Source organism: Ureibacillus sp. FSL K6-3587 (genome assembly GCF_038593165.1).
Lineage (GTDB): Bacteria > Bacillota > Bacilli > Bacillales_A > Planococcaceae > Ureibacillus > Ureibacillus suwonensis.
The window spans coordinates 3,285,985-3,343,655 of record NZ_CP151969.1; the positions used below are offsets into that span (position 1 = coordinate 3,285,985).

Annotated in this window: 65 protein-coding genes, 1 pseudogene and 1 riboswitch (2 of these 67 only partly in view); of the genes and pseudogenes, 4 read left to right on the forward strand and 62 right to left on the reverse strand. The window is 41.3% G+C overall.

The window, feature by feature from the left end:
- The 5 genes from NSS77_RS16200 to dapB all read right to left on the reverse strand — a co-directional run.
- Positions 1–444, reverse strand: partial view of a biotin--[acetyl-CoA-carboxylase] ligase gene (locus NSS77_RS16200; protein WP_342469664.1) — the 5' end (the start) only. 546 nt of this gene lie to the left of the window's left edge; only the first 444 of its 990 coding nucleotides appear in the window; the start codon lies at positions 442–444; its stop codon lies off the left edge, out of view.
- Complete coding sequence (locus NSS77_RS16205) at positions 422–1,606, reverse strand: CCA tRNA nucleotidyltransferase (RefSeq protein WP_342469665.1); 1,185 nt, start codon at positions 1,604–1,606, stop codon at positions 422–424. The genes NSS77_RS16200 and NSS77_RS16205 overlap by 23 nt, the downstream gene beginning before the upstream one ends.
- Positions 1,603–2,742: an N-acetyl-alpha-D-glucosaminyl L-malate synthase BshA gene (gene bshA, locus NSS77_RS16210; protein WP_342469666.1), complete on the reverse strand. Its 1,140-nt coding sequence runs from the start codon at positions 2,740–2,742 to the stop codon at positions 1,603–1,605. The genes NSS77_RS16205 and bshA overlap by 4 nt, the downstream gene beginning before the upstream one ends.
- A 110-nt stretch (positions 2,743–2,852) precedes the next feature.
- A complete protein-coding gene (mgsA, locus tag NSS77_RS16215) occupies positions 2,853–3,260 on the reverse strand; it encodes a methylglyoxal synthase (RefSeq protein ID WP_342471313.1) in 408 nt (135 codons plus the stop codon).
- Positions 3,261–3,285: 25 nt separating this feature from the next.
- A complete protein-coding gene (dapB, locus tag NSS77_RS16220) occupies positions 3,286–4,083 on the reverse strand; it encodes a 4-hydroxy-tetrahydrodipicolinate reductase (RefSeq protein ID WP_342469667.1) in 798 nt (265 codons plus the stop codon).
- Between the two features lie 262 nt (positions 4,084–4,345).
- On the opposite strand from dapB, the gene NSS77_RS16225 reads away from it, so the two are divergent.
- Positions 4,346–5,197, forward strand: a complete 852-nt coding sequence (locus NSS77_RS16225; protein WP_342471314.1) for a YitT family protein — start codon at positions 4,346–4,348, stop codon at positions 5,195–5,197.
- A 123-nt stretch (positions 5,198–5,320) separates the two neighbouring features.
- Here NSS77_RS16225 and NSS77_RS16230 read toward each other — a convergent pair whose 3' ends face one another.
- From NSS77_RS16230 to NSS77_RS16425, 40 genes are all read right to left on the reverse strand, one after another.
- Positions 5,321–5,530, reverse strand: a complete 210-nt coding sequence (locus tag NSS77_RS16230) for a hypothetical protein (protein ID WP_342469668.1) — start codon at positions 5,528–5,530, stop codon at positions 5,321–5,323.
- 225 nt (positions 5,531–5,755) lie between these two features.
- Entirely contained in the window at positions 5,756–5,893 is a 138-nt protein-coding gene (locus NSS77_RS16235) for a hypothetical protein (RefSeq protein WP_342468482.1), read from the reverse strand.
- 480 nt (positions 5,894–6,373) lie between these two features.
- Complete coding sequence (locus tag NSS77_RS16240; RefSeq protein ID WP_342469669.1) at positions 6,374–7,051, reverse strand: zinc metallopeptidase; 678 nt, start codon at positions 7,049–7,051, stop codon at positions 6,374–6,376.
- Positions 7,052–7,106: 55 nt separating this feature from the next.
- Positions 7,107–7,706, reverse strand: coding sequence for a DUF1405 domain-containing protein (locus NSS77_RS16245; protein ID WP_342469670.1), 600 nt, complete (start codon positions 7,704–7,706; stop codon positions 7,107–7,109).
- A gap of 166 nt (positions 7,707–7,872) precedes the next feature.
- Positions 7,873–8,667, reverse strand: coding sequence for a c-type cytochrome (locus NSS77_RS16250; protein WP_342469671.1), 795 nt, complete (start codon positions 8,665–8,667; stop codon positions 7,873–7,875).
- Between the two features lie 40 nt (positions 8,668–8,707).
- Positions 8,708–9,382, reverse strand: a complete 675-nt coding sequence (locus NSS77_RS16255) for a cytochrome b6 (protein WP_342469672.1) — start codon at positions 9,380–9,382, stop codon at positions 8,708–8,710.
- A gap of 22 nt (positions 9,383–9,404) precedes the next feature.
- Positions 9,405–9,905 carry a ubiquinol-cytochrome c reductase iron-sulfur subunit gene (locus NSS77_RS16260; RefSeq protein WP_342469673.1) on the reverse strand — a complete coding sequence of 167 codons (501 nt, stop codon included), beginning with the start codon at positions 9,903–9,905 and terminating at the stop codon, positions 9,405–9,407.
- Positions 9,906–10,067: 162 nt separating this feature from the next.
- Positions 10,068–10,517: a YpiF family protein gene (locus NSS77_RS16265; protein WP_342469674.1), complete on the reverse strand. Its 450-nt coding sequence runs from the start codon at positions 10,515–10,517 to the stop codon at positions 10,068–10,070.
- Positions 10,518–10,639: 122 nt separating this feature from the next.
- Positions 10,640–11,194, reverse strand: a complete 555-nt coding sequence (locus NSS77_RS16270) for a ReoY family proteolytic degradation factor (RefSeq protein ID WP_342469675.1) — start codon at positions 11,192–11,194, stop codon at positions 10,640–10,642.
- A gap of 13 nt (positions 11,195–11,207) precedes the next feature.
- Positions 11,208–12,464: a tetratricopeptide repeat protein gene (locus tag NSS77_RS16275; protein ID WP_342469676.1), complete on the reverse strand. Its 1,257-nt coding sequence runs from the start codon at positions 12,462–12,464 to the stop codon at positions 11,208–11,210.
- A 104-nt stretch (positions 12,465–12,568) separates the two neighbouring features.
- Positions 12,569–13,858: a 3-phosphoshikimate 1-carboxyvinyltransferase gene (gene aroA, locus NSS77_RS16280; RefSeq protein WP_342469677.1), complete on the reverse strand. Its 1,290-nt coding sequence runs from the start codon at positions 13,856–13,858 to the stop codon at positions 12,569–12,571.
- Positions 13,859–13,885: 27 nt separating this feature from the next.
- Positions 13,886–14,983 carry a prephenate dehydrogenase gene (locus NSS77_RS16285; RefSeq protein WP_342469678.1) on the reverse strand — a complete coding sequence of 366 codons (1,098 nt, stop codon included), beginning with the start codon at positions 14,981–14,983 and terminating at the stop codon, positions 13,886–13,888.
- Positions 14,980–16,080, reverse strand: a complete 1,101-nt coding sequence (gene hisC, locus NSS77_RS16290; protein WP_342469679.1) for a histidinol-phosphate transaminase — start codon at positions 16,078–16,080, stop codon at positions 14,980–14,982. The genes NSS77_RS16285 and hisC overlap by 4 nt, the downstream gene beginning before the upstream one ends.
- Before the next feature lie 15 nt (positions 16,081–16,095).
- Complete coding sequence (gene aroH / locus NSS77_RS16295) at positions 16,096–16,467, reverse strand: chorismate mutase (RefSeq protein ID WP_342469680.1); 372 nt, start codon at positions 16,465–16,467, stop codon at positions 16,096–16,098.
- Positions 16,464–17,555, reverse strand: a complete 1,092-nt coding sequence (aroB, locus tag NSS77_RS16300; RefSeq protein WP_342469681.1) for a 3-dehydroquinate synthase — start codon at positions 17,553–17,555, stop codon at positions 16,464–16,466. Before aroB ends, aroH begins: the two co-directional genes overlap by 4 nt.
- A gap of 2 nt (positions 17,556–17,557) precedes the next feature.
- Complete coding sequence (gene aroC / locus NSS77_RS16305; RefSeq protein WP_342471315.1) at positions 17,558–18,739, reverse strand: chorismate synthase; 1,182 nt, start codon at positions 18,737–18,739, stop codon at positions 17,558–17,560.
- A gap of 157 nt (positions 18,740–18,896) precedes the next feature.
- Entirely contained in the window at positions 18,897–19,667 is a 771-nt protein-coding gene (locus NSS77_RS16310) for a protein-glutamate O-methyltransferase CheR (protein WP_342469682.1), read from the reverse strand.
- Between the two features lie 243 nt (positions 19,668–19,910).
- A complete protein-coding gene (gene ndk, locus NSS77_RS16315) occupies positions 19,911–20,327 on the reverse strand; it encodes a nucleoside-diphosphate kinase (RefSeq protein ID WP_342469683.1) in 417 nt (138 codons plus the stop codon).
- Between the two features lie 107 nt (positions 20,328–20,434).
- Entirely contained in the window at positions 20,435–21,409 is a 975-nt protein-coding gene (gene hepT, locus NSS77_RS16320; RefSeq protein ID WP_342469684.1) for a heptaprenyl diphosphate synthase component II, read from the reverse strand.
- 14 nt (positions 21,410–21,423) lie between these two features.
- A complete protein-coding gene (locus tag NSS77_RS16325) occupies positions 21,424–22,128 on the reverse strand; it encodes a demethylmenaquinone methyltransferase (RefSeq protein ID WP_342469685.1) in 705 nt (234 codons plus the stop codon).
- 17 nt (positions 22,129–22,145) lie between these two features.
- A complete protein-coding gene (locus tag NSS77_RS16330) occupies positions 22,146–22,898 on the reverse strand; it encodes a heptaprenyl diphosphate synthase component 1 (protein WP_342469686.1) in 753 nt (250 codons plus the stop codon).
- 67 nt (positions 22,899–22,965) lie between these two features.
- The gene (mtrB, locus tag NSS77_RS16335; RefSeq protein WP_208649541.1) at positions 22,966–23,187 is read right to left on the reverse strand and encodes a trp RNA-binding attenuation protein MtrB; all 222 of its coding nucleotides are present in this window, start codon (positions 23,185–23,187) and stop codon (positions 22,966–22,968) included.
- 55 nt (positions 23,188–23,242) lie between these two features.
- The gene (gene folE, locus NSS77_RS16340) at positions 23,243–23,812 is read right to left on the reverse strand and encodes a GTP cyclohydrolase I FolE (protein WP_342469687.1); all 570 of its coding nucleotides are present in this window, start codon (positions 23,810–23,812) and stop codon (positions 23,243–23,245) included.
- A 222-nt stretch (positions 23,813–24,034) separates the two neighbouring features.
- Entirely contained in the window at positions 24,035–24,307 is a 273-nt protein-coding gene (locus NSS77_RS16345; RefSeq protein WP_208649539.1) for an HU family DNA-binding protein, read from the reverse strand.
- A 202-nt stretch (positions 24,308–24,509) separates the two neighbouring features.
- Positions 24,510–25,988 (reverse strand): stage IV sporulation protein A, encoded by a 1,479-nt coding sequence (spoIVA, locus tag NSS77_RS16350; protein ID WP_342471316.1) that lies wholly within the window; start codon positions 25,986–25,988, stop codon positions 24,510–24,512.
- Positions 25,989–26,079: 91 nt separating this feature from the next.
- Positions 26,080–26,799, reverse strand: coding sequence for a hypothetical protein (locus NSS77_RS16355; protein WP_342469688.1), 720 nt, complete (start codon positions 26,797–26,799; stop codon positions 26,080–26,082).
- Between the two features lie 18 nt (positions 26,800–26,817).
- Positions 26,818–27,084 (reverse strand): DUF2768 domain-containing protein, encoded by a 267-nt coding sequence (locus tag NSS77_RS16360; RefSeq protein ID WP_342469689.1) that lies wholly within the window; start codon positions 27,082–27,084, stop codon positions 26,818–26,820.
- A gap of 129 nt (positions 27,085–27,213) precedes the next feature.
- Positions 27,214–28,227, reverse strand: a complete 1,014-nt coding sequence (locus tag NSS77_RS16365) for an NAD(P)H-dependent glycerol-3-phosphate dehydrogenase (protein ID WP_342469690.1) — start codon at positions 28,225–28,227, stop codon at positions 27,214–27,216.
- A 17-nt stretch (positions 28,228–28,244) separates the two neighbouring features.
- Positions 28,245–29,555: a ribosome biogenesis GTPase Der gene (der, locus tag NSS77_RS16370; protein WP_342469691.1), complete on the reverse strand. Its 1,311-nt coding sequence runs from the start codon at positions 29,553–29,555 to the stop codon at positions 28,245–28,247.
- A gap of 125 nt (positions 29,556–29,680) precedes the next feature.
- A complete protein-coding gene (gene rpsA, locus NSS77_RS16375) occupies positions 29,681–30,826 on the reverse strand; it encodes a 30S ribosomal protein S1 (protein WP_342469692.1) in 1,146 nt (381 codons plus the stop codon).
- 125 nt (positions 30,827–30,951) lie between these two features.
- Complete coding sequence (gene cmk / locus NSS77_RS16380) at positions 30,952–31,626, reverse strand: (d)CMP kinase (RefSeq protein ID WP_342469693.1); 675 nt, start codon at positions 31,624–31,626, stop codon at positions 30,952–30,954.
- An 83-nt stretch (positions 31,627–31,709) separates the two neighbouring features.
- Entirely contained in the window at positions 31,710–32,363 is a 654-nt protein-coding gene (locus tag NSS77_RS16385) for a PilZ domain-containing protein (protein ID WP_342469694.1), read from the reverse strand.
- A 75-nt stretch (positions 32,364–32,438) separates the two neighbouring features.
- On the reverse strand, positions 32,439–33,728 hold the full coding sequence (locus NSS77_RS16390; RefSeq protein ID WP_342469695.1) for a PepSY1/2 domain-containing protein: 1,290 nt from the start codon (positions 33,726–33,728) through the stop codon (positions 32,439–32,441).
- A 12-nt stretch (positions 33,729–33,740) separates the two neighbouring features.
- The gene (gene sleB, locus NSS77_RS16395) at positions 33,741–34,538 is read right to left on the reverse strand and encodes a spore cortex-lytic enzyme (RefSeq protein WP_342469696.1); all 798 of its coding nucleotides are present in this window, start codon (positions 34,536–34,538) and stop codon (positions 33,741–33,743) included.
- A gap of 187 nt (positions 34,539–34,725) precedes the next feature.
- Entirely contained in the window at positions 34,726–35,400 is a 675-nt protein-coding gene (gene prsW, locus NSS77_RS16400; protein ID WP_342469697.1) for a glutamic-type intramembrane protease PrsW, read from the reverse strand.
- A gap of 212 nt (positions 35,401–35,612) precedes the next feature.
- Complete coding sequence (locus NSS77_RS16405; RefSeq protein ID WP_342469698.1) at positions 35,613–36,584, reverse strand: YpdA family putative bacillithiol disulfide reductase; 972 nt, start codon at positions 36,582–36,584, stop codon at positions 35,613–35,615.
- Between the two features lie 65 nt (positions 36,585–36,649).
- Positions 36,650–37,408, reverse strand: coding sequence for a metallophosphoesterase (locus tag NSS77_RS16410; RefSeq protein WP_342469699.1), 759 nt, complete (start codon positions 37,406–37,408; stop codon positions 36,650–36,652).
- A 113-nt stretch (positions 37,409–37,521) separates the two neighbouring features.
- Positions 37,522–38,163: a LysM peptidoglycan-binding domain-containing protein gene (locus tag NSS77_RS16415; RefSeq protein WP_342469700.1), complete on the reverse strand. Its 642-nt coding sequence runs from the start codon at positions 38,161–38,163 to the stop codon at positions 37,522–37,524.
- Between the two features lie 113 nt (positions 38,164–38,276).
- Positions 38,277–39,719 (reverse strand): ATP-dependent DNA helicase RecQ, encoded by a 1,443-nt coding sequence (locus NSS77_RS16420; RefSeq protein WP_342469701.1) that lies wholly within the window; start codon positions 39,717–39,719, stop codon positions 38,277–38,279.
- Positions 39,710–40,750 (reverse strand): helix-turn-helix domain-containing protein, encoded by a 1,041-nt coding sequence (locus tag NSS77_RS16425; RefSeq protein WP_342469702.1) that lies wholly within the window; start codon positions 40,748–40,750, stop codon positions 39,710–39,712. Before NSS77_RS16425 ends, NSS77_RS16420 begins: the two co-directional genes overlap by 10 nt.
- A gap of 112 nt (positions 40,751–40,862) precedes the next feature.
- Between NSS77_RS16425 and NSS77_RS16430 the strand changes: the two genes are divergently transcribed.
- Positions 40,863–41,111, forward strand: a complete 249-nt coding sequence (locus tag NSS77_RS16430) for a ferredoxin (protein ID WP_208649523.1) — start codon at positions 40,863–40,865, stop codon at positions 41,109–41,111.
- Positions 41,112–41,168: 57 nt separating this feature from the next.
- Here the strand turns inward: NSS77_RS16430 and NSS77_RS16435 are convergent, their stop codons facing one another.
- A complete protein-coding gene (locus NSS77_RS16435; RefSeq protein ID WP_342469703.1) occupies positions 41,169–41,843 on the reverse strand; it encodes a DUF1129 family protein in 675 nt (224 codons plus the stop codon).
- Between the two features lie 5 nt (positions 41,844–41,848).
- Complete coding sequence (locus NSS77_RS16440; protein WP_342469704.1) at positions 41,849–42,166, reverse strand: PadR family transcriptional regulator; 318 nt, start codon at positions 42,164–42,166, stop codon at positions 41,849–41,851.
- Between the two features lie 199 nt (positions 42,167–42,365).
- Here NSS77_RS16440 and fabI point away from each other — a divergent pair, with 199 nt between their 5' ends.
- Positions 42,366–43,142, forward strand: a complete 777-nt coding sequence (gene fabI / locus NSS77_RS16445) for an enoyl-ACP reductase FabI (protein WP_342469705.1) — start codon at positions 42,366–42,368, stop codon at positions 43,140–43,142.
- Between the two features lie 46 nt (positions 43,143–43,188).
- Here fabI and NSS77_RS16450 read toward each other — a convergent pair whose 3' ends face one another.
- The 14 genes from NSS77_RS16450 to NSS77_RS16515 form a co-directional block, all read right to left on the reverse strand.
- Positions 43,189–43,485, reverse strand: a complete 297-nt coding sequence (locus NSS77_RS16450) for an AraC family ligand binding domain-containing protein (protein ID WP_342469706.1) — start codon at positions 43,483–43,485, stop codon at positions 43,189–43,191.
- A gap of 40 nt (positions 43,486–43,525) precedes the next feature.
- Positions 43,526–44,176, reverse strand: coding sequence for a TlpA disulfide reductase family protein (locus tag NSS77_RS16455; RefSeq protein ID WP_342469707.1), 651 nt, complete (start codon positions 44,174–44,176; stop codon positions 43,526–43,528).
- Between the two features lie 78 nt (positions 44,177–44,254).
- A complete protein-coding gene (locus tag NSS77_RS16460) occupies positions 44,255–44,836 on the reverse strand; it encodes an ECF transporter S component (RefSeq protein ID WP_342469708.1) in 582 nt (193 codons plus the stop codon).
- Between the two features lie 228 nt (positions 44,837–45,064).
- Positions 45,065–45,200, reverse strand: a riboswitch (FMN riboswitch).
- 139 nt (positions 45,201–45,339) lie between these two features.
- A complete protein-coding gene (locus tag NSS77_RS16465) occupies positions 45,340–46,536 on the reverse strand; it encodes a hypothetical protein (RefSeq protein WP_342469709.1) in 1,197 nt (398 codons plus the stop codon).
- Positions 46,526–47,059, reverse strand: a complete 534-nt coding sequence (locus NSS77_RS16470) for an RNA polymerase sigma factor SigX (protein WP_342469710.1) — start codon at positions 47,057–47,059, stop codon at positions 46,526–46,528. Before NSS77_RS16470 ends, NSS77_RS16465 begins: the two co-directional genes overlap by 11 nt.
- Positions 47,060–47,258: 199 nt before the next feature.
- Positions 47,259–49,043, reverse strand: a complete 1,785-nt coding sequence (locus NSS77_RS16475) for an ATP-binding protein (RefSeq protein WP_342469711.1) — start codon at positions 49,041–49,043, stop codon at positions 47,259–47,261.
- Positions 49,036–49,752 carry a response regulator transcription factor gene (locus NSS77_RS16480; protein ID WP_141600962.1) on the reverse strand — a complete coding sequence of 239 codons (717 nt, stop codon included), beginning with the start codon at positions 49,750–49,752 and terminating at the stop codon, positions 49,036–49,038. The genes NSS77_RS16475 and NSS77_RS16480 overlap by 8 nt, the downstream gene beginning before the upstream one ends.
- A gap of 158 nt (positions 49,753–49,910) precedes the next feature.
- Positions 49,911–51,092 carry a c-type cytochrome biogenesis protein CcsB gene (gene ccsB / locus NSS77_RS16485; protein WP_342469712.1) on the reverse strand — a complete coding sequence of 394 codons (1,182 nt, stop codon included), beginning with the start codon at positions 51,090–51,092 and terminating at the stop codon, positions 49,911–49,913.
- Positions 51,089–52,741: a cytochrome c biogenesis protein ResB gene (locus NSS77_RS16490; RefSeq protein WP_342469713.1), complete on the reverse strand. Its 1,653-nt coding sequence runs from the start codon at positions 52,739–52,741 to the stop codon at positions 51,089–51,091. The genes ccsB and NSS77_RS16490 overlap by 4 nt, the downstream gene beginning before the upstream one ends.
- A 14-nt stretch (positions 52,742–52,755) precedes the next feature.
- Positions 52,756–53,289, reverse strand: a complete 534-nt coding sequence (gene resA, locus NSS77_RS16495) for a thiol-disulfide oxidoreductase ResA (protein ID WP_342469714.1) — start codon at positions 53,287–53,289, stop codon at positions 52,756–52,758.
- 105 nt (positions 53,290–53,394) lie between these two features.
- A complete protein-coding gene (locus NSS77_RS16500; protein WP_342469715.1) occupies positions 53,395–54,126 on the reverse strand; it encodes a pseudouridine synthase in 732 nt (243 codons plus the stop codon).
- A gap of 161 nt (positions 54,127–54,287) precedes the next feature.
- On the reverse strand, positions 54,288–55,277 hold the full coding sequence (locus tag NSS77_RS16505; RefSeq protein ID WP_342469716.1) for a D-alanyl-D-alanine carboxypeptidase family protein: 990 nt from the start codon (positions 55,275–55,277) through the stop codon (positions 54,288–54,290).
- A 12-nt stretch (positions 55,278–55,289) separates the two neighbouring features.
- Positions 55,290–55,865 (reverse strand): SMC-Scp complex subunit ScpB, encoded by a 576-nt coding sequence (scpB, locus tag NSS77_RS16510; RefSeq protein WP_342471317.1) that lies wholly within the window; start codon positions 55,863–55,865, stop codon positions 55,290–55,292.
- Positions 55,852–56,631, reverse strand: coding sequence for a segregation/condensation protein A (locus tag NSS77_RS16515; RefSeq protein WP_342469717.1), 780 nt, complete (start codon positions 56,629–56,631; stop codon positions 55,852–55,854). The genes scpB and NSS77_RS16515 overlap by 14 nt, the downstream gene beginning before the upstream one ends.
- Positions 56,632–56,685: 54 nt before the next feature.
- Between NSS77_RS16515 and NSS77_RS16520 the strand changes: the two genes are divergently transcribed.
- Positions 56,686–57,189, forward strand: a complete 504-nt coding sequence (locus NSS77_RS16520; RefSeq protein WP_342469719.1) for a DUF309 domain-containing protein — start codon at positions 56,686–56,688, stop codon at positions 57,187–57,189.
- A 259-nt stretch (positions 57,190–57,448) separates the two neighbouring features.
- Here the strand turns inward: NSS77_RS16520 and NSS77_RS16525 are convergent.
- Positions 57,449–57,671, reverse strand: a pseudogene (locus NSS77_RS16525) (GNAT family N-acetyltransferase); its annotated part runs 131 nt beyond the window's last position; the annotation flags it as partial.

Consider the following 57,671-nt stretch of genomic DNA (forward strand, 5'->3'; position numbering starts at 1 on the left):
AGGAATATTTGGACGGACAATGATTGTCATCCAAATGCCCTTCCCTTTTGCCGAATGCCAAGTTCGTTGCATTCTTCCCTTGCCGCCCGTTTGTTCTTCGGCGATGATCACGGTGCCGTCTTCCGCACCTTGTCTTGCCAACTGCTGGGCAACCGATTGGGTCGAGTCGATTTCTTCAAAGTAATGAATCGCATGGCCAAAACGTTTCGTATTTAAAAAAGAAGAAATTTTTGCCGCATCCACCCGATCTGGCACTTCAACCAACCGATACCCTTTTTTCTTGATGGTCACAAACTCATATCCCTCTTCTTGAAGGGTTTGCAAATGTTTCCATATGGCAGTGCGGGATATCCCCAATTCATCCGCAAGCTGTTGTCCTGAAATTGGCTCGCCTTTTGCTGAAAGAAAGCGTTGCAATATTTTATCTTTCATGGATAAATTCATTGTGGAACCATTCCTTTAATTGTTCTTCATCATTTTTTACTTGCCCTGTTAAAACTGCATACAGCGCTTTGTCCAGTGCTTCTTTTACCCAAGGTCCTCCCCTTTTCCCGGACCATTGCATGAGGAGATGGCCGTTCAATGCAAAATCGTCCATTGTTTGAATCGGCAAAAGCTTTTTCACTTTGGCAATATGATCCTTGGAAAAAGGAACGTCCTTGCCTTGCCAAACGGCAAAATCATAAGCAGTTTCCAGAATGGTCAAGTCATTTGAAAAATAATCATATTCGTCCCATCTGTTCAGAAACCGGTCATAGGCGTGAATCACTTTTTTCGCAAAGCTTTTTTCCTTGTTTGAGTATCTGTAAAATTCGATAATATCTTCCATTTCTTTACGGTTTAATAGGCAAAGATATGCCCATCCCACTTCAGGTTCTTTTGCCTGAAACGGTTTCCATGCCTCCAAATGTTCCGCAAAATTGCCCGGCAAATAAAGCGCCAAATTGCTTTCAACAAGCGCCTTGATTCCTAAATAGACATATTCCGCCACCCACATTTTCGATAGTTCCATGTGAATTCTTTCTTTGGCAATAAATTCAATTAAATCGCTATCTTTTTGGATGGCGTTCATTGTCGATTCCTCGATGGAGAAACCGAGTTGTGCCGTAAAGCGTACAGCCCGCAACATTCTCAAGGCATCTTCCCGGAATCTTGAATTGGCATCACCTACAGCCCGAATGATACCATTATTTAAATCTTCTTTTCCGCCGAATAGATCGATAATTTCGCCGTCTTTTGTATATGCCATCGCATTGATGGTGAAATCGCGCCGCTCCAGATCTTTTGGCAAGTCCCTCACAAATGTCACTTCTTCCGGTCTGCGGAAATCGGTATAGGTTCCGTCGGTGCGGTATGTGGTCACTTCTATGGGACTGCCTTCATCCAATACAATGACCGTTCCGTGCTGGATACCCACATCAACGGTGTTTCGAAAAATGTTTTTGATTTCCATTGGAAGGGCATTTGTCGCAACATCCACGTCATGGATTTTCCGTGCGAGCAAATGATCCCTTACCGCTCCTCCAACAATGACCGCTTCATAACCGGCCTTTTCAATTTTATCAATTACGCGTAATGCCACTTCCCAATCGTTTGATTGCTTCATACTTTCAATGCCGCCAATCGATAATATAATTCTTCATAATGATCGATAATCGGTTCGGCACTAAACTTCGTTTGCACCGTATGAATGGCGTTTTTCTTGAAATCAGCGTGTTTATTTTCATCCGACAATAATTCGATGGCATATTCTGCGGCCTGTTGAACATCGCCCAATTCGACAATATAACCATTGACGCCGTGTTCAATCACTTCCGGAATGCCGCCGACGTTTGTTCCAATGCCCGGCACGCCGCAGGCCATTGCCTCAAGCAGCACCAAACCAAAGGATTCTTTCTCAGACATTAATAGTTTTAAATCACTGATAGAGAATAGTTCTTCCACATTTTCCTGTTTTCCTAAGAATAAGATATCGTCTTTGTATGGTGATTCTTTCGCTTGAACCATCACCCGGTGCTGTTCAGGCCCGTCGCCGACAAGAAGCAATTTGGCCGGAATTTGACTGCGGATCCGAATGAATGTTTCAACGACGTCCGGCAGATTTTTTATTCTTCGGAAATTGGAGCAATGGATAATGACTTTTTCATCTTCCCCAATTCCGTATTGTTTTTTCAATAATGGAGCTTCTTCCAATGGTTTAAAGACGGATTCATCGACAAAATTATAGATTGTTTCGATTTCTTTATTCGGTTTGATAATTTCATATGTTTGTTCTTTTAATGCGTTGGATACTGCTGTCACTATGTCGGATTTTTCAATGCCAAACTTGATGGCTTGCGCGAGTGTTGAGTCTTGCCCTAAAACCGAAATGTCCGTTCCATGCAAAGTAGTCACAATTCCAATGTTTTCCCCGCACATATCACGGGCAAGCACTGCGCACACCGCATGTGGAATGGCGTAATGAACGTGCAATACATCCAAATTTTGATCCAAAATCACATCGGCCATTTTGCTTGCCAACGCAATATCATATGGCGGGTATTGGAATACGGAGTAGTTGTTCACCTCAACTTCATGGAAAAAGACATTCGGATAAATTTTTTTTAATCGAAAAGGCACACTGGATGTAATGAAATGGATTTCATGTCCGCGTTCCGCGAGCTTTTTTCCCAATTCCGTCGCCAACACTCCTGAACCGCCCACCGTTGGGTAACATGTAATACCAATCTTTAATTTTCTCACCGACACACGCCCTTTCAATTTAGAATGTTCAATCATTTATACCAACATAACGAAAAGACTAAACAGCATAAGTTCCAACCAATTTTATCCTAGACGGATGCATTGGTCCATTAATTCGACTTTCTTTCCTGAATCAATCGCCAATCCACGAATCCTTCCTGCAAGCCTTTCAACAAAATTTCCGCCGTTCCCATATTGGTTGCAAGCGGGATATTGTAAACATCGCACAAACGGATAAGCGCTGTACAATCAGGCTCATGAGGCTGCGCTGTCAATGGATCACGGAAGAAAAACACCATATCCATATCGTTGTTGGCAATCATTGCTCCCATCTGTTGGTCGCCGCCTAAAGGGCCGGAACGAAAACAAGTAACGGAAAGCCCTGCCTCTTCAATAATGCGGCGGCCTGTCGTTCCTGTTGCATACAAATCATGTTGCTGCAATATTTCTTTATATGCAATGGCAAACTCAACAAGACTATCTTTTTTGCTATCGTGGGCAATTAATGCGATTTTCATTTTCATAAGCATTCATCCATTCTTTTTATAGAATATTTTCCATACCATAAACCAATTGTTCCAGTTCCATTACTTTTTTGACACAGTAGACAATGCCATCCATAAATGATTCCCGGTTGAAGGAGTCATGGCGAATCGTCAACAATTGTCCGTTTCCGCCAAAAATGACTTCCTGGTGGGCCACCAATCCCGGAAGACGGACGGAGTGGATGCGCATCCCTTCAAAATCCGCCCCTCTCGCACCAGCCATCGTTTCTTCTTCCAATGGATGTCCCTGCTTCCGTTCTTCCCGGACTTCCGCAATCATTTGTGCCGTTTTCTTTGCCGTACCGGATGGGGCATCCAGTTTGCGGTCATGATGCAATTCAATGATTTCCACATTTGGCAAATATTTTGCAGCCTCTTTTGCAAATTTCATCATTAACACCGCACCAATGGCAAAATTCGGTGCGATGATGCAACCCGTTTTTTGCTCTTGTGCAAGCTGCGTCAATTCTTCCAATTGTTCATCCGTAAAGCCTGTGGTTCCGACAACCGGGCGAACCTGGTGCAAAAGGGAAACCTTGACATGATCATATACAGCATGAGGACTTGTTAAGTCAATTAATACATCCGGTTTTGTTTCTTCTATTAATTGGGATAAGTCCAAATAAATCGGAACATCTAAATCAGCTGGAAACATCTCAAGTTCCGCGAGGCTTTCCCCGACATGTTTGTAGTCAAGCGCCGCCACCAGCTCTATTCCCTCTTGACCTACAACGGTTTTAACGGCTTCTTTTCCCATTTTTCCTCTGCATCCTGCAATTGCTACTCTTATTGTCATTGTGATTCGTCCTTTCGTTTCATCCATGTTTATTCCATTTTCTCATATGAATGTATATTGTATTTCAATTGGAAATCATACTAATTAAAATGCAACCAACCCGTTCGACAAATTGGGCAAAATCTTTACCATTTATCAAACTTTGGTTCAAAATTCCCTTTTAACCATCGTAATGAAAAGGGAAGGAGTTGTCAAAAGCAGAAAAATAAAACATAATAAAACATGCAATCTAGCCTAATTGTCCTTGGAATAAGGAGGTCGTATTTTGAAGGATATAAAAATACAGCAAATCATTGGAATTATTATCGGAACAGCGATATACAGTTTCGGATTTGTTCATTTCAATATGCTCAACAAGTTGGGAGAAGGCGGATTTAGTGGAATTTCCTTAATTTTATACTTTACATTCAACTTAGATCCAGCCATTACAAATATTGTATTGAATATTCCAATATTTATTTTAGGTTGGAAATTGCTTGGGCGTAAAGAGTTTTTCTACTCAATTTTAGGGATTTTGAGCGTATCGGTATTCTTGAAAATATTTCAAACATACCAGTTTCCGCTGGATTTGAAGAATGATTTATTGCTTGCTTCATTATTTGCGGGGGTATTCGTCGGCGTCGGTTTGGGAATCATTTTCCGATGTGGCGGTACTACCGGAGGAGTCGATATCATTGCCCGTCTTGCCCACAAATATGTTGGCTGGAGCATGGGAAAAACGATGTTCCTGTTCGATACATTTGTACTTATCGCCTCATGGCTCACTTATTTAAGTTCCATTACGATGATGTATACGCTGGTGGCTGTATTCGTCGGAGCCAGAGTGATTGATGTCGTGCAGGAAGGCGCATATGCGGCGAAAGGGGCATTCATTATTTCAAACGAGCCTGAAGAGATCGCAAGAACCGTTTCGGAAAAAATGGGTCGGGGCATCACCGTGTTTCATGCTTACGGCTATTATACAAAACAACATAAAGATGTTTTATACTGCATTGTAGGCAGAAATGAAATCGTTCAATTAAAATCCATCATCCGAAAAATCGACCCAAAAGCTTTCGTATCGATCATCGATGTGAAAGACGTCACCGGCGAAGGTTTCCGGATTGAAGAATAATCAAGAGGAAAATTCCTTTCCATTTAAATAACGGAATGAACGAAAATCGGATCATTCTTTCTTTGAGCCGGCGGGCTGTCTGGAAGAACATTCAGACAGCCTTTGAATTTTAAACAATCTATTTTAATGATTCTCCTCCATTTCGATTGCATTATTCTCCTCATTCACTGAATCCGAATCTTCAATTTCTGAAATTCTGAATCCATCATAAACATCTTCTTCATCATTTACGATAAAATGCAAGGATAATTTAAATGAGTAGATGGCAAGAATCAAAAGAATCACAAAAGTGAGCAAACCGAATAACAACATTTTAGGATAATCGATTTTCATGCGATCCCTCCCCATTTATCCGGATTTGCTATATCTTATTAATAAATAGGAAGGGTTATTAACATATTCCGGGATCATTTGAAATTTTTATTACAAGTTTCACTTTTTATTGAGCAGCCCAATGGAACCGGTGCGAGCAAATATAATCGAGTAGGAGGGAGCGATTAACTCCCGTCCTCTCACACCACCGTACGTACGGTTCCGTATACGGCGGTTCAATTAAGATCATTGACGCAAGTTTTTATAACTTCCGTGAATAGCTGTTCTCTTTATGCCAGTGGTCACTCCACCCTCCAAGAGGTCTCCCACGGGATTCACCGCTTCCTTCCTCAAGTGAGGTACTACGTTTTCTGTGTTCATCATGACTCACTGAATGCCAAGGGCTATTCTCTCTTCATTGTTCGGTCCTTCTTAGTAGTTCTAAACCAACTAATACTATGACCTCTGCTGACTTCTGACGGTTCAGCTACTTATCACTAAGTAGGTTATGAAGAGTATTTCACCTATCCGCCAGACCTCCCCGGGTAAGAATGTAATCTTTCCTTCCATCTATCTGCTTCATTTACTCTGTACCACCTTTGGCAGAAAGGACTTTGTTTTGTTTAGCAAACTCATCCAATGATACCTAGCCTTATATGAAGTTCGTGTTCCTCAGACCGGAAGTTTGCCGCTCGCTTCCTTCAGATTCCGCGTCACCACGGACACCCTTGCGTTAAGCTAACTGTTACTTCTGCCTTCACAGTTCGGGACTTACACCCTATAGATTACACCCATGCCAGGCGCACTAAAAAAAGCGGATTGGAATCGACCAATCCGCTCTTTTTGCAATGATCCGCCATAAAATTAATCTTCATCAGAACTCATATTTGTAAACACCAAAATTAATCGCAACAATTCAAGGATGGCCACCGCTGCTGCTGCCACATATGTCAATGCCGCCGCGCTTAACACTTTTCTTGCACCGGGTTCTTCATGATTGTTGATGATTCCCAACTGAACAACTTCATTCATTGCCCGCTTGGAAGCATCAAATTCCACTGGCAATGTCACCACCTGGAACAAGACGCCGGCAGCAAGCAGGATTATACCCAATAGAAGCATGTTCGTACTTTGCGCAATGATCCCAATCATTACAAAAATCCAAGATAAGTTGGATGAGAAATTGGCAACAGGAACAAGTTTTGAACGCATGACCAAAAATGAGTAGGATTCCTGGTGTTGCACAGCGTGTCCACATTCATGGGCCGCAACAGCAATGGCTGCCAAAGAATCGTTGTAATAGTTCCCTTCCGATAATGCCACTGTTTTCGTCATTGGATTGTAATGGTCGGATAAAATGCCTTGTGTTGGAACAACGCGGACATCATATAGTCCATGGCTGTCCAAAATCATTCGCGCCACTTGCGCCCCGGTCAATCCTTTTGAAGCGGCAACTTGAGAATAACGATTATAAGTGCGTTTCACTTTCAATTGAGCATAAATCGGCAATAATAAAATGATTACAAAATATAGAATGTACATCCTGGTGTCTTAGTTCCCCTTTCCTTATTTTCCTAATATTTATTCTAAATATTTATCATATTTTATGCAAATAATCGCGCTTTTTAAAAGAATAATAGGAAATGCAGATACAGAGGATGGACAACCAAAAAGTGAAATAACCGATGTGATTTGCATATTGATATAAGCTGCTATATGTCGGCATCTGACCGTATACATAGTCGATTACATCATTATGTAAAGTCCAGATTGCAGCGATGATGATATGCCCGAGGGTAAAACGGTATTTTGGGATATATAAAATTCCTTCAACCGCCATCATAAAATGGGAAAAAACCAGCATCCATCCAGCCAATCCAATTGATCCGATCTCCATCAATGTTAGTATATTCATCACAACTGCCCATATACCGTATTTCACCAATGTAATGAGGGCAAGGGCTTCCAACAATTTGAAGTTTGTCCCCAACAACCAGCCGATGATGGCAAAACAGAAAAATAAGCTGGCCGTCGGACTGTCTGGCACAAAAAGCAAAAATTGCGGGGCTGTTCTTGAAAGTTGAGGCATATACCAAATGTATCCGTAAATGGTGCCTAAAAAATTGATGATAAACAACATGGTTAATATAGATCGGTGTTGAAGTAAATACATCATTTGCGGCAATAAACTTTTCATTCTGTTTCTCCTTTTGCAAAAAACCGGAATATCGGATTCCTTTTTTTCATAAGTAATATTACCAAATATGAGTGTAGAATGTGAACTTTTTCAGAATTTTATGTATTTGATCAAATTGCATAAAAAAGGAGCCAGCTTAAAAAACTAGCCCCTACAATAAAAAAGATTATTCCTCTTTAAGACTTGCAATAAATTCTGCTAAAATTTGTGCTTCTTCGTCTGTACCAGAGAATTGACCACCTGGCATTGCACCACGACCATTTTTGATGATTTCAAGAACTTCATCAGCAGTCAATTCGTTACCTAATAACATAGGGTTTGTACCAACACCAGTCAAATCACCGCCGTGGCAGCCAACACAAGTTTGCTGAGATTGGAAGATTTGATAACCCTCAGAATTTTCATCGATTTCAATATCCGGGATTAATCCTAAATCTTTTGGTGTAATTTGACCTTGAGCTTTTGAAGCTTCCCAGTCATGGTGAGCGGCAGATTCCCAAGTCAAATAGAACATTGAAGCTACTACCAATAACATAATTGCAACAGGAATTGGCCGTTTTGACGGACGACGCTCAGGACCTTTATCCAACCAAGGCATTAATAATAATGACAAGACAGCTAATCCTGGAATTACAATTGCACCGATAACGTTGTAGTCACCAGAAGCAAATGAATATTTCAATAATTGGTATAAGAATAAGAAATACCAGTCTGGTAATGGAATGTAAGATGTATCTGTTGGATCAGCCGGACGCTCTAATGGTGAAGGATGAGCGACCGTTAAAATTAAATAACCGATAAGAAAAACAGCACCAACCATCCATTCTTTCAATAAGAAGTCTGGCCAAAAGGCTTCTGTTTTCCCTGGATACTCGGAATAGTCTTTCGGCTTGTTCGGCATTTTGTTTGACGCTTTAATACGGGAGTCGCCGACGAATTTCATTCCTTTTCCGCGATGCATGTTGTCCCCTCCTTTTGAACTATCGAATCAAAACCAACAATCATAGTGGTCCTGAAATACCTTGACGACGAATCATGATAAAGTGCACTGCAAGCAAGATAAACAATACTGCAGGTAAGAAGAATACGTGAATTGCAAAGAAACGCGTTAACGTTTGGGCACCGATGATGGATGCGTCACCAGCAAGCAAGATTTTAATTAATTCACCAATAAATGGAACAGAACCTGCAATTTCAAGACCTACTTTAGTGGCGAATACCGCTTTCATATCCCAAGGAAGCAGGTATCCTGTAAATCCAAGACCTAACATTACACAGAAAATCAAAACACCTACGATCCAGTTTAGTTCACGAGGTTTCTTATAGGAACCTGTGAAGAACACACGAAGCGTATGTAAGAACATCATTACGATTACCAATGATGCTCCCCAGTGGTGCATACCGCGCACGATCTCACCGAATGCCACTTCGTTTTGCAAGTAGTATACGGATTTCCATGCATTTTCGATATCCGGCACATAGTACATTGTCAAGAACATACCGGATAAAATTTGGATCACTGTAATGAAGAATGTAAGTCCTCCGAAACAGTATACGAATGCAGAGAAGTGATGTGCAGGGTTAACGTGCTCAGGCACTTCGTGGTCGGCAATATCACGCCAAATTGGGGTGATATCCAAACGCTCATCGACCCAATCATATAATTTGTTTAGCACTTGTGTTGTACCCCCTAACTAATTAAGCTAATGTGTTTGGTATTTTCTTCCCAAGCATTAAATAACCATCTTTTTCAGATACTTCATACTGATCTAACGGACCTGTTGGTGGTGTACCTGGAATGTTTTTACCAGTTTTTTCATAACGTCCACCATGGCAAGCACAGAAGTATTCGTTTTTGTGTTCGCCGCCTTCCCAGTTTACCGTACAACCTAAGTGTTTACATACTGGTGAAAGCGCTATAATTTTGTCGCCTTCTTTGTAAACCCAAGCCATTTCGGAAACTTCAGACTTATACCAAGCGTCTACTTGTTCGTAAGAGAAGTCAACACGTACTGGTACATCTGTCAAGTCAGCAACTTTTTGGCTAGTAAGTATGAAATCGCCTTCAGCTTTCACCTGCAAAGCCGGATCAATTGCAAAACGAACCATTGGCATTAAAATACCTGCCGCCATAAATCCACCAACACCAGTTAAAGTGTAGTTAAGAAATTGACGTCTTGAAACCTTTTTGTTACTCATCCTTTTCCCCCCTCTAACTTAAGGTCAGTCCAACAGACATAGTTACTTATAATTAATAATAGTATAAACTAGGACATATCTATGATATATCAATAAAATGGGCAGGTCAATAATGCATTATATTGGATTTCTATAGATTGTGAACAATTCTTGAAGGAATTGTTAATGTTGCGACCACTTTGATGACAGCACCGGAAGCACCTGTTTTAATTGTTCTTCCAATATCCGTTTTTTCACATCCTTATCCATCGATTCGATCGGAATCGCAGGCAGCCATATCACGTCTATCACATCCTGTAACTTTGTCCAAAAATGATCGCATGTGATAAAGATGACATGCTTGAAACCCCCTTCTTGAATATTCTTTTTCAAAGTTTGGACAAGCTTCTCGTCTTTCATATCCTCGGTGTAGGAATATGGAGGAATCAACATCAAGCGGCCTTTGAACTGTTGCTCAATAAAGGAAGTCAATGCCATTAAAAACTCCGCTTCCGAACTGCTTTTGACAATTTTATCCTCCGCAAAATCCAAAGATACCAGCGGAACGATTGCCGTATCAATAAATTCTTTGTTCTGTTGATATTGTTGTACATCTTTTACCTGAAAATACATTATTTTTTCCTCCAAAGACACATTTTTTCATCATTACTCAATATTATACCCCACTCCGTTGGAAAAAGATGCTGAAAATAAAAAATCCAGTCGAAAAGAGTATCTCTTTCGACTGAATTTCGCTAGTGTTTTGAAGTTTCTTTCAAAGCCTGCAACAGATTCGAAAGTTCCAAGAACTTTTCTTTATCTCCTTGGTCGAGTGCTTCATCGATTTCTCTTAACAGTTTCTCTTCCTGGAATGTCAGCATGCTCGTATTGAGAATTTCTTCCGCGATCAACCGGTCTTTTTCATTGATATTCAAATATTTTGGCATATATGGGTTTTCCTCTAAGACAGCCAAATACAGCTGGTTTGGCGGCACATTCGGAAAATTCAGCTGAATGTACATGTCTTCGTTTGGATAGAGCCTCAAATCATGAAAGGATTTTTCGGCATCACTCGTCATAATATTGCCCTTATAGAATCGGAACGGCACACCATTGGAATCAACACTCGACATCACAATTGCCCTAGGACAATAATGAGCTTCTTCGACGAAATGAATATTTTCAAGCAACTCATCGTTGCTCAGCAGATAATTTAATATCCAGACACATTCCCGCCGCTTCAATTGGAAGTTTTTCAGAAACCAGCGAACAAAGTTCTTTTTGTCGACGATTGGTACGGAAGAAGTCATGAATGTCCCTCCCCTATTCTAAACTCTCAAGTAAATCTACCCATTCAACTTCTGTCGGTTGTAATTGGATCAAGCGCTGAACCATTTCCCGTGCCTCATCGCGCTTTCCGTCTTCAATGAGGAAATAACAATAGTTTTCTAGAAAAGAAGGATCATCTTTTAATTCATTATATGCTGATTTATAAATTTCGTATGCTCGCTCGTACTGTTCATTTTTTGCATATGCATCCGCAACAAATGGGAATAAAGAAATCCATTCAAATTGTTCTTTTTGCAGGCTTTCATACAATTCAATAATATCGTCGTACCTCTCCATCTGATGGTAGACGGACATCAGCACCAAGATGGCTTCCATGTATTCCGGATCCAACGCGACGGCCTTTTGCAAATGGCCGATTGCTTCTTCAGGAAGTTTATTTTTCAACGCGATTTTTCCGGCAAATAAGTAGAAGGATTTTTCAAATTCATCCCGTTTGATTCCTTCTATTATAATGCTGTACGCTTTTTGATTATCCTCAAGCATCGCATAGCATTGGGCAAGCAACAAGTAGCTGCTGAAATAATCCGGATCCAGTTCTTTCAAATCTTCCAGCTGTCTGATGGCTGTTTCATATTTTTCGCACTGGAACGCGCAGTAGGCACTCCCGTATAGCAAATCGGCGGTCACTTTTTCTTCCAATGCTTCCATGTAATAATCCAGCGCCGTTTCATATCCTCCCCCTGCGCGGTATACTTCCGCCAGTCTTTCCGCAAGCAGTACCCCTGCGATTTCTTTCTGTTGTTTATGCAGCTCTTCATAAATGCGTGCCGCTTCTGTAAAACGCCCCATTTCAACAAGCAATTCCGCTTTGGCAAACCGGATCAGCGGTTCGTCAGGGAGGATTTCCAACGCTTCGTTAATGCGTTTTTCCGCCACTTCATATAATCCTTGCATTTGATAATAATCCGCCAAAATGAGTAAACTCTGAGGATATTCCGGTGCGCTTTCATCGATTGTCAACAATAGATCAAGGGCATCTTCTTCTTCCCCCAATTCGATGAGCACCGAAGCATAATCGATTGCAATCTGCGCCTCGTCTGGGAAAAGGAAACGCAAATGTTCCAGTACTTTTTTCGCTTGTGGCAGATACCCGTATTGTAATAACAATTCGTAAATTCCATATTGCACTTCCGGAGTTTCCTTTAAAAATAGCGATTCCAACAATGTATCGACACGGTCGATTTCGCCGCCTTCGATTGCCTGGATGATGTCCTGTGTAATGATATTCAATTCTCTCACCTTTGCTTTCTTTTTCTACCATTATGCTACAAAACCATATTTCACTAGACAAGAAAAAAGGTTCATCTTCAAAGCGATGAACCTTTTATTCCCCGTTACTTTAATAATAAATCAAGATGTTCGAAAAATGTTGGATATGAAATCGCAATACAATCGGCATCGTCAATTTCAACCGGCGATTCGGTAATGAGTGAAGCGATTGCCGCCATCATGCCTATGCGGTGATCGCCATAAGTGGACAATTTGGCGCCTTTTAAGCTTGTTGGACCGTTGATGATCATGCCGTCCTCCGTAGCCGTAATATCCGCGCCAAGTTTTTTCAACTCGGTCACGACTGCTTCAATGCGGTCGGTTTCCTTTACTCTCAACTCTTCCGCATTGCGGATAATCGTTGTTCCTTCCGCTTGCGTTGCGAGAAGTGCAATGATCGGAATTTCGTCGATCAGCCGAGGGATGATTTCCCCTTCAATTGTTGTTCCTTTTAAATGGGAAGTGCGCACCGTGAGGGTAGCTGTCGGTTCGGCCGCATCCGATTTTTCCTGAGCAATCGTCAAATCGGCACCCATTTGTTGCATCACTTCAATGATGCCGGCCCTCGTCGGATTGATGCCCACATTTTTCAAAATCACTTCACTGTTTGGAACAATCGCGCCAGCCACTAAGAAAAAGGCGGCGGAGGAAATGTCGCCTGGCACATCAATGTGAGTTCCTTTCAATTGCTGGCCACCTTCAATGGAGATGACCCCATCTTTCACTTCAATGTTTGCCCCGAATTGTTTCAGCATGCGTTCGGTATGGTCGCGGGAAACTTCCTTTTCCCTTACAATCGTTGTTCCTTCCGCTTGAAGGCCTGCAAGAAGAATTGCCGATTTTACTTGCGCGCTCGCAACAGGCATTGTATAATCGATCGCCTTTAATTTTGTTCCTTGAATGGCAAGAGGCGTATATTGTCCCCCTTCCCGGCCATTGATCAGCGCTCCCATTTGTTTCAAAGGCTTTGTGACGCGCCCCATTGGACGTTTTCCGATGGAAGCATCGCCTGTCATCACACTATGAAAATTGGTGCCGGCTAAAATGCCAAGCATCAATCTTGTCGTCGTTCCGGAGTTGCCGGTATATAAAACTTCCTTTGGTTCTTGCCAACCTTCCATTCCAGGGCTGTTAATTTCGACATTTGTGCCATCCACTTGAATATCAACGCCCAATTTGCGGAAACAATCGATTGTACTTAAGCAATCTTCTCCTGGCAGAAAACCGGTGACCGTCGTTTTTCCTTTTGCAATCGCGCCAAACATGACCGCGCGGTGGGAAATGGATTTATCCCCCGGCACCGTCAGGATTCCTTCCAGACGAGGTTTGTTATATGCCAATACTTTTGCAGTCAATTTGATTTCCCCCTTTCCACATACGAGTTAAGAGACATGCATTTCAAAGTTCGTATGTGAACGAATGCAATTCATCGCTTTCTCCCGATCTTTTTCGTTTTGGAAACTGATGACTAAAATACCGAAGACATCTTCTCTCGTTTCCACCACTCGAATATTCGTAATACTGATTTTTTCTTCTGCCAAATAACCCGTGATTTCCGAAATGACACCATGGTAGTCCGGAATATCCACATATAAATCGTATGTAGTATAGAATGCTCCGGTGGAAATAGGCAATGCATCCCGTACATCTTTTGCCGTTTTAAAATATTCTTCGATGGACGCATCATCATTTTCCATCAAAATTTTCTTTACCCTCTGCATTTCATCGATCCAGGCATCCATTTGCCCGATGAGTTCTTCCCGGTTTTGCAATGTAATATCCCGCCAAATCATCGGGTTGGATGAAGCGATCCGGGTAATGTCGCGGAACCCCCCGGCAGCCAGCATGCCAGTCATCGGATATTTTTTATTTTCTTCATGCAATTGATGAACAAGGGAAGCGGCTACAATATGAGGAAAATGGCTTACCACCGCCGTCATATGATCATGTTCTTCCGCACTCAGTTTTACCAATCTGGCCAATGTATATTTCAGCAGCTGTTGTAAAGCGATAATTTTATTTCCATCTTCATCTTCAAACGGAGTCAATATATAATAAGCATTTTCAAATAGGTATGGTTTGGCGGCGGTAATTCCGCTCTTATGGGAACCCGCCATCGGATGTCCGCCGATAAAGGTGATCCCTTGCGCGCGCAGTTCCTCCGCCTTTTTCATGATTAATCCTTTTGTGCTGCCCGTATCAGAAATGATGACATTCTTTTTCAATTCCCAATGCTTCAACTCTTCCATCCATTGAAGGGTGGCATTGACCGGCGTTCCAAAAAAAATGAAATCCGCTTTTTTTGCCGCTTCCTCCACATCGTCCGAAACTTCGTGCACAATATTCAACGTGTTGGCCAGTTCTCTCGTCTTTTCGGATATATCATAGCCAACCACTTTTGTTTGGGGGGATTTCTGCAAAGCCAATGCCAGCGATCCCCCAATCAATCCTAAACCAATGACTAATACGTTGCGGGTCATGCCAATACTCCCTGCTCCTTCAATACTTCTTCAAGAGTTGATAAGAATCGGCGGTTTTGATCTTCTGTGCCGAAGGAAACCCTGATGTATCCAGGTGTGCCCAAGGCATTTCCGCTGCGAACAATAAAGCCGCGTTTCATCATTTCTTGGAAGATGACATCACTGTCTGTTTTCACTTCAAATAAAATAAAGTTTGTTTGTGTAGGATAGTATTTTAGTCCATGCTTATTGCAAAACTCGACAAACAGCTGTTTTCCATTTTCGTTTTGCTCCACTGACTCTTTAATGAATTGTTGGTCCTGTAATGCGACAATGGCCACTTTTTGGCTCAACACCGTGTTGTTGAAAGGAGCGCGCACCGGATCCAATTTGGCAATCAAATCCGCTTGGGCGATGGCATAACCTACGCGGAATGCGGCCAAACCGTACGCTTTCGAAAATGTGCGCATAATAATGACGTTTGGATATTCATTAATGTAATGAAGCGTATCTTTATAAGAAGGATCTGTAATATATTCGAAATAGGCTTCATCCAATACAACCAGCACATCTTGAGGCACTTTCTTCAAAAATGCGTTTAATTCTTCGTCCGCAACAATTGTGCCGGTCGGGTTGTTCGGATTGCAGACCCATACAATGGAAGTGTTTTCGTCAATGGCTTCCAACATTTTTTCCAAATCATGCTTGCCATCTTTCAACGGCACTTTCCGAACTTCCGCCCCTTCAATTTCCGCATTGTGGCTATATTGGGAGAAAGATGGATCCGCCATTACCGTATTGACGCCAGGGTAGAGCAGCGCCCGTGAAATAATGGCGATGATGTCATCCGAACCGTTTCCGAACAGCAATTGTGTTTCTTCCACCCCAAGATGGTTGCTCACAGCTGTGCGAAGTTCTTGGGCATAACCGTCCGGATAGATGGCAAAATTGATACCGTTATTTTGGATGAACTCTTTCACTTTTGGTGAGCAGCCAAAAGGGTTTTCGTTAGAAGCCAGTTTCACCACTTCTTTTAAACCAAATTCTTTTTGAACTTCTTCGATAGGTTTACCTGGTTGGTATGCTTTCATTCCATAAATTTGTTTTTTGAATTTCATGATGAACGCTCCTTCTTATCGATTTTCATTCACTAAATCCGGTCTTAAGGTTACAGCATCATTTAAATAAACATGCTGAATGTCTTTTTGAGGCACTGTCGTATTGACGTGCATCAATACCCGGATACATAAAGGCAATGAGCCGGGCACATTCATTTCATGTGTGCACATCGTCGGCACATATTTCCAACCCTCAATGGAACGGACTGCCTTCGCTGGGAATGCGGAATTGATATCCGGTGTTGTTGTGACAATGACCGAAGCGATATCTTCTGGATCGATCTTGTTCACTCTTGCCATTTCCTTTACCAATCTCTCTGTTTCACTATAAATCAATTCGGGTGTATTAGATTCAATGGTGATTGCTCCACGTATGCCGCGAATCATTTGCATACCTCCTCCAGCAGACAGCGAAGTTCACTATCCACTTCCCGGCATTCCTTTTCTTCAATTTCTTTCACAAAAGGTTTTCCTATTTCTTGCAGTAAAACAAATTTCAATTTTCCATATTCTATCTTTTTATCTTTCATTAAATATTCATATAAATCTTCAAAAGAATAATTGTTTACTTGCTTCAACGGGTATTCGTTTTTAAAGGCGAACTTCACAAATTCCTTTGTGAATTCGCGGGAAATCCGACCGTATTTTTCGCTGAGGAGAAGGGCATACACCATTCCGATCATGACCGCTTCTCCATGTGCGAGACCTCCATAGCCTGCCGCCGCTTCGATGGCATGGCCGTATGTATGGCCAAAGTTCAAAAACTTTCGGACCGAATGCTCGGTTTCATCCTGCTCGACAATGTTTGCCTTCACTTCGATGCCTGATTTCAAGTGTTTCGCCAACACAGGTTTTTCAATGTCCGTGATGGATGGTGTCTGCATCAGCTCTTTCAGCCACACTTCATCGGAAATCAGCGCATGTTTGATGACTTCCGCCATTCCTGAACGGATTTCTTTTGTCGGCAAACTGGATAAAAAGTTGATATCATATACGACCGCTTCCGGCTGATAGAATGCGCCGACCATGTTTTTGCCAAGAGGATGATTGATGGCCGTCTTTCCACCTACCGCCGAATCGTGGGCCAAAATCGTCGTCGGAATTTGAATATAAGGAATGCCGCGCATGAACGTAGCGGCGGCAAATCCCGTCAAATCCCCGACAGCTCCCCCGCCAAAGGCAAACAGGAAGGATTTTCTTGAGCATTGATTCTCAATTAAAAAAGTGTGGGCATCTTCAAAATTTTTAAAACTTTTACACGCTTCCCCCCCTGGCATTACAAACACTTCAAAAGGATACGGAAAGTTTTCTGTAAAATATTGCTGTTGTGCCTGCCAAACATTCTCATCGGTAAATACAACGAGTTTATCCGCTTTTTCGATTTTCTCTTTTAAAGCATCGCAAGCGGAACGTAAAATTCCGCTTCCGATGAACACTTCGTAGGAATGGCTTTTTGCATTCACTGGAATTCGCATAATTAAAACTCCTTCGCCCATTTACGTACTTCTTCGATTTGCGCTTTCAATTGCGGCAATTGATCGCTATGGAACTGTTCAACAATCGCTTTGGCGATTTCCCATGCGATGACACATTCCGCAACAACGGAGGCAGCCGGCACCGCGCAAGCATCGGAACGTTCCACACTCGCTTTGAATGGTTCTTTCGTTTCAATATCCACACTTTCAAGAGGCTTGTAAAGGGTTGGAATTGGTTTCATGACACCGCGGACGATGATTGGCATTCCGGTAGACATGCCCCCTTCAACGCCCCCTAAACGATTTGTTCTGCGGCTGTAGCCGTGTTCTTCGTCCCAAATAATTTCATCATGCACTTCAGAACCTCTTTTGCGGGCCATTTCAAAACCGATGCCAAACTCCACGCCTTTGAAAGCATTGATGGAAATCATGGCTTGGGCCAATTTGGCATCCAATTTCCGGTCATAATGAACGTAAGACCCAACGCCCGGCGGCATCCCTTCCACAATCACTTCCACAACACCGCCGATGGAATCCCCATCTTTTTTCGCTTCATCGATTGCCTGAACCATTTTCGCTGAAGCTTCCGGATCCACCGTATAGCAAGGATCTTCTTCGACCATTTTACGAATTTCTTCAGCGGTTTTTCCCGCAATTTTTGATGTATCCGCTTTGATTCCGTAAATTTCAGTCACATAACCGACAACGGAAATGCCCAATTCTTTTAATAACGCTTTGGCAACGGATCCGATAGCAACCCGGACAGTTGTTTCTCTTGCGCTGGAACGTTCCAGCACATTGCGCAAATCCCTGTGACCATATTTGATTCCGCCCACCAAATCCGCATGTCCAGGGCGCGGCCTTGTAATTTGGCGCTTGATTTCTGCAGGATCCACATCTTCGGGAAGGGGTTCGATTCCCATAATTTTTGTCCAATGTTTCCAGTCATCATTTTTGACAACCAACGCTACGGGGGAACCTAATGTTTTCCCATGCCGGATGCCGCCTACAATTTCAACTGTGTCCTTTTCGATTTGCATGCGGCGGCCTCGGCCGTGCCCCCCCTGGCGTCGTTTTAAGTCATAATTGATTTGTTCTGCAGTGATCGGCAAAAGGGATGGCAACCCTTCAATAATCGTCGTTAATTGAGGACCGTGGGATTCCCCCGCAGTTAAATATCTCATCAAACACTTTCTCCCTTCAACTCGTTAAAGTATGTATTCTTTAATATAACATAACAGTAATTAAAAAACATGATGAATCGAACAAATTGTATAAAATGACGTTCGAATAAAAGATAATACGCTTTTCGCACAATGTCGAAAAGCGCCCTTTTCACCCTCATTTTTTCCGATAAAAGAACGTATCTTCCACTTCAAAACCATAACGGGCAGGATTGAAAATTTGTTCCGTCGATCCTACAAACAAAATGCCTCCTGGCCGCAAAGAATTGCTGAATTCTTTATAGATATGATCCTTTGCTTCTTCAGTGAAATAAATCATGACATTGCGACAAACAATTAGATCAAAATTTTTATCATATGGGTCACTTAACAAATTGTGCTTTTTAAAAGTTACCGTATTTTTTATTTCATCTTTTACCCTGTAAAATTGGCCTTCCTGAATAAAGTATTTCGATTTGACGTTCGGAGGGACTTCCGCCAAAGAACGCTCAGGATAAACCCCCCGCTTCGCTTTTTGAAGGCAATTTACATCTATATCCGTTGCCAATATTTGAATATAAGATAAAGGCACATGTTGGGAAAGCACCATGGCAATTGTATAAGGTTCTTCCCCCGTCGAGCATGCCGCGCTCCATATTTTCAAGCGCTTATTTTTTTCCAGCAGTTTGGGGAAAATTTTATTTTGAAGGACTTCCCAACGTTTTGAATTTCGATAAAATTCAGAAACATTTATCGTCATCCGATCCAGGAATTCGTTTAATAAATCTCTGTCTTTTTCAACCCCACGCAAAAAATCCACGAAATTGTTGTACCCTTTTTTTTCATAAAGTGAGGTTAATCGACGTTTCATTTGCGCTTCTTTATACAGCGACAAATCGATTCCGGTCAATCTCTTTATTCCTTGAACAAACAGTTCATAGTCATTCATGATTATCGATCCCCTCTAATGACGTACACCTATTATATACAAAATTTTTCTTTTCTGAAATATATAAAAAAATCAAAAAGTGAATTTCCAACGGTGAAAATAATCTTTAACTTATGTTGAATAACACAAACCTTTTTATATCAACTTCATATTAAATGGAAAAGAAGTATAAATAAAAAGCTATCCCGACAGCGAGAGGATTGCTGTGGAATAGCTTAAAGCAACAGAAATAAACGTGGATGATTAAACTAGTTCATCATTAAACCATAATTTGATTTCACGTTCAGCTGATGACGGTGAATCGGAACCGTGAATAACGTTTTCGGAAATTGTCACTGCATAATCACCGCGGATTGTACCTGGTTGAGCTTCTTCAGGTTTCGTAGCTCCCATCATCACGCGAGCCAATTTAATGATATTTTCGCCTTCCCAAACCATTGCAAATACCGGTCCGGAAGTGATGAAGTCAACCAATTCGTTAAAGAATGGCTTCTCTTTATGTTCTTCATAATGTTTTTCAGCCAATTCACGTGGAACATTCATTAATTTAGCTCCGCGCAATACAAATCCACGACGTTCAAAACGGTCGATAATATCTCCGATTACTTGGCGTTTTACACCATCAGGTTTTACCATAAGAAATGTTTTTTCAATTGCCATGTCCTAACAACTCCTTAATTCTCCAAAATAAGGTTTTTGCTCACCGCTAAATATTAACAAATTCAAGCTCAACCTTCAACTATCAATATGGGGTGGGGAATAAATTTTTAAAATTTGCGTTTTCCAATAAATAATGCGATTTCTTTCAGTTTTTTCTTTGCCGGATTATCAGGCAAATTCTCAACTTCTTTCATCGCTTTTTTCAAATAGCGGTCGCTTATTTCCAGCGCTTTTTTGATGGAATCCGATTTGCGGACGATTTGAAGCATTTCCAGCCGTTCCGCTTCCGTGACCTTCCCTTTGGAAGCCCGCTCAATAAATCGGGTGATTTTCGGATGATCTTTCATAAGCAAAATCGGCAACGTAATGTTTCCTTGCAATAAATCGCTGCCTGCCGGTTTGCCCAGCTGCTTATCCGTCGATATGAAATCCAGCACGTCATCCACGATCTGATAACTCATGCCGACATAATAGCCGAATCTTTTTAATCGCTGTGTATTCAAAGGATCCACATTTGCGACAACCGCTCCCACTTCACAGCTCGATTCTATGAGGATGGCGGTTTTTCGTTTAATGCGGCGGAAATAGTCCTTCAAATTTTGGTTCGTACGATATTTATCTTCAATTTGGATAATTTCTCCATTGCATATTTCCACCATTGTTCTGGCCAGTATTTGATGCGCCTTCGGGTCTTCGATATGGGATACATATTGGATGGCCCGTCCAAAAATAAAGTTTCCCGTGAGCATTGCGACCCGGTTATTCCACTGGGAACGGACGGTTGGACGCCCCCGTCTCATGTCGGAATGGTCAATGACATCATCGTGAACAAGGGAACCCATATGGATCAATTCAAGAGGCACAGCAGCGTACTTCATTCGTTCAATATTATATTGACCAAATTTTGCACTCATTAAAACAAAAAGTGGGCGAATTCTTTTACCGCCCGCACGTAATAGATGGAGAGAGGCGTCGTTTAATACATGCGACGTTGAGTTGAGAGCTTTTTCCAATTCTGCTTCGATGATATCTATATCCGGTTTGAAATCGGAATAGAGCATTTTTAATTTCATCTTTTCCACTCGTTAACCTCTCCCTAAATTCCTTTTTTGTATCCCATGTGCATTGCTGCCGCACCACCGCTATAGCTTTTATATGTGACATTGACAAATCCGGCTTCTTTAAACATTTGGGCCAGTTTTTTCATGCCAGGGAAAGCGCTCGCAGATTCTTGCAGCCACGAATATTCTTCATAACTCTTCGCAAAAATTTTTCCGAATAGCGGCATGATGTATCGAAAATAGAAACGGAACAATTGTTTATAAACCGGAATTTCCGGCTGTGATGTATCCAAACAAACGACCATTCCGCCAGGCTTTAATACGCGATGCATCTCTCTTAATACTTGCATATAATCCGGAACATTCCGTAATCCGAATCCAATCGTAACATAGTCGAAAGTATTATCTTCGAATGGGAGTTCCATCGCATTGCCATGGATCAGCTCCACTTGAGGATAAGGTTTCACCTTTTCCTCTCCAATTTTCAACATATTTTTACTAAAATCGAGTCCTATTACAACGCCGCTTTCCCCTGTCGCCTTTGCCAGCGCAATCGTCCAATCGGCTGTACCGCAACATACATCCAGACATTTCGAACCTGGCTTGACTTTCATTCGTTTCATAATATCTTTACGCCATCTGACATGAAGATTGAAACTGATCACCGAATTCATTTTATCGTAATTTTGATAAATTTTTTCAAAGACTTCATGGACACGTTGCTCTTTGGATTTTGCCATTTTTTTCATTACCTTTCTTAACTCTCTCTAATCAACCGTTCTGCAATGTATTGTTTCAATTCAGCTTTCATAGAAGAGGTACGTAACAATTCTCGCAATTGGTCAACAAGCACTTCGATTCTATGTTGAAGATACTTTTCGAAATTTAAAGAATCATCAGGTCCAACGCTTTCCTTCATTTTTTGTAAAAAACGTGAGCTATTACCTTTTCTATAGTTTAATAGTTCATTTTGCAATCGAAGAATCAATAAATTGTTCTGCATAATCTTTGAATATTGATTGAAATTGTATATTTGGTAAAACCTGTTAATACATTCTGATTCGATTACAGATAAGCTGTCAAACCAATCGTCGATGGCATAATTGGTCGGTTCATATACCCGCACTTCATGTTCCGATCTGATTATAACGCTTTCAGAAAGTTGACGGATTAATGAAATATTACCGGATTTAGCTAAGATTTCATAATAACGACCACTGTAATAATCGCCAGAAAGCACTGTCAGCTGCTGCTGTTTCGTTGTTGCATCATACTCGTCGACAAGATTATGTTTTGCAAGGGATGCCTGTACTATACCAACCGTAATCACCCCTTGATATATGTCATCATCCCAAGCTTCCCCATCAAAAAACGGCAACAGCAAGTAAAATAATTGATTTTCATCCACCAATGGATTCCCAGTATATTTCACCAATGTTTTATGTTCCACATTTCGATATATATCATTTTTCAATTGTTCAATATGCTTTTCAATGTATGATATATCCATAGGTATTACTCCATTCCACATTCAGGCACTGTCTCCTGCACTTATTACAGTCGTCATACAAAACTGGTTACTTTTTTGATTGGCTTTCAATGATGCCGTGGGCTGTATAAATTTTCGCCTTTCCCCGTATCTTCATGGCGGAAGTATGTTCAGTAAATTGAGCGATCATTACTTCCCCGGCATCCAATTTTTCGGAATGATGAAATTTTGTATCTTCACCACGGGTTAAACCAATTACATGTACGCCATCTTCTTCGGCTTCAATTACGACATAATCGGATTGGTTCATACTTCTCCCTCACATCTCTTTTTCTTTGTTATCATAACATAAACTGGTATGTTAATTAAGACATTTGAATAAATGAAATTACTTCTTGGCGTTTTACAGCATCTTCTTCATAAATTCCCCTTGCGCAAGAAGTGACCGTTTTTGTCCCGGGTTTTTTTAATCCCCTCATCGTCATGCACATATGCTCCGCTTCAATCATGACAAAAACGCCCAGGGGCTCCAATTTTTCCATTAAAATATCCGCAATGGTCGTTGTAATCCGTTCTTGCAATTGAGGTCGATGACTGACCGATTCCACCAATCGTCCTATTTTACTTAAACCTGCCACCCGTCCTTGTTGGGGTATGTATGCAACATGAGCTTTTCCGTAAAATGGAACTAAATGATGTTCACACATTGAATAAAATGGAATATCTTTTACAAGAACAACTTCATCGTGATTTTCATGAAAGACCGTTTCAAACAGACTTCTCGGATCCTCATTCAAACCTTTGAACATTTCTTCATACATTTTTGAAACCCGTTTGGGCGTATCAATGAGTCCTTCACGATTAACGTCTTCTCCTACGGCCTCCAGAATCATTTTTACAGCTTCTTCTATTTTTTTTAAATCAACATTCGACATAAATGTTCCTCCTAAATCGACAAAACACAACACTGTCAAATTGAATCGTAGCACATACAGACGTGAATCGCAAAAGGCTTTTATAAAATTTGAATTTTTTGATGAGTTTTCTTGATCCGGATGTTAAAATTGATTTATCGTTTATTAATATTATAATTAATATGTAAAAAGAGCAGTCATCATATTCATGACGACTGCTCTATGTAATTTTAAAGAAGCTTTTTATTTTACAGCTTCTTTAAGTGCTTTACCTGGTTTGAAAGCTGGAACTTTGCTTGCAGCGATTTCAATTTCTTCTCCTGTTTGTGGATTACGTCCTTTACGTGCAGCACGTTCACGAACTTCGAAGTTTCCAAAACCGATTAATTGCACTTTGTCACCCTTTGCAAGAGTGTCTTGAATTATATCGAATACTGCATCTACTGCTTTAGAAGCATCTTTCTTGGAAAGACCCGCAGCTTCAGCAACAGAGTTCACTAATTCTGTTTTATTCATGCTATTCACCTCCTCTCAAAGGGTTAGAAAAGCTAAATCATGTAAAAAGAGTAACATATTGAAATACGCGGTGCAACTGTATTTATGCATGTTTGTCCAAGAAAAGTTGTATTTTTTAAACATTAGACAACGAAAAGGACTTTTCGTCTACTTGACAAAAAGTCCTTTATAACATTCCATTATTTTTATTATTTCACATTTTTTAAATAATAAACGTGATGAGTCCTTTTTCTCCTTCATTCACCATTCTTTCAATTGTTTGGCGCATTCTCTTCTTCGCGCTTGGCGGAACAGCATTCATCTTATAACGGATGCTTTCCGTCAACACTTCATGAAGGGGCGTGCCAAATAATGGAGTTTGCCATAATGCTTCGCGATCGTGCTTATAAGCATATTGCAGATCTTTTAGAAGCTGCTGGCTATGGAACTCCGATCCAATCAAAGGCGAGAATTCAGACTCCATATCGACGCGGATAATGTGGTATGAAGGGGCTTTCGCCTTCATCCGGACGCCGTAGAAATTATTTTGTTTGATAATTTCCGGCTCGCTCGGTTCAAACTCTTCCATTGTCGGAAGCGTTACGCCATAACCATTCACCGTCGCTTCTTCAATCGCCTCGCGGAAGCGTTTTTGGGCTTTTTTCGCCTCCTGTGCCTCTTTGATGAAGAGCAGCCAATCTTTTTTCGTGTCGATCGGTGCATCCAAAAATTCATTGCATACCGCTTTGTAAATTTCCGGTTTCAATGTAATGCGCACCGTAGCCACACCGATTCCGGCATCGACTTTTTCGATATCGCAACTTTCGATAAAATCGATGTCCCTTAATTCTTCCACCGCTTTATGAACATCCCGGATTTTTGTGACAGAATTAAGGACGTTTCCAACCGCATCCGAAAGTGTCGCATTGACATGATGGGAAGGTTCTAAAACGTCCAGCCAATCAGGCTTTTCCACTTCAATATCTTCCACAGGGAATTCATACAATGCTTCTTCGAGAATATATTCCATGTCATTGATCGACATTTGATCTATGGATGTGGCAATGACCGGCACATTGTATTTGGCGATCAATTCATTGCGCAATCTTTGCGTATTTTGGTTGTTCGGATATTGGCTGTTTAAAATGATGACAAATGGTTTACCGATTTCCTGCAGTTGTTCAACAATTTGTTCTTCCGCCACTTGCGCAGCTTCCCGGGCAATACCGTTCACTGTACCGTCTGTTGTTACAACTACCCCGATGTTGGCATGATCCCGAATCACCTTATCGGTTCCGATGCGTGCCGCTTCCTGGAACGGAATGGCTTCCGTATTCCACGGGGTGTGTACATATTTTGGACCGTTTTCATCTTCATACCCTTTTACCCCATCAATGACATAACCCACACAATCAGCAAAACGGATGCGGAAAGGTATATCATTTTCCCCAATACAAATTTCCGTTCCATGGGCAGGAACAAATTTCGGTTCCGCCGTCATAATGACAGGACCGGGTGAGCTTTGGGGCAGCTCGTCCAGCGCTCTTTTCCGCTCTTCTTCATCAACGATGTTCGGAAGCACAATGGACTCCATCATTCTTTTCACAAATGTGGATTTTCCAACTCTCACAGGCCCTACAACACCAATATATACATCGCCATTTGTTCTTTCCGCTATTTGTTGAAATATTTGTTCCCCTATTGTAGCTCCTCCTTTACGTACTTCAATCTATGAATTATATATCTAAAATATGAAAAACCTTGCACGAAAAGTCGTACAAGGCTAAAATTTTTTATTTTTTTGTTGGATCATACATAAAGACCGGTTCATTGTCCTCGTTTACCGTGTAAGGCAACGAATAGGCCGGCACAACAGGATAAGCTTCCACCAGGTACATACGGATATCTTCGCCCGGTTTTGGTTTGATGTCATGTTCTTTTAGGAATTGAGCCAAATCGATGGAATAATCCACATAGGCTTTACCTTCCGTAGATGCGACCAATGGCAAGTGGTTGTTCGAGTAAGGGCTCGGAACCGTCAGTTCTTTCGTATACCCCAATTTTTTGTAATCTATCGAATATACGTAGTCGGCAATTTGCTCTTTATACATCATGTATTTGGATGAGAGAAGACGCAGGTTCAGTTCTCTCAACGTCTCTGCAGACCGCAAATCTACCAATTTCACAGTAGGATTGTTTTCCGGATCCCAGATAATATATTGGAAAATGCCGCCTTTTTCATAAGAATTCCCAGGAACATTCGCCAAATATTTTGGCACCAGTTTGGAAAAATCGATCGGATATTTGATAAAGATATCTGTATCCATCTCTTTGTTTTTTATCGGCAATACGCCGGTTTCCGCTTTATATTGATCGACGGCATTCTGCACCGCAATGAGCTGGGCTTCGTCAGGGATTTGATTTTCCACCCGCTCTTCCTGAGGAAACAAACATCCGGATAATAAAAAGGATGTTAATAGCAACATTACCAAGAATATGGGTTTATTTTTCATCGATTTTCACTCCTGAGATTATGATGGCCATGTGAAGATTACTAAAACCATTAATAATGTTCCAATTAAAAAGATGATAAAAGCGATGATTCGAATGAAAAAGGACAACATCTCGTTTTTTACCCATTTGCGGGCTGCACTTAACATGAGAATGGAAATGATCATTGCCAGGATGGAATAAAAGGAAACCCACATGACGTCCATCGGGTGCATGTTCGCCAAAGGACCACGGGCCGCACCGAGCACCAGTTCATTTACATCCATCAGAAACAAGGGATTATTCATTGCGATTCCACCTTTCAAGAAGCAATATGTACACGCAGACACGTACATGCGTTCGTATATAATTCATATGAACGGGTACACTACTCAAACAATTTGAGGTGAATGGTACCCGCCCATAGGTTATCTGTTTTATTGCAAATAATCAATTTCTCTTTTCTTTAAACGGTGCATCAATTCATCTACCGCATCTTTCGGATCCTTGTTTTCAAACAACACTTGATAAAGTGCCGTTGTAATCGGCATGGAAACATCATATTTTTGCGCAAGTTGATAAGCGGCCTTTGTTGTGCGTACCCCTTCGACGACCATGCCCATGTTGTCCAGCACTTCATCCAGTTTCATTCCCTTGCCCAGCATGTTCCCGGCTTTCCAGTTGCGGGAATGGACGCTTGTACAAGTGACTATCAAGTCGCCCATGCCAGTCAATCCGGCAAAGGTGAAAGGATTGCCTCCCATTCGCACGCCTAAACGGGCTATTTCCGCAAGGCCGCGGGTAATTAATGCCGCTTTCGCATTATCCCCATAGTTCAGACCATCCGAAATCCCTGCCGCCAATGCGATGACGTTTTTCAGCGCTCCGCCGAGCTCCACACCGATGACATCCGTATTTGTGTAGACACGGAAATAATGATTCATAAACAAATCCTGTATTTTTTCGGCGGAACGGAGATTGGCGCATGCCGCCGTAATGGTTGTCGGATGATGCAACACCACTTCTTCCGCATGGCTGGGGCCGGAGAGCACCACAATATCTTCGACAACACGGGGATCGAGAGTCTCTTCCAAAATTTCAGAAATGCGCTTAAGCGTATCCGGCTCAATCCCTTTTGACACATGCACAATCAACACTTTTTTGTCCAAATAATTCATGACTTGTCCGGCCACTTCACGGATTGCCTTTGTCGGCACGGCAAAAACAAGGATCTCTCCGTGTTCCACCGCTGATTTTATGTCGCTTGTTGCCGTCAGTTTTTCCGGCAGCTGAATATTCGGCAGATATTTTTCGTTTGTATGCCGCTCGTTGATTTCATTCGCTTGATCCTCGCGATGGCTCCAAATCAACGTATCGTGGCCATTTTCCGTTAAAACCATAGCTAAAGCGGTTCCCCAAGAACCGGCTCCCAATACTGTCACTTTTTTCATCAATATCCCCCACTATTTTACTCACGGGCCCGTGGTATGATACGAATCGGTGTTCCCTCAAAATCAAAGGTTTCACGAATTCGGTTTTCCAAAAATCGAAGGTAAGAAAAATGCATGAGTTCCGGATCGTTGACAAAAGTTACAAATGTTGGCGGCTTCACGGAAACTTGCGTTGTGTAATAAATGCGCAAACGTTTTCCTTTCTCGGTAGGCGCAGGATTTCTTGCAATCGCATCTTCAATGACATCGTTCAAAATGGATGATTGGATGCGCATAGCATGATTCTCACTGACCCGTTTCACCAACGGCAATATTTGATTGAGCCGCTGCTTTGTTTTGGCGGAAACAAAGACGATCGGCGCATAGTCCAAAAATAAGAACTGATCCCGAATGGTTTGGGTATATTCATTCATGGTCTTTTCATTTTTCTCGATGGCATCCCATTTATTGACAACGATGATGATGCCTTTTCCCGCTTCATGGGCATACCCTGCAATTTTCTTATCCTGTTCCTGGATCCCTTCTTCCGCATTTAACACAACAAGCACCACGTCGGAACGTTCGATTGCTCTTAATGCCCTCAACACGGAATATTTTTCGGTGCTCTCATACACCTTGCCTTTTTTCCGCATTCCTGCCGTATCGATGATGACATAGTCTTGTCCATCATACGTATAAGGTGTATCGACTGCATCCCGGGTTGTACCGGCAATATCGCTTACAATCACTCTTTCTTCGCCTAAAATGGCGTTGACGAGCGAAGATTTCCCTACGTTCGGTCTTCCAATCAGTGAAAACTTAATGACATCATCCGCATAGTCATCTTCATACTCTTTCGGAAAATGCTTCGCACACTCATCCAATAAATCCCCAATTCCAAGTCCATGGGAACCGGAGATTGGAATCGGATCGCCGAATCCTAAGGAATAGAAATCATAAATCAATTCCCGCATATCCGGATTGTCGATTTTGTTTACGGCAAGAACGACCGGTTTATTCGTTTTATACAGCATTTTCGCTACTTGCTCATCCTGCAAAGTAACCCCTTCCCGGCCGTTTGTCATAAAGATGATGACATCGGCCTCTTCCATGGCAATCTGGGCTTGGGCGCGTATATGCTCCAATAGAGGTTCATCGCCCAAATCGATTCCCCCTGTATCAATAATGTTGAATTCATGATTCAACCATTCTGCCGAACTGTAGATGCGATCACGGGTTACTCCAGGAACATCTTCCACAATGGAAATTCTTTCCCCCACTATCCGATTAAAGATGGTGGATTTTCCTACATTTGGACGACCTACGATGGCGATTACTGGTTTTGTCATCTGTCCTTCATCCTTCCAAATTCTTATCTTCTGTATTATACACGAAATCTCATGGTTTATCATATTTTGACATATATGGACATAAAAAAAGCGCACTCCTAAAAGCACGCATTTTTTTATGATGATTATTGTTCTTTCAGTTTTTTCAATTGATCACCAATAACGTCGCTGATGGAGAATCCCGTCGCCTCCTCAGGCAATTGATAATCAAATTCCTCTTGTTCCTTAGGGGTTTCTTCAAGCGCTTTGATGCTTAGAGATAAACGTTTTTCCTGCTCGTTCACATCCAGCACTTTCACTTGAACTTCTTGGCCTTCTTTCAATACTTCGTGTGGCGTATTGATATGTTTCTGAGAAATTTGCGAGATGTGGACTAATCCTTCAACCCCCGGGAACACTTCAACAAAGGCACCGAAAGATACCAAACGTTTCACCGTGCCTGTCAACACTTGGCCTTTTGAAACGCGTCCGCTGATGTTTTCCCATGGTCCAGGCAATGTATCTTTGATGGACAAGGAAATTCTTTCATTGGCAGGATCTACGGACAATACTTTCACTTTCACTTCTTGCCCTTCTTGAAGAACGGTACTGATATCTTCCACATGTTCGTGGGCGACTTGTGAAATGTGAACAAGTCCATCCACTCCGCCGATATCGACGAAAGCGCCGAATGGAGCCAAACGTTGAACTTTTCCTGTTAAAATGTCTCCCGCTTTTAAACTTTCCAGCAATTGTTTCTTTTCATTCGCTTTTTCTTCTTCCACCACCGCACGATGGGATAAAATCAAGCGTCCTTTTTCTTTATCCAATTCCGTAATTTTGAATTTCAATGTTTTTCCTTTGTATCCTTCAAAGTCTTCAACGAAATAATCTTCCACCAAAGATGCCGGTACAAAACCGCGTACTCCCAAATCAACGACTAAACCGCCTTTGACCACATCTTTTACTTCCGCTTCAAAAACTTCCCCTTTTTTATAAAGTTCTTCTAATTTATCCCAAGCTTTTAAAGCATCTACTTTGCGTTTGGAAAGTACAAAGTTTTCATCTTCAATTTTCGTGATCATTAATTCCAGCTCATCACCGACAGATACCACGTCGGATGCTTTTTCCACATGCAAGCTGGACAGTTCGCTGATTGGCACAATCCCATCAAATGGCGCCCCTTCTATTGTAACAGTCACCGCCTTATCTTCTACTTTGGCAGCAACTCCTTTTACAATGTCTCCTTCATGGAATTCTCGGCCAACTTCTAAGTTCATTTCCTCGGACATATGTAACCCTCCTTCGCATCTTACAATATCTATTTTATTAGAAATTCAATTTAAACACAAAATTTTTTCCTTATAGTTAAAATATTTCCTTTTTTATGAATAAAATACGCAAAAAGATTCACTGATTATGCCATCTTTTCTTTTGCCATACGCAAGATTTCTTCAGCCACTTCTTCGATGGACAAGTGGGTCGTATCCAAAAAGATGGCATCTTCCGCTTGTACCAACGGAGAGATTTCCCGTTCCATGTCCTGCTGATCGCGCAGGGCGATTTCTTCCTTCAGCTTTTCAAAGTCGGATGGGATGCCTCTTTTTTCATTATCTAGCAGTCTGCGTTTCGCCCTTTCCTCAACAGATGCGGACATGAAGATTTTCAACTCCGCATCTTTTAAGACATGGGTTCCGATATCTCGTCCATCCATGACAACCGCCCCGTCTTTGGCCAGCTGTTTTTGTTTTGCGACAAGAATTTCGCGAACTTTCCCGAGGGCAGCCACTTGCGGAACATTTGCGGTTACCTCGTTGGAACGGATTTTTTTTGTGACATCTTCTCCATCGACAAATACAAGTTGTCCATTAGGGGACGGCTTCAATTCAATCTCTGTTCTCAATAACATTTCTTCAAGATTTTTTTCATCATCTAATTTTATGTTTTCTTTTAGCGCTTTATACGTTACGGCGCGATACATCGCTCCAGTATCAATGTAAGTGAAGCCCAATTGTTCAGCCACGATTTTGGCTATGGTGCTTTTTCCTGCGCCTGCAGGGCCATCAATCGCAATTTGAATATTTTTTTTCATGTCCAATCCTACTTTCCTCCAACATTGTTGTTAAAATGTTTGCTGATTATTTTTCCATAAAAAAGCCCTCCAATAAAATGAGCTTATTGGAGGTTTGACATCTCCTTCATGATCAACACTTGCCGTTCGAAGCAGAACCGAAGAATCAATTGTTGATCGTTTTCATCGATATTGATGAATTGGAAAGATGCAAGCTGTTCATCATTGTTTTTAAATATTTGAACCACTTTCGCATCCGTCTGAATATATTGTATCTCACCATTTTTAAATGGTAAAACAATTGTTAATGTGACCGTATTTCCTTCTGCGAATGGCGGAACAGATTGCAGTTTTACAGCAATTCCACCGGCGCTGATATCCTTTGTCACGTATGGATGAAATTGACCGTTGTATTCTACGGAAACGTCCACTGAAGTTCTGACCCGGACAAATCTCCTTCTTTCAATCTTTTTGATTTCCTTTCTGGGAGGGCATGAAAGTAAAATCGTAGGCAACTGGTCCATTTTTTCGCCGATCACTTTCGTCGGAAATGTGTAGATGACTTTATCTTCGCCTTGAAATATTGCACGATAATCAGTGTTCTTCCTTAAGCAGCAGGTTTTATTCGTCTGCATTCCCACCGGTTGAGATACATAAAGCACATTGTCTTGTCTGTCCACCACTTTGCATTTGACACTTTCAACCGTTTCCGATGAATTGGATTCCAATGTAATAAACATCCCCATTTTAATTTCCATTTTGACCCGCCTCGCACAATAATTGTATTTATATTATTGCACGAAAGAATCGGAATTTCTAGAGTGTTTAAATAATTATGGCAATTGCTCCACTTTGAGGACATCATGGTTTTCCGTATCTACAACAACCCGGTACGTTTGATTGATGTCATCTTCAAAACGGGCAATCACTTCATAGCATAATCTTAACTGATACGCTTCGTTTTCCGTATAAATGAATCGTTCTTCCTCCACCACTGTATTTGGGCGGAAAAATTTCTTCCAGTCAATCGGAACTACCGGCTGATTGTCATTGATGTTTTCTCTTTGTACATATTCCATTGCATTCAAACCTAACAGCTCTCCACTGTCCTTCGATACTTTCAACTGTATACCGTCCGGATATACCAGGGCATTGTGTTTTCCTGCCACCCGCGCAAGATGGACATGCCAAGCTTCATGGTTTTCCCGCATTTCGATAATCTCCAAATCATCATAACCGGCCCGTTCAATAAATTGCTTTGTCAATTCCTTCACTTTTTCCTGTGTAATATTCCGGTCCGGCTGTACCGGGCGTTCGGATAAGAAGGATATCAAATGGCCGCCTTTGACTGTAATATCCGCATATCCTACCCTGCTTCCTTTGACAAATTGAATATGGTAAAAGGGATATGGCGCATCTTCTTTGCTCTTTGAAACGGTATATGTCGCATCTTTGATCCCCGGCACAAGCTTTTCTAAAACTTGAATGGCTTCATCCTTCGTGATTTCACGATCTCGTATGTGTTTCAAATCCCGTTTCTTCAACCAATCGGATTCGCTGGTTGTTAACGGGAAATCCTTTTCCGAATATGTTTTCAAGTTTGAAGCCAGATTTTTAAAAGGCGATTCTTCCAGATCGGTTTTCGCCACTTGCTTCCATTTTTCAAAATCACCGTCATTTTCATAAAAATGGGCTGTTGCAAGGGACCATTCATTTGTCAATTGTTCCAAATTGTTATGAACCACCGTCATCTTCTTTTGCCAAGATTCGTAATCGCCGTTGGTTGAAGCTCTTTTTGCTTCATCCCCGATTTTTCCGATATAACGGAGCCATTGATTCGCTACATCCGGATTCAACGGCAAATTACTAATGGATGTACGCAATTCATTGCTTGTCCGCCAAATGTTGTCCAATTCGTTTTGTAATGCTTTTTCATCCTGGAATAGCAGTGATTGTGCCACGGAACGCTGCAAATAGGATAATTTTTCGCTGGCATTGGATAAAGAATTGGTGTATTGCGCGTGAATTTCTTTTTTCAATTGTTGATTGTCTGAACGGACTTCATAAGCATACAGCCCTAATGCCAACATAGCAATGGAAAGTAAGTATACTAGACTTTTCATATTGTCGCTCCTTTAATAGCAGAAAATATGTTGACCGATTTGTTTAATTTGAGGTCTTGACCAAATCCATTTGCTTGTCGCTGTATTCGGATTGAAATAATATAGTGCATTTTCCGATGGATCCCATCCACTCATGGCATCAAGAACTGCCTGTTTCGCCCTTTCATTCGGCGTCAACCAAATTTGTCCATCTGCCACGGCTGTAAATGCACCTGGTTGGAAAATGATTTCCGAAATCGTATTAGGAAAATCAGGCGACTCAAGCCGGTTTAAAATAACTGCCGCCACTGCCACTTGTCCTTCATAAGGTTCTCCCCTCGCTTCTCCATAAACAGCGTTCGCCATCAGCTGCAAATCTTGCTCCGTAAATTTGGATGGCAACTGGTAGCTTTTGCTTCCCGACGAACCAGCTTTCCCTTTTTTCACTTGTTGATCAAGAGGAATACCTCCATAATAAGTAAACTCTCTTCCCGCGTTAATTTGCGCATGCACCCATTCCCGGTCAAAATCGCTGTTGTTCGCAAGCACCCTTTTTGTTTCCGCGCCGGCAATCCCATCCACTTTCAAGCCATAGCTTTCCTGGAAGTTTCGCAATGCCCAGTAAGTGCCGTATCCGAACTTTCCATCAATTTTTCCATGATAGAACCCCAAATATTGCAGTCGTGCTTGCAATTCGATCACATCGTCGCCAAAGGCACCCCGTTCAATGACCTGATTCGAAAAGGCGAAAGATTCTTCCGGCTTGATGAGCGTAATCGTGCCGGTTGCCGCAACCAGATACAGCAATGCAATCAATATATTTCTGAACATCTCCTTCACTCCTTTTTTCATAGCATGTTAAGTTTGGAACCAATTATGCACTGATCAACGAAAAAATGGTCGAATCTCCAAGCGAAACGACCATTCAGCCATTATTATGTTCAATGAACAAATTTTTATTGTTGATTTCGTAAAATAAAAAAATGGCCCAAAAGGAGTTGTTCCTTTCAGACCATGACTAAATCTTATTTTGTTCCACAAGATGTTTGATTAAATGCTCATGTGCCAATTTCACTTTCCTTAAAGCAAACCACCATAAAAAAAGCATGAATGGGGCCATCAAATAAAGCCAATAATCTTCAAACATTAAAATAGAATTATAGATGAAATGCAAAAATAATGGAGCCGCAATGGAAAGAGCCAAATATTCCTTCGAACGGTCATTCTTTGTAAATTTGCTTTTTCCGAAATAATAGCCCATCACCACACCGAATAAAGCATGGCTTGAAACTGGCAATAATGCGCGCATAAAGGCGGTTTCAATGCCAAATGTCAACAAATAAAGAATATTCTCCAGTGTAGCAAACCCTAAAGAAGCAGCTGCTCCATACAGAATTCCATCATATGGATCGTCAAATTCCACATGGCGATAAATAAAAGCAAAAATAATGAACCACTTGAAAAATTCTTCCAATGCGCTCGAGAATAGGACATCGAGGAGAAAAGAATTTGTAATGATTTCTTCTTCCTGCATGACATACTGAATGAACATGATTGGAAAAGTGATCAATAATCCGAAAATGAATGTTCGGAGAAGTGTTTTTCGGGGTTCGGTCGCCATTTGATTTCGCAAGTAAAAATAGCTGAATAACGCACATCCTGGAGCAATCGCTGCAGAGAGTAGAATAAACAATATCGACGCTCCCTTCCTTATTAATAATATTTTATAGTATTACTCTAGGTTTTTAAAGGTTGGGAACTGAATTTTTCCGGCAATAAAAAAAGCGGCGCTGTATATGTCGCCAACCTTGCTGGAGCAATGTCGAAGAAATATAACCATATTAAAGCGGGCTGTCCCGAACATTTTATACTTTCAGGACAGCCCTTTTTCCGTAATGTCTTCCTTTAGTTGCTTTGTTTCATTTCAATGGCTTTTGCAATAAACGCCCCATGGAATTTTCCATTTTCAATGAAAATTTCGTTGGCATTGTTGCCGGCAGCGAGAACTCCTGCAATGAACAAATTCTCCACATTGGATTCCATTGTTTCAGGGTCATATGTAGGACGGCCGGTTTCATCATCAATGGTTACACCCATTTTCCGGATGAAATCATGATCCGGATGATAGCCGGTCATGGCGAACACAAAATCATTTTTGATGACTTCTTCTTTGCCGTCGATATCCAGTACAACTTCCTTCTCCCGAATCTCTTTCACCATTGTGTTGAAATGCATCACCACTTCGCCATTTCGGATGAGGGATTGGAATTCCGGCAAAATCCATGGCTTGATGCTCGGAGAATAATCACTGCCGCGGTATGCAACGGTTACACGGGCACCTGCCTTATGCAATTCCAACGTCGCATCGACCGCTGAGTTTTTCCCTCCGACGACCAACACATCCGTATCAAAGAAAGGATGGGCTTCTTTAAAATAATGGAAAACCTTTGGCAAATCTTCTCCGGGTACGTTCATATAGTTCGGATGATCATAATAACCGGTTGCCAAAATGACATAAGGTGTTTCATATTGGGCCTTATCGGAAGTCACAATAAAGAATCCGTCCGGACGTTTTTCCACAGAAAGCACTTTTTCGAAGCGGTTTACATGAATGTTTTTCAGTTTCACCACTTCACGATAATAAACAAGGGCCTGATTTCTGCTTGGTTTCCGTTGTTCCACTATAAACGGAACATCGCCAATGGCCAATTTTTCGCTTGTGGAGAAAAAAGTTTGGTGAGTTGGATAATGATAGAGGGCGTTTACCACATTCCCTTTTTCTATAACAATTGGTTTCAACCCGATATTTTGGAGTTCAATCGCTGCCGATAAACCACATGGGCCTCCTCCAACAATAATTGCATCTGCTTTTTGCATTTGTTCACAACTCCTTAATTTGACAAACTACTACCTTATTATAACGCGGAATTTCAACCCTTTGGTCAGAATGTGCGCCGAAAGTTTAAGTCAATTATGTGACATTCGGGTTTTGCCCCTAAACGTAAAGGGAACATCGTCGTCCCATAGCCGTTGCTGATGAGGGTATACTTGCCTTCATCGTCGGAAAAAGCGCCTTGCGGGTAAATTCCGAAAGGGCCCAACCGAATTTGGCCACCATGAAAATGTCCAGCCAGATAAATGTCCGCATGATAGTTTCCGATTTTAGAAAACAGGATCGGATTATGGGATACAAATATGACCGTATCTTGCGGGTCACACTTTTCGAAAGCTTTTTCAGGACTGGCTTTGCGTGAAGAAACATCATCCACCGCGCTCAACCAGCATCTGTTCACCATATTCGGCAGCAGTATCGCATCATTCTCAACAATTTTTACACCCGTCTCTTGAAAAATTCCCCTCAAACGCTCTTCGCCCACTTCCCGATCGTTGTTCCCCCAAACAAAATAAACAGGTCCCAATGTTTGCAGAAGCCGGAGATTTTGATAAATTTTCGAAATCGGTGTCCTTTTGTCGGCCAAATCCCCGCCAATGATCACCGCATTGATTGGTTCTTTTATGTTTCGTATCATTTTATCGCTGATTAAGCGGGTATGAATATCCGAAATAAAAAAAATCGAATATTTCTCCTCTTCCCCTGTTAAATTGATTTCATGGTGTACAACATTATTTTCAAACGCTTCTTTTACCATAAATGCAAGCAAGCATGAACAGGAGATCAGGACAGCTGTCAACCCAAACATGTACAAGTACCCCTCCCGGTAAAACAAAAAGACGTGGTAAATTCACCATCGTCTTTTCAACAGTAATGTATAATATTTTAACGGATTTTATTCAAATGATAAAACCTTTTCTTTTATTCGGGAATGACAAGCGACTGTCCCGGTGTAATCACATCGGAAGATAAATGATTGGCATTTTTTATTTTTTCGACACCGCTGATCGGATCATTGTAGTATTGCTTGGCAATTCGGAATAATGTTTCATTCGCACTGACAGTATGTATTTTTACTTTTTTCTCTTCAGAAGCAGGCTTTTGCTGTTCTGTATTATTTTCATTTTTCTTAACATCTTTATCATCCGCTGATTTCTCAGGAGCATCGGTTTTTGTTTCCTTCTCTGGCGTTTTTGGTTTGGAATCCGCTTGTTCCTCTTTTTTTGCAGCTTCAGAAGAAGAATCTTCCTTTTTAATTACGTCACTTTTATTTTCTTTCTCTTTGGCGGAAACTTCATTATTTCTTTGCACTTCAACCAGATTCTCATCTTTATCGACAGAAACCTCTTCATCGTTTGGATCCCAAAAACCCCATACATAAATTAATATCGCCAGTGGAATCCCGATCATAATAAGGGTCAAAGTTGTCAGTAATGGCGTTTCTTTCGATTTTTTCTTTCTTTTTTGGCGGCGTTCGCTGCGACTTAATCTTGTTTTTCCATCTTCTATCTCAATCGATTGTCGATGTTCCTCTATCTTTTTTCGATAATCTTTTCCACTCATACAGCACCTCCATTACTTCTGATTTCATTATGACGAAAATGATAAAAAAAGTAAATGAGAGGAAATTTCTATTTTCAAAGAAAAATGTCGTAAAGGAGGAAATTTTAACATTTTCAGTCAGTTCCTAGCAGAATTTGTCGCAGCCGCATCTGCCACGTGGAAGGTGCTGTTGCCGCCTTCGTATCCTGTCTTGGAAGAAGGAATTGCTGATAATCGATGCCGCAATGTTCACAACAATGCTCCGGTTTATCTTTTAATGTTTGCCCAAAATATTCCACAAGTTGTTCCCGGATGCACCGATCGCTTTTCACAATACGCAGCATCTCATCCACCGATCTGTACTTCTCGTTCATCATTTTCCTGAAAATCGATTTAACTTCTTCCAACGGATAGAGGCCCATCCAATAGTGCAGCACACGGAAGGTGGTTTCAGAAATGAATCCATCTTGAATCATTTCTTTTGGATCCACTTTTCGGTTTCTATATTCTTCATACAGCTCCATTTGGGTTTCACTTGGCAAGTCTTCCCCTGCAATAAACCGCGCGACTTCTTCATCCCCTTCACTGTACAACAGAATGGCAATGGCATCTTTTCCATCGCGCCCGGCTCTCCCCACTTCTTGCATATAATCGGCCACATTGGATGGCATTGTATCATGTATGATTTGACGCACATTTTCTTTATGGACCCCCATGCCGAAAGCATTCGTCGCAACAATCCAATCCAATGCTCCTTCAATAAATTGCTGTTGGATAAATTGCCGGTCTTCCGCCTCTTTCCCCCCATGATAGGAAGAAACGGAAATGCCAAGCTGCAATAATTGTGCCGCAATTTCGTCCGTCCTTTTTCTGGACCGGGTATAAATGATGCCTGGGCCCTCTGTCTGCGTCACATGGTCAAGGAGCCATTCCATTTTTTCTTCTCTCGTTTGGAATACTTTTTTCCCAAAACGGATATTGGGACGATCCACCGAATGAATATATTCAAAAGGATCCCTCATCTTTAAAAAACGGCGTATGTCTTCCAGCACTTTTTCCGTCGCCGTTGCCGATAGAGCCAAAATCGGCGGCCGGTCTTCTTTCAACACTTCCCCTATTTTTAAATAATCCGGCCGGAAGTCAAATCCCCATTGGGAAATGCAGTGGGCTTCATCCACTACAATCAATGCCAAATCCAACCGGTTCAACCGCTGGATGATCTGCGGCTGCACCAACATTTCCGGAGATATGAAAATGAAGCGATATCGATGCAGAGTATCCAATACAAGTTTCTTTTCATTTCTGTTTAAAAAGGAATTGATCGCCACTGCCCGCTTTTCGCCGAACTGCTTCATCTGGTCCACCTGGTCTTGCATGAGGGAAAGGAGCGGCGAAATAATTAATACCGGTTTGTTAAATATGTATCCTGGCAACTGATAACATAAAGATTTCCCCATGCCAGTGGGAAGCAAGGCAACGGTATCCCTTCCATCCAATAACTGCCCGATGACCTCTTTTTGGCCGGGGCGAAAGGAAGGATAACCGAAATGGGTTTGCAGAAGCTGTTCTAATTGCATACGTTTTCACCTCTGACAAGTGCCAGGCGCAATTGGAAATACGATAGATGAGGAAGCACTTCACGGAGCACTTTCAGCTTTTTCGTATCGTAATCTTCTGTCGCAACAAGCACTTGTTGTATATCTTCTTTTGAAATAAATTTTTCGATCGGAAACGCCGGATCGTTGATGGCCAATTCAACGATATGATCTTCAATGGTACTTTGTTTCAATTTTCGCATTCGGCAAATTTGCTCGATGGAATATCCCTGTTTGAACAGCAACGCCGTATGATAGGCGGAGCCGGTCAATGGAATATCCGCCCGGATATGTTCCGACATCTGATGCAAATACGGATATTGCAGTCTGTTTGGAAGAATTTCATTCAACCATTGATGAAGACAAGCAACATATAAGATTTGGGCGTCCAATTCAGGCATCTGATATTCCATGCCAAGCTGCTCCCAAGTAAACCCGGGCATTTGATATCCGGTTAAACGTTTTACCACAATTTCTTTTGCCTGTTCCTTGATTTGGACCTTTCCAAGACTTTGGAGAATTTCATCGTACAGGTTATGTCCAAGGAGCCCTGATTTGTAGTCGTTTTTCAAAAGGAAATGCCGTACCCAATGCTGAATTTCTTCATCTTTTTGAATCGGACTGAAGGCCATCACTTTTTCTCTCGCATGGGACAAACTTTGCACGATGAGTGAAAGTCTTGAGAAAAAAAGATGCTCATTTCCCCGATATTGCCATCCATTCAAAGGAAGCGGTTCATATTGCCGAAGGAATTGGATACCCTTTGGCGTTACATGGAAACTGTTGTCTGTTATCTGAATCAATTGGCTTTCAACGAGTTTTTGAATTTCTTCATCGTATTTCTTTCTTGATAATTTTGGGAAAATGCCAAAGTATGGATGCAAATGAAAAATGCCGACATCCTGAATGGTTTGGCCGGAGCGTTTGCCTTTCAATAAATGATATGGGGAAGAAATGGTCCGTTCATTTTCTAAGATTTTTAAAATATCTAAGACTAAATACTGAAATAGCAAATCAGAACCTCCTTTTTATAGTCTTAATGTTGAAAAGTGATATAAACAGTTTTAGAATAATAAAGAAGCTTCAACTAGGTAGCCCGATAGAAAAAAAGGAGAGATTCATTCTATGCCAAAATATACAATTGTAGATAAAGATACATGTATTGCTTGCGGCGCTTGCGGTGCAGCTGCCCCAGACATTTATGATTACGATGATGAAGGCATTGCCTTTGTTATTTTAGATGATAACACGGGGACTGCCGAAGTACCAGAAGATTTGCTGGAAGATATGCAAGACGCTTTTGAAGGTTGTCCGACTGATTCCATCAAAGTGGCAGACGAACCATTCGATGGCGATCCATTGAAATTTGAATAACCAATAAAAAAGGTGCATCGTTTGTGAATGCACCTTCATTTTTTCAGTAAAATGCCGTTACGTATTTTGCTCCCGCATTTTCTTCAATATATACGCCGCAAGGAGCAGGAAGCAGCCAAGCCCAAAAATGGTATAATAAGATACTTCAAAAGATGCGCCAAAAGGCTGAATGGCAAATTTCACAATTAAGCTGAGGGCAAATAAGCCCGCGATCAAAAATCCGAACAGAATGGAGATCGTCCTTTTCTTTTTCTGTTCTTGGAATGCTTCTTTTTTCAATAAAACGACTACGAAGTAAATGAACATCGCCAAGCTGGCTATTAGAAGCAGGCCGGACACGATCAGCGTTCCCGAATAAATCGTTTGATCCTCTTTTTTTATCAGTGGCCCAATCCCACTTACGATCATATACCAACCGAATAGCGTCATTACTATTTCGAGAATGAATTCCGATTGACGCTTCCATGATTCCTTTGGCAAAGAGGCGATGATTTCTTCGGCCAGCTCTTTTGGATTTTTCCCAAACACTTCCTTTGCCGTTTTCCCCTCCTTTTGCGCCTCCAACAAATGATCCAGCATTTCGAGCAGCACTTCTTCCGTTGCCCTTTCATCACGGGAGAGATTTGCCCGGATGTAAACAAGCAAATCTTCGTAATACTTTTGATTTTCCTTTGTCAAAAGCTTTCTCTTCTCATTATTTTGACGTATAAGTTCTTTTACCGTAACTTTCATTTTCTTCACTCCCCCAACAATTTTTCGATGGAACCCGAAAGGATTTTCCACTCTTCCCGTATCTGTCCAAGAACCTCTTTTCCTTTCTGTGTAATGGAATAATATTTTCGGTTCGGACCTGAATCGGATGCCCTCATTTCCCCTATGACGTATCCATTTTTTTGAAGTCGCAACAGTACCGGATATATCGTTCCTTCACTGATATCCAATCCAACTTGCTCCAGCTTTTTTGATAGTTCATAACCGTATACTTCCTCCTGATCAATGATGGCCAGAATACAGCCATCGAGAACGCCTTTTAACAATTGAGTGCGAATGCTCAACCCCTTCACCTCCCTGTTCGGCACCACACTACTTTGTAATGCAAGGTACTTACGTGCAACTATCTTGTAATGCAAAGTATTTATCTTAACTATATTGCAATGCAAAGTAGCTGTCAATAGTTCTTGTTGATTTTTATTCTAAATACTGTTAATATTTTAGTAGTTGGTACTAATAACTGATGTCAAAGGGGTCAATACCATGGATGTATTAAATTTAAAAGATAAAAACATTGTAGTCATGGGCGTTGCCAATGAAAGAAGCATCGCTTGGGGAGCGGCGGAAAAACTTTTGGAAGTTGGAGCAAACGTCATTTTCACTTATCGGAAAGATCGCTCAAAAGCAAAAATAGAAAAACTTTTAGAAAGTCACAAAGACAAAAAAAATGCCGTTATTCAATGTGACGTGAACAGCGATGAATCCATCCAGAATGCGTTCCAACAAATCGGCGAACAATTTGGAGTGATTCATGGCATTGTGCATTCTGTTGCCTTTGCCCATGCGGAAGACTTGAAAAACCGCTTCGTTGAAACAACACGTGAAGGATTCGCTTTTGCGCTGGATACTAGCGCTTATTCATTAATTGCGGTCACAAGAGCGGCCCGTCCATATATGACGGAAGGCGCATCCATTGTCACGATGTCCTATTTGGGGGCAGAACGGGTTCTTGAAGGTTACAACGTGATGGGTGTGGCAAAAGCGGCTTTGGAAGCATCCGTCCGCTATTTGGCTGCTGATTTGGGCAAAGAAGGGATCCGCGTCAATGCGATTTCAGCCGGTGCAATCCGCACACTTGCGGCAAAAGGGGTTCCTAGCTTCAATGAAGCCCTTCATCGTTACGAAGAGGTTTCCCCGTTGAAACGCAATACAAACAAAGAAGAAGTCGGCGATATGACGGTCGTTATGCTCAGCGACATCTCCCGGGGCATCACCGGGGAAACGATTTATGTCGACTCCGGTTACCACATTATGGGGTAATCAATGAAAAAGTAGTACAAACGGTTTGTACTACTTTTTTCATGTCTTATTTTATTTTGACAACCACAACGTCTGCATCTTCCTTCGCGGTCAGGCTGTGCAATTCTTTCGGTTCCATGTGCAATAAAGATTCGCTCGTCAACTCGACTGTTTCATCATTCACCGTAAATGATACGATCCCACTGCGTACAATAATCAACACATCGCAATCGGCAAAATGGTCCGGAATGGATTCGCCGGATTTCAATTGGATATTGAGCACTTGGGCTTTTGACGTTTCAAAAACTTTTCCTGCCTGTTTTTTTCTTTCATTTAGAACATATGGTGTAGAAATGACTTGCACAAAGGATTCCTCCAATCTCTTCTTTTACAATACTTTTCCTTTATTGAAACTTCTCCAATAAGACATCTTTTGTGACAGGGCCAACAATTTTTTCAATCACCGTACCGTCTTCATGAATAATAAAACTTGTTGGAATCGTCATGATTTGATATTTCTTTGAAACTTCCCCACGCTCATCAAGCAAAACAGGAAACTGCAATTGGTACTGGACCGAAAAATCTCTCACATCATCGATTGAAAACTCTTGATCCGTCACATTAATGGCCAATATCTCGATATCGTTCCTTATGGCATATTGATCATAGAATTCATTCAGCTCTTGCATTTCCTCCTTGCAAGGTGGGCACCAACTTGTCCAAAAATTGAGCAGAATTTTCTTTCCTTTTAATTCTGACAATCGGATAGTTTCATTATGAATCGTTTTTAACTGAAAATCCAGTGCTTCAACATTCATCGGCTGATAGGAAGTTTCCAACTCCTCATCATGAGAATGTCCATCCGTTGCATCCAACGGTACAATATCGTGCGGTTCCTCCATCCCTAAATTTTGATATAGAAAATCAATAAACTCGTCTTCTGTAAACATCTCCCCCTCACTTGTCCGTTCTTTGAAAAAGCTCGAATAGATTGTCCAAACCATCGTAGTGACAATCAGCAATAAGAAAAAAATGGATACATTTCTTTTTCCCATAACACCATCCTTTATAGCAATATATGAATCGAAAACATAAAAAAGGAGTTTGCCGTCATGCAAACTCCCCTTACTTTTTTATTGTTTTTGCAATAAATATTGTGCCCTTTGGCTCTCTATCCATTTTCTCATCGTTCTGAACAACATCAATACAAGCACCATCAATAAGATGCCTTTGATGATATTGAACGGCAAAATGCCAAGAACGATGGTTTCCTTCACATCAAAGCTTCCCATTCCCAAGAAATACGTGTACATCGGCAAGAAGGCGACGTAATTTAAAACGCTCATGCCAATCGACATGGAAAATGTTCCTGCAACCAGTCCTAAAATTAACCCTTTGATGGAATTGGTTTTCTTATAAATATAATAAACTGGCAGAATAAATAAGAGACCTGTCGCAAAGTTTGCCATATGTCCCACCGGTACCCCTGTCGGTGCGCCGATAAATAGCCAATTCAAAATATTTTTAATAAGTTCCACCAGAATACCTGCAACCGGCCCCATTGTAATGGCGGCAATCAATGCAGGAACATCGCTGAAATCGATTTCCAAAAATACAGGAAAATACGGAAGCGGGAAATTTAAAAACATCAAAATAAATGAGATGCTTGATAGCATTGCAACTGTTACGAATGATCGCACTTTCATCTTTTTCATTAACACTCTCTCCTCTTTGCTTGTTGATTCAACTCGCAAGAAGAAAGGCATCAGTCGGCTTCGTTACAAATAAAAATCCCTTATGCGAACTTGCATAAGGGAGAAAAGGATACAATTAGAGACAACACATGACTAAAAAGACCATGAAGAAATGCGCGTTGGATATTACAAAAAAATCCAACACCAAGTCTGTCATGTGCAATGACTGTCCATAACGAAAAACGACCGTACCATCTTCTCCCATCCAGACTATACTGTCGGCTTTGGAATCTCACCAAATCCTGCTCAAAATGAGCTCGCGGGCTTAAGAACACGAAGTTCTAACACCGCCGGTCGGGAATTTCACCCTGCCCCGAAGATGAATCATTATTCAATTTAGCCTTATTATATGAGAATACTGAATATTTGTAAAGGAATATGTTCATTGATATGAAAAATGATATGGCATCCTGTTCATGTAACGGTATTTTTTCCGCGTTTCCATGCACCAGTTCCATTCACTTTTATTCATTTTCCAATACCGTATACGGCAATTTATTCGGACCAACCGGGATTGGCAATGGTTTTGAGAAGTCAAATCCTTCCCATTCCGATTGGACAATGTTTTCGAACTGTACCGCCTTGTTGAATCCTGCGGCAGTCAAAAGCATCCCCTCAATCATTTGCATTGCTTCCACTTGATTATAATTGAAAAGATCCAAAGGTTCTTTAAAGGTGATTTTCACCAAATCCTTCTCAACGCTGACCGAATAATCGACATTTGGCAAGATGACCGATTGATAGACATCATTGGTATTCACCTTTAATGCTTCCATCGCCTTTTCGACATTCGGAAAAGTTTCTCTGAAATTTGGCGCCAAAAACGCGGAGCCATCCTCTTGTACATATTTGAAGTAGCTATATTGTGTCGTTTCCTTTGTAATCTGAAGCGAATATTCTTTTCCCACTTCTTTCAATATCTTTGGTTGATGGTTTTGATCGGCAAATTCCACTTCACTATAAGAAGAAAAAGTGTCGGTCAAGGTAGCAAAATAGGTTGAAAGGGCTGCCGATGCAACGTCATATGGATGATTCTCCGGCAAAACATGAATCACTTTTCCATTCTTCTCGGTGATTTCTCCCTCGTAAGGATGATAGTCGATAAAGCCCAATGCCTGTTCGTTTAATCGGGGAGCGTATACTTTGTACATTTCTACTTGCGACGGATCGTTTTTTCCAAAATCTTCGAGTATTTTTTCGTTCGGAATCACAATCGTTACCGGTATGCTGTCCGCATCTTTGCTTGCAAGACCGATTCGGAAAAGGGTGTTCCCTTCCGTTTGATCAGGATATACAGCCGTTCTGTTATCCGTTCCCACCGTCATCACGTTCACGAATTTTTCCTGTTCTTCAAGATTATCCGGGACGCCCAGAATGCCCATGTCCTCTCCGGATGAATCATTCGCAGTCGACGCCTCATCCGCAGTTGAATCTTTTTTCATCAAAGAAGGGATCAGAATTGCGATGAATAATACGGCACAAGCAGCAATCATCCATGGCAACAGATTGATTCTTGGCGATTTTTTTGGAGGCTCTTCTTCAAAAACCCCGTCCTTTTTCAATCGTTCCAACACTTCTTCTTTTGAACGGGTATCATGAATTTTTGGAACTTTGCTCAGCAACTCTTCAATTCGTTCTTCATCCCAATGCTCATGATTCATATTGATTCGCCTCCTTTTTATTTGATAGCAATTCCCTTAGCTGCTTTATGGCACGGTGTTGTGTCGTTTTTACTTTTCCTTCCGTCCAATTGAGTATTGCTGCCGTTTCTGCAATGGACAGTTCCTGAAAATAGCGGAGAATGATCACCAGTTGCTGATCTCCGGTACACTTTTCCAACGCTTCCAACAGATGCCTCAGTTCATCATTCAATTCGATAAAGGCTTCAGGCGATTTTACGGGGGATACAAGCTGCTCCCTCTCCCAATCAAAAGCGGTATATGAACGGGAAGAGCGGACAGCTTTTTTCCTGAAGTAATCAATCGCGACATTTTTCGCAATCGCAAAAAGCCACGTCTTTTCTGAGCTTCTCCCTTGAAACCTTTCATATGACTTCAATACCCGGACATACACTTCATGGGACAAGTCTTCCGCTGTCGATCGATCTTTTACCAAATACACTAAAAATTGGAACACATCCTGATGATATTGATCATACAGTCGATGGAATATGGATTCTTTCAATCCATGCCACCTCCATCCTTATTCATTTTGTCGATTTTTAATCAAAAATGTTACATGAAAGTAAAAATTAATGTGAAAGAGAAAATTTTCGCAAAAAATGTAAAAAAAGAATTCGCTTCTACTCCAGGTAATAGAGTACCATACTTCGATTAAATCGCAAGTAATATTTTCAAACTTTACCTGGAGTATCCACGAATTCTTATCCATTTAACGGCAAATAGAAGGTGAAGGTTGTCCCTTTTCCGACTTCACTATCCACCCTGATATTTCCGTTATGGGCTTCAACAATATTTTTGGCGATGGCAAGACCCAAGCCTGTGCCGACTTTTTTATTGCGCGTTCTCGCCTTATCCGCTTTATAAAAACGTTCAAAGACAAATGGCAGATCTTCTTTGGAAATGCCTTCTCCCGTATCGGCTACTTGGACTTTCAAATAGGACAATTCTTGTTCCAATGATACGGTCACACTGCCGTCTGCAGGTGTGTGGCGGATGGCATTATCAATCAAATTGGTCAATACTTGTTCAATACGGTCTTCATCGATGCTGATCACCGTATCTTCCGGCAATTCTGTATGGAAATTCAAATGGATATAATTTTCCTTCGCCACTTGACTGAACTTTTGCGTAATACGTTCAAAAACAGGATTAATCGGCACCGTTTCTTTCACTAATGTTGTATGGCCGGATTCCATGCGTGCCAGATCGAGCAGGTCGGCAACCAAACGTCCCATACGTTGTGATTCATCATAAATGATTTTTATCATCTCATTCTTTTCTTCTTCCGATTCGACCACACCATCAATGATGGCTTCAGAATATCCTTGCAGCATGGCGATCGGCGTCCTCAATTCGTGGGAAACGTTGGCAATAAAGTCTGAACGCAATTTGTCCAATTTAATTTGTTCCGTCATATCGCGAATCACCGCAATGGCTCCCCTGATCACTTGTCCGCTGCTTTTTAGCGGGCTGATGGTGATTCGGTAATAAGAACCGTCTATTTCCAAGTCCTCTTCCAGCTTATCTTCGAATGTTAATACATGATCTAACATGGCATAAATTTCTTCCGGCAAGAATAAATCTTTATTCATGCCATTTCGGATGAACCATCGCTGCAACAATCGTTCCGCAGGCGGGTTGCTGAGCAAAATGGTTTTATCACGGTTAAACGTAATCACCGCATCGGTCATGGATGTAAGGATGCTGAACAATTGTTCTTTTTCTTGGCTGATCACTTCCAGATGATGTTTCAGCTGACGTCCCATCTGATTGAATGCCACAGCCAACTGTCCGATTTCATCGCTTTGGTTTGTCGGCAGCTGCTCGTCAAAATTTCCTTTTGCAATATCAAAAGCATATTCCCGCATTTTCCGAAGGGGTTGTGTAATCTTTGATGATAAGAAAAAGGCGAAAAACGTTGTCAATACAAAGGCGATTATCGCTGACACAAAGACGATTTTGGTTGTTTGGTTCGTCGTTTGGTGAAGGGCTGAAGGGTTTTGATAAATAAATAAAACACCCTGTACTTCATTCTCAATGGACAACGGATAACCTAATACGAAATAAGACTCCATTTTATCTTCTTCCGTTTGGGAAGGCAAAATCATTTGCCGGATAATCGGTTCGCTGGCCTCAAAGATTTTTTGGAATTCATCCGATTCCAATAAATCCTTTCTTATTTCCTCCTGATTGATTCCAGATTGGTAGCTGGAAAGGACAGTCTGATCATCGAGGGCGATAAAGGCATTTGTATCTTCGTTTAATAAATCATCCAATAAATCGTCGGTAATTTGCTCTATATCCGTATGGGCTACTATGTTGGAGATGGTCGTTGCCGCTTGCTTCAAAGAGCTTTCCGCTTGTTTGATATGGAAATCATCAAGAAATTCAAGCATGGCAACTGTAAAAATAAATAACACAAATGAAACGAGAAGCAATATGGTCGCCCATAGCTTCCCGACAATACTATTCCATATTCTAGTCATTGATGACCTCAAATTTGTAACCAACGCCCCATACGGTTACAATCATTTTCGCCGCTTTATCCGATACGCGGTTCAATTTTTCGCGTAAGCGCTTTATATGCGTATCGACAGTACGCAAATCACCAAAGAAATCATAGTGCCATACTTCTTTTAATAATTGTTCCCGATCAAATACTTTATCCGGCGATTTCGCCAAGAAGTAAAGCAGTTCGTATTCTTTAGGAGTCAAGTTCACTTCTTGTCCATCACAAGTGACGCGATGGGCATCATTATCGATCGTCAAGTGAGGAAATACCACGATATCTCTGGAAGCAGTTGTGTTGGACACTTGGTTCAACGCACTTGAACGCCGTAAAATCGCTTTCACGCGCAACACTACTTCACGTGGACTGAACGGTTTCACGATATAGTCATCCGCACCCAATTCAAAACCTTGCACCCGGTTTGCTTCTTCGCCTTTAGCCGTCAAGAGAATAATCGGTGTAGATTTTTTTTCTCTAAGCTCTTCGCAAACTTGCAATCCGTCTTTTTCAGGCATCATGATATCTAAAATAACACAATGATAATCTTTCTCTAATGCCTTTTTTAGTGCGACTTCCCCGTTCTCCGCCTCATCTACCTCGTATCCTTCCCGTTCAAGATACATCTTTAATAGACGACGAATTCTGTCTTCATCATCCACAACCAAAATAGACACTTTTTCAGACACGATGTTAACCCCTCTCTTTGCTTTATCTACTATACTCATTGTACAATTTTATGAATAAAAATTAAAGACTAATAAAAGAAGGCCTCCCTACTTTTGGGAAGACCTTTCACAATTTATTAATATTTCATCGTTATTTACGTTGATAATAGTTAATAGTTTTATGCATATGAATGGAGTCCTGCAATGACCAGGTTCACAAAGACTAAGTTAAAGATGATGATGGCAAAACCGATTAAGGCAAGCCAGGCTGACTTTCTTCCTTCCCAGCCTTTGGATAAACGCAAGTGGAGATAAGCCGCATAGAACAGCCACGTGATAAGCGCCCAAACTTCTTTTGGATCCCAACCCCAGAATCGGCCCCAAGCGATTTGCGCCCAAATCATGGCAAAGACAAGAGCACCTAAAGAGAAGACAGGGAATCCAATTAAAACCGAGCGGTATCCAATTTCATCCACCAAGTTGATGTTGACTCTTTTTACTAGAGGATGAAGAAGTTCACAAATGCGTTTTCGTGCGATTAACCGGTATAACAAATAAATGATTGTGCCTGCGATGAACGACCAAGTAACGGTTGTCAATTTTTTCGCATTAATGAGTGCCGGCATTTCGATTAAAGGCTCCATCACTCCATCCGTTTTCAAATCATATTCATTCATCCCAAAGATGGCCGGCATGTTATAAACAATATCCGCTTCTTTGCCGGTTTTATCAATATAAGTGAACTCCGCCTCATACCCCATGCTGCGGAATGTAATGGTTACAACGATAAACCCGATGATCACAACACAGCAGTATAAAATGGCTTCAAGCCAAAAACGTTCTTTTGAAGGCGTTTTTGGATCCACTTCTTTCAATAAATAAATCAAACCGGCAACGGCGCTGATGGCAAGGATGGATTGCCCGATTGCCGCTGTTATAACGTGTATCGTCAACCAGTGGCTTTGCAACGATGGCACAAGCGGCGTCACTTCCGTCGGGAACATCGTCGCGTATGAAATGAATAGTATAGCGATTGGCAACGCCACCAACCCAAGAATTTTCACACGATAAATAAAGTAGATTAATATGAACGCTCCAACAAGGAACATTCCAAAGGCTGTTGTAAATTCGAACATATTACTTACAGGAGCATGTCCCGCATAAATCCAGCGGGTAATAAAATAACCGAGCTGGGCAATAAAACCAATGATGGCAACAACAATACCGATTTTGCCCCACTTTTCCGCCCTGCTGGCCGCCCCATCATTTCGCTTGATGGAACCGGCAATAAATACCGTTCCTAAAATATATGCAAAGAATGCGATAAAAAGCAGATTGCCGCTAATATCTATCAAACTCATTTGACATCGTCACCTTCCTTATCCGACTCTCCATTTTCTTCAAGTTGATCTCTATATTTTGGTAAATGGGCATAATCTGTAACAATATCTAAATCTTTTTTGATACTGAACCAGTTTTTATTTGTATGGGCAGCGAGCATAATTGTACCATCTTCCAATTGTTGTACCCAAAGGCGACGATGATTCCAATAAGAACCAATTGCCAAACCAAGCAAGAAAATTGCACCGCCAATAATCAATATTGGAATCGTTACATCTTTTTTGATTGTTAATCCGGAAACATTTCTTGTTTCTACATTTTTAAACGTCATTTTGTATTCATTTTCTCCCGCTTCAACAGGCGGGGCGCCAATTGAAACGAAACTGATTTCCCCTTTTGGTTTATCCGGCGTAGTCATTTTGAACACGAAAGCCGGATTGTTTGGATATTGGGATGCTGTTTGAGGAACCCCATCTTTCATTCCGGAAAAATCAGGATAATAGTTCAATATTTCAACTTTCGTATTTTCTCCTAAAACATATTCTTTATCCGGATCCGTCAAGTCAATCGTCAATGACCCCAGGGATTTTCCAGATTCTTTATGGGTCAATTCGAATGTCATTGTTTTCAATTCATTTTGGCGGAAATCCATTTGATAAATGGAATAGCCGTCATATTTTAACGGGTGGTTTACACGAATGGAATACTCTTTTACCAGTTCCATATTTTCCGTGTCCCCTAAAAGGGCACCTTCTGCCTGTTTATAAAGTTTGACGTTGGTTTGATAGTTTTTCGGGATAGCGGCAACACCTTGTTCAATCTGTGCTCTCGTTGGATCATTATCATATGTTTCCAAAATGAATTGTTCATTTTCCAGGAAATAACCTTCCATTCCCGGTATTGCGCGAACCTCCCCTTCCCGGATCCACATTGCTTCATCTACGTGGAAGCCAGGAACAAAACGCAGCATTACCCCAAAGATAAATATAATGAGCCCCAGGTGATTTATGTATGGGCCAGAACGGGCAAAGCGGTTTTTTTCAGCCAATAAAGCGTTTCCATCCCGACGCACTTTATAACGCAATTGTGTCATTTTCTCGGAAATCAAATCAAGGGTTTTGGATGGATCGCCTTCCGTTACCGGTCCTTGTGCTACGATTCTTTGTTTTTTCATAAAGCTTTCGTGACGCTTAACCCGCTGATTTTTCAACGATTTATAGAGAGGAATCCCTCTGTCGAGACTCGCAACAATGATTGAAATGGCAAGAAGGCCTACTAAAATCTGATACCACCATGAATTAAATATATCCGAAAAACCTAATTCATAATATAATTTCCCGATGGTTCCATAGTTTTGCTCATAGTAAAGCGCTTTTTCCGCTTCCGTTGCCGCTTGGATATTAAATTTTTGAGGGAAAAAAGTTCCAAGGGAAGAAGCGATTAAAGTAATGACAATTAACGAAACGCCGACTTTTACACTGGAAAAGAAGTTCCAGATTTTGTCGATAATGGATTTGTTATACGTCTTTGAGCGGATTGCCGAACCATCATACCGCATATCAAGTATTTTTTGAGCTTTTGCATCTTCTGACAGTGGTCTGCCGCACTTTCCACAAATCTTTGTGCCAAACGGATTTTCATGACCACAAACACATGTGATTTTTTCCATATTTTAAAATACCCCTATTCCGGCTTAATTGACTCCATAAATGATTGTATTTGTTGTTCAGACAATTCACCAGGAGGAATTTTTTTCACTTTTCCATCCGGACTGATCAAATAAGTTGCTGGCAATCGGCCAACATTATAAGCTTGCATCACGCTTTTTGTTTTGTCGATGACCACTGGGAATGTAAGGTCATATTGATCTACGAAATTTTGCACCTCAAATTTTGACTGGGCAATGTTCACGGCCAAAACTTGTACACCTTGATCTTTGAATTGTTGATATTGGCGTTCCATGGCAGGCATTTCTTTTTTGCATGGTTCACACCAAGTTCCCCAGAAATTCAAGAAAACCCCTTGCCCTTTATAATCGGACAAACGATGGGTATTGCCTTCCAAATCCACCAATTCGAAATCCGGTGCCTGATCGCCGTCCGCCAACGCTTCCACTTTTTCTTTCGTTGCCGAGTTGTATATCGTATAAATAATCGCACAAGCCAACACCAGAAGAATGATTCCTCTGATAATCGAACGTTTCTTTTTCTTGTCCATTTCGCAACCTCCCAGCAAAGAGAACATTAAAATCTCTTTCATTATAGCAAATATTTCAAGGACAAATATGAAATGTTTATGAAGGTTATCACTATGGTTGTAGTACTAACCAATTTTTCCTGTTTCTGCAAGAACCCGTAATTGTTTTACTTCATGGGCCGTCAACTCACGATACTCGCCTGCGTTCAACCCTTTTAAATCCAGAAAGGCGAATCGTTCCCGCTTCAATTTTACGACGGGCGTTCCAATCGCTTCAAACATGCGGCGAACTTGCCGGTTGCGCCCCTCATGGATCGTGATTTCACAAATCGACTTATTGGTTTTGCGGTCCGATTTTTTTAATTCCACTTTTGCAGGAGCCGTCATGCCATCCTCAAGCATAATGCCCCTTCGCAATTTTTTTAAATCTTCAAATTTCGGGATTCCTTTTAATCGTGCAATATATGTTTTTTCGATTTTATATTTTGGATGGGTCATTAAGTTGGCGAACTCACCATCATTGGTTAATAATAAAAGACCGGATGTATCATAATCAAGACGGCCAACCGGGAATATCCGTTCCTCGACATTTTTAAAAAAATCCAATACGGTTTTTCTTCCTTTATCGTCGGATACGGTCGATACGACTCCCCTAGGCTTATAGAACAGATAGTATACTTTTTCTTCCCGTTCCACTTTCACGCCATCCACTTCCACCACATCGGACTTTGAAACCTTTGTCCCTAAGGTTGTGACAACCTCCCCGTTCACTTTCACTTTTCCTTCCAAAATCAATTGTTCCGCTTTCCGTCTCGAGGCAATTCCCGCTTGTGCAATTACTTTTTGAAGCCTTTCCATCGATGACTCACCCCTCAATGCTAACTTTTCATTATGAAGATCCTTATCACTGTTGAAAATTATGTCATATTTTGTTCCAATATTAAAGAAAAAGAACTCATTTTGCAAAATGAAAAGCTGTCCGAAATATATGATTAAAATTTCGGACAGCTTTATTCATTCTATTTCAATGTAACTCTAGTTGAATAAATGCTTTCGTTGTTTAGAAACACATGCCAAATACCGAACTCTCGATCTTTATTTCTGGACAGGTGCAATACATTCCTTACTTGGTCCTCTTCTTCATCCGAAATCAGCAGCCGGATCGGTTCTTTAAGTTCGACTGTAATATTGTTTGCTGCTTTATATTTTCCTTTTTTCACAATGGTTTTCACATCATACTCTTTGAACACTTGATTTGCAAGCTGCTTATGTACTTGCCAATCGTTGGCTTCATTCAATGTTACAACAATGATGCGTTCATCGTCCTTTTCAAAATACGTTGCAAGCGTTCTTCCCGCCACTTTTGTATATCCCGTTTTCCCGGCCACCGCCCCGACGTTTTCCCTCAGCAGCCGATGTTTGTTCAGCCAAGTGGTTCCATTTTTTGTATTGCTTTTATATTGAATCGTGGAAGCAATTCTATAAAAATCTTCGTTTTCCAAAGCGATTCGGAGCATTTGGGCTGTGTCATAGGCGCTTGAGAGATGCAGATCGTGATGCAAGCCGGATGGATTTGTAAAATAGGTTTCATTCAAATGGTAATACATCGCTTTTTCGTTCATTAAATCGACAAATCCCTGAACGGATCCGCCTGCATGTTCCGCCAAAGCATAGGCCGCGTCATTTCCGGAACGGAGCATCAGTCCATATAACAATGTTTCCACCGGCACAACTTCTCCCGGCTCCAAATAAATGGACGATCCTTCACTCATGGCTGCTTCCCGGGAGATGACAACTTCGTCATCCAAATTGCTGTTTTCAATGGCAATCAGGGCCGTCCAAATTTTTGTAAGGCTTGCAATCGGCATTCTCACATGTTCATTGCTTCCAATCAATGTTCTTCCGGTATCTGCATCAATTACTACATAAGAAGCTTTCGCCACTTGTTGAAACAAAAAATAGAACGTCAATGAAACAGCAAAAGCGGTCATCAACTTTGCTAATTTCACTCAGCCACTCCTTTATTGATTTTCATTTTGAAATACTTCCTGGAATTTTGTCATGAAGAGATCCGTATGCTCATTTTCATCTTCCATATTTCCTTCAGGCAATGGAGGAAGTTCTGAAAGCTCGGATATGCCAAAGTAATTTAAAAACTCCTTTGTCGTTCCGTAAAGAATTGCGCGTCCTGTCCCTTCTGCCCGTCCGACTTCCCGGATGAGTCCGCGGGAAATCAGGGTCTGGATAGGGCGTTCGCTTTTTACACCGCGCAAGTCTTCGATTTCCGCCCTTGTAATCGGCTGTTTGTAGGCGATGATGGCCAAAACTTCCAATGATGCGGTTGACAATACACTACTGTTCGGATTTTCGACCAATTTTTTGATTGTGTTTGCCAATTCTGGTTTTGTTGTTAATAAGTATGTATCCGCCAATTGTTTAATGGTAAGGCCCGATGCAGCATTATTTTCATAGTGGGTTTTTAATTCGCTCAGCCCCGCTTCTATATCCACTTCTCCCACATCCAATAAATCCGCCAGTTGTTTGACCGTCAATCCTTCGTCTCCTACTACGAACAATAATGCTTCAATCCTGCTCATCAAAATCTTCGAGTTCACCTGTCAGTTCCTCCTTCTGCAGTATCACGGTCAAATCTTCAAAGTTATTTTCCTGTTCGACAAAAACGATTTGTCGTTTCATCAGTTCCAACAAGGATAAGAAGGTTACAATGATAGTTGCTTTATCTTCGTATGGGAAAAGTTCAAAGAAGCTGGATTTGCCTCCCCTTTTTTTCAATATTTCCACCACTTTGAACATTTGGTCCTTTACCGGAATTTCCTGTTTCTTCACCGTTGTTTTCAACGGTTTCCGCAATTGTTTTCTCCTTAGCATTTTTTGAAAAGCGTAAAGCAGATCGTAAACATTGACTTCCGCATTGAACAATGCAAGCTGCTCATCCGGCATATATGGGGAAAGGTCGCTTGGCGGTTTCGTAAAGTTTTCCGGCCGGTTTTCCTCCATCTGTCTCAATTGGGTGGCCGCTTCTTTAAACTTTTTATATTCAATCAGCTTTAATACCAATTCTTCCCTAGGGTCCGGTTCATCCAACTCAAATTCCGCCTCCTCCATTTCCCCTTCATGGATCGGAAGCAGCATTCGGCTCTTGATTGCGAGGAGTGTGGCTGCCATCACCAAATATTCGCTGGCTTCTTCCAGCTCCAACACTTTCATTGCCCGGACATGCTCCATATATTGGGCGGTCAATTCCGCCATCGGTATATCATATATATCAATTTCCAAACGCTGAATTAAGTGCAATAATAAATCAAGCGGACCTTGAAAAGCATCCAATTTTACTTCATACATATGTCACACACCTTGAATTCTTTATAAATGAATTTAGAAAGGGGATTACTGGCCATGCACCCTTTATTTCATCCGTCATTTATCGATTTTTGCGCATATTTCAATGGTAATCAAGATTATTTTGAATGTCACGAAGTTTTAGAGGATTATTGGAAGACCATCGCACCTGGAAATAAAGCGCATCCCCTCGTTGGATATATCCAAATGGCCACCGGATTGTACCATTGGCGCAGAAATAATTGGGAAGGCGCATCCAGAATCATGAGAAAGGCTTATGAAAAGTTCTTGTCCAATCCAAACCATCCATTTTTTGATTATATCGATTTTCGGCAATTATGTAATGATTGTTTGAAAACAATTGCGGCGATCGAAAACAAACAGCCATTTCAACCTTTTTCAATCAAAGTGACAAACACGGTTTTGGAAGAGCGAATCAATGAAAAAATTGAATCCCTTCCCGTGTTGTCCACGAAGTATCTTCTTCATAAGCATATGCTGCGCGATCGTTCAGATATTCTCAGAAAGAGGGAAGAAAAAAGAAATGAGGCTGGGACATAACTAATAAAGTGAACGAGCTGCAAAAAAATTTTTTGTAAAAAATTGATATCACAGAAAATTGATTGGAGTGACGGGGCGACTCCTGCGGGAACAGCCCGAGTCTCGAGACCCCGCAGGAGCGAAGGTTTGAGCTCCGAGGAGGCTCGAGCCGGGCCCGCGGAAAGCGTCCCCGGAACGGAAATCAATTTTCTTCAATTATCAAAAAAACACCATTTTTCTCCCGTGAGAAAATGGTGTTTTTTATCTTTTGTCCCAGCCTCTCTTTTATGCTATATAAGCATTTATTAACGAAAGGTTCTGTTTCTTCGCATGCTTTAATTTCCGTAAATTTTCCGGAATCGATGAGTTCCTTCAGCATTTTCTTCGCGATTCCTTCACCGCGGTAGGAAGGAACGACCGTGATATGTTGGACCGTCGCAACAGAATCTTCCACCACAACCCCAACAATACCAACATACTCGTCATTATTTTTCCATAAATAT

Excerpts from the sequence above, each read along its gene's own strand:
- ndk (WP_342469683.1), bottom strand. The coding sequence starts at position 20,327 with ATGGCAATTGAAAAAACATTTCTTATGGTAAAACCTGATGGTGTAAAA.
- sleB (WP_342469696.1), bottom strand. The coding sequence starts at position 34,538 with ATGTTCAGAAATATATTGATTGCATTGCTGTATCTGGTTGCGGCAACC.
- NSS77_RS16360 (WP_342469689.1), bottom strand. The coding sequence starts at position 27,084 with ATGAATAATCCCTTGTTTCTGATGGATGTAAATGAACTGGTGCTCGGT.
- NSS77_RS16330 (WP_342469686.1), bottom strand. The coding sequence starts at position 22,898 with ATGGATATATCATACATTGAAAAGCATATTGAACAATTGAAAAATGAT.
- NSS77_RS16475 (WP_342469711.1), bottom strand. The coding sequence starts at position 49,043 with ATGACTAGAATATGGAATAGTATTGTCGGGAAGCTATGGGCGACCATA.
- NSS77_RS16230 (WP_342469668.1), bottom strand. The coding sequence starts at position 5,530 with ATGAAAATCGATTATCCTAAAATGTTGTTATTCGGTTTGCTCACTTTT.
- NSS77_RS16285 (WP_342469678.1), bottom strand. The coding sequence starts at position 14,983 with ATGACCCGCAACGTATTAGTCATTGGTTTAGGATTGATTGGGGGATCG.
- scpB (WP_342471317.1), bottom strand. The coding sequence starts at position 55,865 with ATGAGCAGGATTGAAGCATTATTGTTCGTAGTAGGAGACGAAGGATTG.
- NSS77_RS16500 (WP_342469715.1), bottom strand. The coding sequence starts at position 54,126 with ATGGAAAGGCTTCAAAAAGTAATTGCACAAGCGGGAATTGCCTCGAGA.
- NSS77_RS16490 (WP_342469713.1), bottom strand. The coding sequence starts at position 52,741 with ATGGAAAAAATCACATGTGTTTGTGGTCATGAAAATCCGTTTGGCACA.
- NSS77_RS16430 (WP_208649523.1), top strand. The coding sequence starts at position 40,863 with ATGCCAAAATATACAATTGTAGATAAAGATACATGTATTGCTTGCGGC.
- NSS77_RS16235 (WP_342468482.1), bottom strand. The coding sequence starts at position 5,893 with ATGATGAACACAGAAAACGTAGTACCTCACTTGAGGAAGGAAGCGGTG.
- aroC (WP_342471315.1), bottom strand. The coding sequence starts at position 18,739 with ATGAGATATTTAACTGCGGGGGAATCCCACGGTCCTCAATTAACGACG.
- NSS77_RS16265 (WP_342469674.1), bottom strand. The coding sequence starts at position 10,517 with ATGTATTTTCAGGTAAAAGATGTACAACAATATCAACAGAACAAAGAA.
- NSS77_RS16385 (WP_342469694.1), bottom strand. The coding sequence starts at position 32,363 with ATGGAAATTAAAATGGGGATGTTTATTACATTGGAATCCAATTCATCG.
- NSS77_RS16465 (WP_342469709.1), bottom strand. The coding sequence starts at position 46,536 with ATGAATCATGAGCATTGGGATGAAGAACGAATTGAAGAGTTGCTGAGC.
- NSS77_RS16310 (WP_342469682.1), bottom strand. The coding sequence starts at position 19,667 with ATGAATGACTATGAACTGTTTGTTCAAGGAATAAAGAGATTGACCGGA.
- ccsB (WP_342469712.1), bottom strand. The coding sequence starts at position 51,092 with ATGAGTTTGATAGATATTAGCGGCAATCTGCTTTTTATCGCATTCTTT.
- aroH (WP_342469680.1), bottom strand. The coding sequence starts at position 16,467 with ATGATTCGCGGCATACGTGGAGCAATCACCATTGAATCTAATACACCC.
- NSS77_RS16365 (WP_342469690.1), bottom strand. The coding sequence starts at position 28,227 with ATGAAAAAAGTGACAGTATTGGGAGCCGGTTCTTGGGGAACCGCTTTA.
- rpsA (WP_342469692.1), bottom strand. The coding sequence starts at position 30,826 with ATGTCCGAGGAAATGAACTTAGAAGTTGGCCGAGAATTCCATGAAGGA.
- folE (WP_342469687.1), bottom strand. The coding sequence starts at position 23,812 with ATGTCGAATGTTGATTTAAAAAAAATAGAAGAAGCTGTAAAAATGATT.
- aroB (WP_342469681.1), bottom strand. The coding sequence starts at position 17,555 with ATGCGAATTCCAGTGAATGCAAAAAGCCATTCCTACGAAGTGTTCATC.
- NSS77_RS16345 (WP_208649539.1), bottom strand. The coding sequence starts at position 24,307 with ATGAATAAAACAGAATTAGTGAACTCTGTTGCTGAAGCTGCGGGTCTT.
- mgsA (WP_342471313.1), bottom strand. The coding sequence starts at position 3,260 with ATGAAAATCGCATTAATTGCCCACGATAGCAAAAAAGATAGTCTTGTT.
- NSS77_RS16355 (WP_342469688.1), bottom strand. The coding sequence starts at position 26,799 with ATGAAAAATAAACCCATATTCTTGGTAATGTTGCTATTAACATCCTTT.
- NSS77_RS16260 (WP_342469673.1), bottom strand. The coding sequence starts at position 9,905 with ATGAGTAACAAAAAGGTTTCAAGACGTCAATTTCTTAACTACACTTTA.
- NSS77_RS16325 (WP_342469685.1), bottom strand. The coding sequence starts at position 22,128 with ATGGCAAAATCCAAAGAGCAACGTGTCCATGAAGTCTTTGAAAAAATT.
- resA (WP_342469714.1), bottom strand. The coding sequence starts at position 53,289 with ATGGACAAGAAAAAGAAACGTTCGATTATCAGAGGAATCATTCTTCTG.
- NSS77_RS16520 (WP_342469719.1), top strand. The coding sequence starts at position 56,686 with ATGCACCCTTTATTTCATCCGTCATTTATCGATTTTTGCGCATATTTC.
- cmk (WP_342469693.1), bottom strand. The coding sequence starts at position 31,626 with ATGAAAAAAAATATTCAAATTGCGATTGATGGCCCTGCAGGCGCAGGA.
- NSS77_RS16460 (WP_342469708.1), bottom strand. The coding sequence starts at position 44,836 with ATGAAAAAGATGAAAGTGCGATCATTCGTAACAGTTGCAATGCTATCA.
- NSS77_RS16415 (WP_342469700.1), bottom strand. The coding sequence starts at position 38,163 with ATGAGTGGAAAAGATTATCGAAAAAAGATAGAGGAACATCGACAATCG.
- NSS77_RS16455 (WP_342469707.1), bottom strand. The coding sequence starts at position 44,176 with ATGGGAAAAAGAAATGTATCCATTTTTTTCTTATTGCTGATTGTCACT.
- fabI (WP_342469705.1), top strand. The coding sequence starts at position 42,366 with ATGGATGTATTAAATTTAAAAGATAAAAACATTGTAGTCATGGGCGTT.
- NSS77_RS16420 (WP_342469701.1), bottom strand. The coding sequence starts at position 39,719 with ATGCAATTAGAACAGCTTCTGCAAACCCATTTCGGTTATCCTTCCTTT.
- NSS77_RS16405 (WP_342469698.1), bottom strand. The coding sequence starts at position 36,584 with ATGCAAAAAGCAGATGCAATTATTGTTGGAGGAGGCCCATGTGGTTTA.
- NSS77_RS16515 (WP_342469717.1), bottom strand. The coding sequence starts at position 56,631 with ATGTATGAAGTAAAATTGGATGCTTTTCAAGGTCCGCTTGATTTATTA.
- dapB (WP_342469667.1), bottom strand. The coding sequence starts at position 4,083 with ATGACAATAAGAGTAGCAATTGCAGGATGCAGAGGAAAAATGGGAAAA.
- NSS77_RS16390 (WP_342469695.1), bottom strand. The coding sequence starts at position 33,728 with ATGAAAAGTCTAGTATACTTACTTTCCATTGCTATGTTGGCATTAGGG.
- NSS77_RS16205 (WP_342469665.1), bottom strand. The coding sequence starts at position 1,606 with ATGAAGCAATCAAACGATTGGGAAGTGGCATTACGCGTAATTGATAAA.
- der (WP_342469691.1), bottom strand. The coding sequence starts at position 29,555 with ATGACAAAACCAGTAATCGCCATCGTAGGTCGTCCAAATGTAGGAAAA.
- NSS77_RS16435 (WP_342469703.1), bottom strand. The coding sequence starts at position 41,843 with ATGAAAGTTACGGTAAAAGAACTTATACGTCAAAATAATGAGAAGAGA.
- NSS77_RS16250 (WP_342469671.1), bottom strand. The coding sequence starts at position 8,667 with ATGCATCGCGGAAAAGGAATGAAATTCGTCGGCGACTCCCGTATTAAA.
- NSS77_RS16245 (WP_342469670.1), bottom strand. The coding sequence starts at position 7,706 with ATGAAAAGTTTATTGCCGCAAATGATGTATTTACTTCAACACCGATCT.
- NSS77_RS16270 (WP_342469675.1), bottom strand. The coding sequence starts at position 11,194 with ATGACTTCTTCCGTACCAATCGTCGACAAAAAGAACTTTGTTCGCTGG.
- NSS77_RS16410 (WP_342469699.1), bottom strand. The coding sequence starts at position 37,408 with ATGTTTGGGTTGACAGCTGTCCTGATCTCCTGTTCATGCTTGCTTGCA.
- NSS77_RS16240 (WP_342469669.1), bottom strand. The coding sequence starts at position 7,051 with ATGTACATTCTATATTTTGTAATCATTTTATTATTGCCGATTTATGCT.
- mtrB (WP_208649541.1), bottom strand. The coding sequence starts at position 23,187 with ATGAACCAATCCGATTATGTCGTAATTGAAGCCGAAGAAGATGGCGTA.
- hisC (WP_342469679.1), bottom strand. The coding sequence starts at position 16,080 with ATGAAATTCAAAAAACAAATTTATGGAATGAAAGCATACCAACCAGGT.